Genomic DNA, 48,360 nt, shown 5'->3' with positions numbered 1-48,360 from the left:
GCCCCGTCAGAACCTCAACCTGCCGTAACTTCGTAACAATCTCCTCCGGCTTTGGTCGCTTGTTGGTCATGTGTTTCCTCCGTTTTCCTAAACATAGCGGAGGACCACTTCAAAGGGGGAGGATCATGAGGCTGCAAGCCAGTTTGAACAGGATCACCAGAACAACATTCAAAGCCCTCAAATGTCATGCGCGGGTGACATTGGTGACACCCGCTTATCTATTACAACCCATCCCGACTCCTCTAATCGTAATGAGGAATGGACTTGCTCTGACGAGCAAGACACTGAATTTCCCTCTGACACCGGCTACGCCGATGAAATGGCTCTTGAAAGGGAGCCTTGCGGCGGGCGCAGGCAATCACAACAGCCAAAACCGCAAGAGGCCAAGCCACAAGAAGCCAAATTGCACGAGGGCAGGGGAGGTCAGCCAAAACGGCTGGAAACCAAGCTCGATGGCGTCTCAATCGGGCTGATCCAGTCCGCCTGTTCGACACTCCAAGAGGAAACCGGGCTTGAGATCAGCACATGGCCAGCCTTGTGCGAAGCCGCTGATCAGTTGCGGGTGCTGATCGGCCTCAGCCAGCCAGCTTTCAACGAGGCAATCAAGCGACAGGGCAGATATCTGGCCGCCGCCTGCATTGCCGTCGTTACCGAAAAAGCCCTGCGAGATCCTGAACAAATCTCATCACCGGGCGGATACTTCCGCGCCATGATCGACAGGGCAGCAGACGGAAAACTCCACCTCAACAAATCTCTCCATGGCTTGGTCGCAGGATGATGAGTATCGGCAGGTAGATCAATGCTGAGGGGGCCATTTGGGAGACGTTCTTGAACTTGTGACACTTAAATTGACGCATTCGAGTCTGCTGAATGGAATGAATTTCTAAGTTAAAAAACTTTGCGACACGTCCGAACCGAATTCGGGCAAGTGGGACCAGAACCGCTCCATAACAGCCGACCCTGTAGCCGTCTTTCTAAATGCCAAAACATTGAGATCGACCGGCGCCTGGTCGATTTCCAGACAGGTCAGGAGCCCTTGTTGAAGTTCGAGTTGCGCAGCGCTTCTCGGCAACCACCCAATGCCCTTGCCGGAGAGAACCATCCGTTTTACGGCCTCTGACATTGAGTTTTCAAAGACGGTGTTGAAATCCATTCCGGCTGACCGCAATTGACGCAAAAGGTCAGATTGAACCTTGCCAAGAAAACAGCCCAGCGAATAGGCCACAAGCGGAAACGGCTCACTTTTTCCGCGTTCCGGAAGAGCAAACAGCGGTGAGCGATCGCTGTCGCAGGCACACACCAGAAGAAACGGATCGGTTGCGATTTTCTTGGAGATAAACTGGCCGGTCTGCAGCACGGGTGGCCCGTATTTGTGCGAATAACACAAGGCCACATCACAACGTCCAAGGGCCAGGGCTTCAACACAGTCATAATAGTCGGTGGCGTTCATTCTCGAGACAAATGAGCCTGCTTCCTGTTCAACGTCGCGCAGCAAATCGGGAAATATGCTCAATGCGATTGTATGTAGGGCACTGAAACTCAATACCTCAATTCCTGTGTCTGCCTGTTGTCGGCATTCATCGCGAAGGCGATAGATTTCTTTTATCAAGCCCCGGGACGCTTCAAGAAACACTTCGCCGGGTTTGGTCAATGAGACCGGGAAGCTACTGCGATCGACCAGTTCGGCGCCAACCCAGTTTTCCAGGGCCTGGATGCGGCGGCTGAAAGCTGGTTGCGTAATGCTCCTTGCGGCTGCAGCAGTCGAAAAATTCCTGACTGCTGCCAACTCCACAAAGTCCTCCAGCCAACCCAATTCCATCGAAAAACTCCAACTTTTTGCGACCTCAATAACCGTAAAGTAACCTTATGCAAATTTTGCATACCTTATCACGAAACAGCATTTCACTCAATTTTGCTTGTGTGCATCAATGCAGGTGAAAACAACAAAGATTGTTAAAAGTAACTAGCTTCCGATATCAGAGGGACACTGACATGAAACCGCTGTTAAAACTATTCACAACGACTGCCGTCGCGACTGCGACAACTCTATCTGCACTAGCTTCGTCCTATGCTGCATCTTGCACGAATGACAGCTGGAACAAAATTCAGGACCGCGGCAAATTGGTCGTGGGTATAAAGGAAGACACAAAGCCTTGGGGTTTCATTGACACCGATGGCAATCTTGTCGGTATGGAAGCCGACATGGCGCAGGAAGTCGCTGATATGCTCGGCGTTGAGCTACAATTGGTAGGTGTTCAATCCTCAAACCGAATGCAGCTTCTGGAACAGGGCTATATCGACCTCATGATAGCCACCATGTCGGATCGCGATGACCGGCGTAAGATTGTGGGTGCTGTTCTGCCCAATTACTACACATCCGGTACGAACATACTTGCGCCCAAAGCGCTCGGGTTTAAGGATTGGTCTGAACTTGAGGGCAAGGCGGTTTGCGGCAAGCAAGGCACTTTCTACAACAAAATTATTGAAGAAAAATACGGTGCGACTGTCGTTGCATTTACCGGAAATGCAGAAGCAAAACAGGCATTGAGGGACAAGCGCTGCGTCGCCTGGGTGTTTGACGATTCATCAATCGCGGCAGATCTTGCTTCGGGTGAATATGAAGATTTTGAAATGCCGCTGCAGACCGAGGATGACAATCCGTGGGCTCTCGCGGTTCCGATCGGCGAACGCGATTGTATCTTTGGCCGCTTTATGGCCGGCATGCAGTATGAATGGCTTCGGACTGGTCACCTTCTCGAGCTTGAGAAGAAGTGGGGCATTCAGGAGAGCGCTTTTCTCGTGAAACAAAAAGACCGGTTCAAAGACTGGTTGGAAGACTGATTTCGTACCATCTCGCGCTGATCTGCTCATCGGGTCGGGTCAGCGCGTGTTTTTCAACGTAGATGGAGACGAAAATGCTCGAGACGATTCCCGAGTTTTTCCGCCAACTGGCGGAGACCTATCCCAAGTGGAATTTCATCTTCTTTTATGACCCGGTTCAGTGGGAAAGGGTCCTGGGCGGTTTGCTGGTGACCGTACAGCTATCAATCGTTTGTGTGATATTCAGTGTGGTGATCGGCACTATAGGAGCTTTGGCACAGGGGTCGCCGTCTGCGGCAATACGCTGGCTTGTTGCAGGCTATATCCAGTTTTTCCGCAACACGCCGCCAATGATCCAGCTTTTGTTCTTTTACTTCGCACTTGGCCAGTTCACGCCAACTGTGACCGGTGCTGATGGCTGGACGGAACAGCCCATCATTTCGAATGTCGGATGGGCGATCGTGTCGCTCTCGTTCTTCGCCGGCGCCTTTAACGTCGAGATTTTCAGGGCCGGTATTGAAGCCGTTCCCGATACGACAAAAGAAGCGGCCGAATCCCTCGGCATGACCCGTCTGCAGACCTATAGAGAAGTCGTCTTTCCGCTTGCCCTGCGTATCAGTCTTCCGTCCTTGAACAACAACCTCGTCAACCTGGTGAAGACCACAACCCAGGCCATCGCAATTGCGGTTCCTGAACTTCTATATGAAATGGTTTCTATCTGGAACGACTACAATTCAGCCCAAAACGCCGCGATGACCGTGCTCTTCTTCACCTACATAGGTCTTGTTGGTGTCCTGATTTTTGGCATGCATCGCTGGGAACGGGCTCTTTCTATTCCCGGATTTGGAGGCACAAAATGAGCGTCCTTCAAAAACATGGATCCCTTATCCCGCAAAATACCGACCTTCCGGTCCTGAAGGCGGTCAAGACGCGACCGATGGATGACCTCAGTCTGTCCCGCTGGATTGCCCAAATGCCTTTATGGGTCATTTTTACCTTTTCGGCAGTCATCCTGCTCTGGCCAGGTTTGGCTTCAGCCCAAACGGCCTACTCGCTGGAAAAGGTCTGGGGCATTCTTTTGAAGTGGATGCCACTTCTGGTGTTCAAGGGGTTCGTTTTGAACATTGTCATCAGCTTCTTCACCATGCTGATAGGCACTGTAGCCGGCGTATTTCTGGGACTCGGCCAAGTATCGCAAATTTATCCTGTGCGGTTCATGTCCTGGATCATCGTGCAGGTGTTCCGCAACTCGCCGTGGCTCGTTCTGTTGTTCATTGTCATGTTGTCGTTTCCCTTCGAGATCTCGCTCGGGGACACGCACATCACCGTGCCCGGCTGGTTCAAGGCCGTGATCGGTCTGGCTTTGCCAGTGATGGCCAACATCGCGGAGATCGTGCGCGGAGCGATCCGCTCGGTCCCGACTGGACAGTGGGAAGCCGCAGAATCTCTGGCGTTCAGCCGCTCGCAAATGATGTGGCAAATCATTTTGCCCCAATGCATCAAGCGGATGATCCCGCCTTGGATGAACTGGTATGCGATCATGACGATGGCAACACCGCTTGTGTCCTTGCTGGGCGTTTCCGAACTCGTGACCCTGTCGCGCCAGGCCATGGAGGCAGAGGGCAACAACCCATCGCTCCTGGTTCCATTCTACGGCTTCGCCTTGGTGATTTTCTTTGCCTATTGCTATCCGATCGCACGCCTGACGCTGCTGCTTGAAAAGCGCTTCGCTGTAAAACTCTAATGGGGGACAGAAATGACCAATACACAATGGGATGAAGGTCAGCCGATTGTTTCCATAAAAAACGTTCGCAAGTCCTACGGTGACCTTGAGGTTCTCAAGGGTGTTTCATTCGATGTTCAAAAAGGTGAAGTGATCTGCATCATCGGACCGTCCGGCTCGGGAAAGTCGACATTGATCCGGTGCATCAACGCGCTTGCCGACATCCAGGGCGGTTCCATCCAGGTCGAGGGCCAGGAAGTTCATGATGACGCTCTCGACAAGCTCGAACTGCGCAAGAAAGTCGGGATGGTGTTCCAGCAGTACAATCTCTTCCCGCATAAGACCGCGCTACAAAACATCATGATGGCACCGGTCAAGGTGCTGAAACAACCAAAGGCCGAAGTCGAAAAACGGGCGCTTGCGTTGCTGAAGAAGGTTCGCATGCAAGGAAAGGAAAATTCCTATCCGGGCGAATTGTCAGGCGGTCAGCAGCAGCGTGTCGCCATCGCGCGCTCGCTCGCCATGCAGCCGGATGTGATGCTGTTCGATGAAGTCACTGCAGCACTGGATCCTGAAACCGTCAATGAGGTTCTTGTCACCATTAAGGACCTCGCAGCCGATGGCATGACTTGCATCCTAGTGACGCATGAGATGGGTTTTGCCCGCGAAGTCGCAGACCACATCTACTTCACCGACAACGGCGTGATTGTTGAGCACGGTCCACCGGCTACCTTCTTCGATAATGCACAGGACGACCGGACAAAAGCTTTCCTGGGCCAAATTCTTTAGCGAAATCCACGATGTTTCAAACACCTTATCTGCTCTTCCTTGGAGACGCGCCTGACCCACTTGCCGCAAAAGTTGCGCAAGGTATCAAGGATTGGCGTCCAGAGCATTGCGCTGGTCAACTGAGACTTGACGGCTGCAAGGCCAATCTTCATCTGCCTGATCAGAGCCTTGAGGAAGCTATTGCCAAGGGGGCCAAGACCCTGGTGATCGGTGTCGCCAATCGGGGTGGTTCCATCTCCCCGGACTGGATGCCGACCTTGATGTCTGCGCTCGAAGCGGGCCTGGATCTGGCCTCGGGCTTACACAACCTTTTGCGGGACAATACCGACCTTGTCAGGCAGGCAGAAAAATATGGCCGCCGGCTTCATGATGTCCGCGTTCCTTCGCAAACCTCAGGAATTGCAAACGGAAAAAAGAGGTCAGGGAAGCGGGTTCTGGCTCTTGGGACCGATTGCTCGGTCGGCAAGATGTATACCTCCCTTTGCCTTGAAAAGGCCATGCGCGTCAAAGGCATGAAGGCAACTTTCCGCGCCACGGGACAAACAGGTATTCTGATCACGGGAAACGGTGTACCGCTCGACGCGGTCGTGGCCGATTTCATGGCTGGCGCAATCGAAGACATCACACCGGATAATGCCGAAAATCATTGGGACATCATCGAAGGCCAGGGAAGCCTCTTCCACATTTCCTATTCCGGCGTCACCTTGGCGCTCATCCATGGTGGGCAACCCGACGCATTGATCTTGTGCGACGAACCGGGGCGTCCGCATATGCGCGGTCTGCCAGACTATAGTTTACCAAGTCTGGAAGCGGTGCGAGACAGCGCCCTGCAGCTTGCGCAAATCGCCAACCCTGCCTGCAAGGTCGTGGGCATCTCGTTGAACACATCTGCACTATCGCCCGATAGGGCGGCGGCCATCTGCCAGCAAACGGAAGACCGGCTTGGTCTGCCGACACTCGATCCGTTCAGACACGGTGCGGAACGACTTGTAGACGCGTTGGCGGACATATGACGATGTTTTCCCTGAAAGTCCGGGCAGAAGAATTTCCCGCAGCCGGTTTCGGGATCATGGTCGGCTGCATGCTGGGGACATCGCTCGCCATGGCTCCTGCGCTTCTAATGGCACAAGATTCCAAATTCGTCGATCTGGATGGACCGCTTCTGCTCGCAAGCGATCGACCGAACGCCCCAACATTCAATGGTTCTCTTATTGAACCGCCAACACAAAACCTCTGAGGTTAAACCATGCGCACAGTTTATGTGAACGGAGATTTTCGTCCGGAAAACGAAGCGACGATCTCGATTTTTGACCGCGGTTTTCTGTTCGCGGACGCGGTTTACGAAGTGACGACGGTTCTGGAAGGAAAGCTTGTCGATTTTTACGGCCATATGGCGCGCCTGCGCAAATCTCTGTCCGAACTGCAGATTTCGCTGTCTTTGTCAGAGGCTAACCTCCTCGATATACATCGGAAACTGGTGTCAAAAAACAACATCACGGAAGGCCTTGTTTACCTGCAGGTGTCTCGTGGTCCGGCCGATCGGGACTTCGTCATCTCAGAAGATGCCGAAACACCGGGCGTTGTCCTGTTCACCCAGGAAAAGAAACTGGTAGACAACGCACTGGCGCAGCGGGGTCAGAAAATCCTGACCGTTGAGGATCAAAGGTGGCGACGTTGCGACATCAAAACGGTCCAGCTTCTTTATTCCTCGCTTGTGAAAACCGAGGCCCATCGAAAAGGCGCTGATGACGTCTGGATGGTGCTTGATGGCGAGGTAACGGAAGGCTCATCCAACAATGCCTATATCTTAACGGAAGACAACACCATCGTAACCCGGGCGTTGTCCAACGACATCCTGCACGGCATTACCCGACAAGCGGTCTTGCAATGCGCTCGAGAACTGCAGTTGAAAGTGGAGGAGCGCAGTTTCACAGTGGACGAGGTCAAGGCGGCAAAAGAAGCATTTTCGACCTCCGCAACTGGTCTCGTTAATCCGGTTGTTGAAATCGACAGCGATGTCATCGGCAAGGGAACGCCTGGTGAGGTCGCCTTAAGACTGCGGGAAGTCTATCTAAAGGCTAGCCTTGCCGCGGCAGTATAGAGCTGCATATGCCTGGGAAACACCGCTGGCGCTGAACATGAATTTAATCGGCCCATCTGATTGGTCCATCGGAACGACGTTGATTGAGAGGCTATTACGGCAACGCCAACCGCGAGAATGCTCGAAAAGCCGAGGCTGTGCCGGTTATCCCTTATAAATCAAACCGGCGCGACATTCCCAGGCACTTCGCCAAAGCGCTCTACCGGGGTCGCGCACGCATCGAACAAATGATGGGGAAGCTCAAACGCTTCAAACGTGTCGCCCTGCCCTGCGAGAAGACCGCTAGAAACTTCCGGTCCATCGTCGCTATCGCCGCTGCATTCATCTTGATCAAATCCATCCACTCGGCCTAGCAAGAGATAAAGGCCATTAAGGACTAGGCAGTTCGATTGGGTTCAATCCTACCTTACCATAACATCCTTGCAGGTAATGCATAGTGGTCAAAGTGGGGACGGGACAGTGCTTACAAATCTTTGCGACAGGCCCCTTACGCCTCCGTGGGATTTCATAGGTGCCGAAATGGCTTGCGAAAAGCTCCATGCGGCCCCTCAGGATAAAACAGGCGTGCAAAAGCCCGCCTGTTAGTTGTTTCTGATATTTATAAACTGTTCGTGTGTATCACTGTGCGGGCGTCATGTCGAAGGCGCGCATCCAGTCATCGCCGCGTGGCGTGTAGTCAACCTTGGCGGATACACCGTACGTGGCGGGTTGCGCATAGAGGAAGAGCACGGGAGCCTCGTCACACATGATTTCGGTGGCTTTTTTGTATGCGGCTTCGCGAATTGCGATATCTGTCGTGGTCGCGCCAATCACCAATTGCTCATCAAAGCCGGTGTCGTTCCAGTAGGAATATTGGTTGCCCGGTTTGAACAGTGTGAGCAGTCCGTCCGCGTCGATCGTTGGCCATGCTTGGCCGAGCAGGGACAATTGGCCCAGATCGCCGGCCTTGCGGTACTTGTCGAGGTAAGCACCGAATTCCATCGTGATAATGTTGGTTTTCACGCCCACATCGCCAAGCATTTGCGCGACCGCCTGGACAACTTCTTCGCCTTGCAGGTAGCGATTGGAAGGCAGTTCGAATTCGAATGTCTGGCTCAGATCGACACCGGATTCCGCAAGCAGCTTTTTCGCCATCTCGGGGTCGTATGGGTATGCGGCGAGATCTTCGTTGTAACCAAAATAATTTGGCGACAGAACCTGACATTTCGAGGGGTTGGCCAGGCCACCAAACAGGGCGTCCGCAATCAGCTCCTTGTCCACGGCGTAGTTGAGCGCCTGGCGGAACTTCTTGTTGTCCAGGGGCGCTTTCTCGGTGTTGTACTTGATAAAGATCGACCTGGTGCTGTCCACGGCGCCGGCTTTCGCAGAGCCGCTTTCGTTGATTCTCGCGATTTCCGAGGCAGGCACGCTGCTGATCAGATCAACCTCGCCTGCCATGAGCGCCGCGATACGACTTGCGGTTTCGGGGATGACCCGGAAGGTGACGCTGTCAAACTGCGCGGTGGTCTCGCCCCAGTAGTCCTGGTTCGGCTCCAGGGTGATATGATCGCCGGGGACGTTTTCTGTCAGTCTGTATTTGAAACCAGACAGTGTAGATGTCACGGGATCGTTCTCTGAAGCCCATTTGGACGGCAGGAGCATGAACATGGATAGCTGCGCCGGCAAGGCCGGGAAGGGGGCCTTGGTCTTTATTTCGAATTCCGTGGGTGACAGGATGTTGACGCCCTCGATCTGAGCAAACCAGGAGGAGATGCGCATTTTCTGTTCGGGGTTTGTCACCCTGGCGATATTCCACGCAACGGTTTCCGCATCCAGTGGTTCGCCGTTGGTGAAAGCGGCGCCTTCGGTCAGTGTAAACTTCCATGTGAGGTCGTCGACGGCCTCCCAGGATGTCGCAAGCGACGGGGTGAGCTCCTGATTGGGCGCGCGCAGGATCAAGGTCGGGTAGATGTGGCTGAGCACGGACAGATCGAGGTTTACGGACGCCGATGCATGCGGATCCAGCGTGTTCACGGCGGACGTCTGGGCAATCGTGATGTCCATTGCCAAAGCAGAGCCTGCGAAAGAGGTTGCAAGGGCTGAAGACACGACAAGTCTAGTAAGATAATTCATTGTGTTCCCCGTTGGTGGATGGATTGGAAGTGAGCCATTCAGCTCTTTTTATTTTTATGCTCGAGCACGAAATGGCCAGGCGATACCTCGATCATTTCGGCTTCGCGTGACGGTATGTTTTCCGACACGTCGAAGAGGGGGCGATCCGGTCGTTTTCGATCTGGATCAGGCACTGGGATCGCGGCCAGAAGCGAACGCGTATAGGGATGCTGCGGGTCGGCAAAGATATTCTCCGTGGGTGCGATTTCGACAATGCGTCCCCGCAACATCACGGCAACCCGCTGGCACAGGTAGCGAACCATGCTGAGATCGTGCGCGATGAAGAGATAGGCCAGGCCCATCTGATCTTGCAGGTCCTGAAACAGGTTGATGATCTGCGCCTGGATCGAGACATCGAGCGCTGTAATCGGCTCGTCCGCGACGATGAAGGCAGGCTCCAGCGCGATGGCGCGCGCGATGTTGATCCGTTGCCGCTGTCCTCCAGAAAACTCATGCGGGTATCGGGACATGAACGAAGGATCGAGCCCCACAAGTTTGAACAGGTCCGCCACGCGATCCGTCAGGTCCGATCCGTGCGCCACCCCATGCACCACCATAGGCTCGGCCACGAACCGCCCAACCTTCATCCTCGGATTGAGCGCCGAATAGGGGTCCTGAAAAATCATTTGCATCTGGCGCCGATAAGGCTTCATCAGCTGCGGTCCCAGGATGGTCAGTTCTGTGCCGGCAAAGCGGACAGAGCCAGAATCCGCGGGGTCCAGTTGCAACACTGCCCGTCCGACGGTCGATTTGCCCGAGCCGCTTTCGCCGACAAGTCCAAGCGTCTCGCCGGCGGCGACCTGAAAGGACACATCGTTGATCGCGTTGATCACCGGCCTGGGACGTCCCAGAAGGCTTTTGCCGCCACCAAAGCTGCGCATCAGATTTTGAACGTCCAGAAGGGGGGCCGGGATCATGATCTTGCCTCCGCATCCGCGGCCTCTCGCGCCAGAAGCGCGGGCAGGTCGTACCAGGCGGCAAATTGGTGGTCTCGTGATCCATCGACATTGCGCAAGGGGGGCACCTCGGTGTGGCAGCGCTCCGTTGCAAAGTGATTGCGCGGTGCAAAGGGGTCGCCGGCGGGCATGTTGGCCATGTTGGGCGGGCTTCCTGGGATCTGGTAAAGCCGCTTCTGGGTGCGTGCGCCTTCGGTGGGAAGGGATTTAAGCAGACCCCAGGTGTAGGCCGAGCGCGGGGAGTGAAAGACCGAGCGCACTGGGCCACGTTCCATGATCCGTCCGCCGTACATCACCTGTACGGTGTCAGCCAGTTCGGCCACGACGCCCATGTCATGGGTGACCCAGATCACCGTGGTGCCGAAGTCCTCCTTGAGCTTTCGCACAAGGTCCAAAATCTGTGCCTGCACGGTCACATCCAGGGCAGTCGTGGCCTCGTCAGCGATAAGGAGGCGCGGATTGCAGGCCATGCCGATAGCGATCAGAACCCGTTGGCGCATGCCGCCGGAAAACTCGTGCGGGTATTGGGAAAGGCGCGCCTCCGGGTGCGGAATGCCGACGATATCAAGCAACTCCACAATGCGCGCCTTCAGTGCGGCACCCCTGAGGTCGGTGTGACGTTGCAGAACCTCGCGCAACTGGCGTCCCACGGTCAGAACCGGGTTTAGCGAGGACATCGGATCCTGAAACACCATCCCGATTTGCCCGCCGCGAATCTCCCTCAGGGCACGGTCGGATAGGGTCATCAGATTTTGCCCGTTGAACCAAGCTTCGCCCGAAACGATCCTTGCCGGCGGAGTGGGCAGAAGACCGAGCAGGGCCAGAATATGCACCGATTTGCCCGAGCCGGATTCCCCCACAATCCCGAGGGTTTCCCCTTCCTCAACGCAGTAACTCAATCCGTTGACAGCCTTGACGATGCCGCCCGGGGTGTCGAACTCGACTGTGAGATTGCGTATGTCCAACAGGGCCGTCATGTCACACCTCGATATAGCCGCCACGCGACCTGGTCAGGAATTCATGTCCGGTCTCGGTGATCAGGATCGTGTCGGAGATCTGCGTAGAGACGCCCTGGTCCGGAATGCGCAGGTTGGGTTCGAGCGTGAACATCATGCCTGGCTCCAGGATCACATCGGTTACGCCATCCAGCGAGAAATGCTCATGCGCGCCGATGCCGATCGTATGGCCGATCCGTCCCGGTATATTGCGCGCATAGCCCGCATCGGTGAGGCCGCGTTTGGTGATGCGATAGAGATCCGTAAGGGGGGTGCCCGGCTTCATCACCGGCGTGATCTCATCGCGGATGGCGAGGATCGATTCAAGCGCGCGCCGGTGGGGCTCCGGGGGCGTTCCGATCGCCACGGTGCGCTCGTTTTCGGCATGAATGCCATTGGCCACGGCCCAGATGAAAATTGCACAGAGTTCGCCCGGTTCGGGTTTGCGCGCAATGGAGTTGTCGCAGTTGCGGAACATGCGCGGCCCGGACAGGACCCAGGTGGCCAGACCATTGACGATGCCGCCCTCCAGACCACCGAAGTCCGCGACTTCGACACTGTCAGGAAGATGCTTGGCCCAGTGACCGTTCATCGCCATGAGCGAGGCATTGTGCGCGTCGCGCTCCGTGCCGCCGCCCGCCAGAGCAGCGATGGCCGCGTCCATGCCGCGATCCGCCAGATCTGCGGCGACGCGCGCATGGGCGATCTCGTCTGGATCCTTGATGATACGACAGCGATCGATCAATTTGGAACTGTCGACCAGCTCGGCCCTGGGCATCAGTTCGGCCACGGCCTGCCAACGCGCCATGGGAGTGGCATCCGCTTCCAGCCCGACCCGGCCCTGCTCCAGGCCTTTCTCTGACAGGATCTGGGCCAGGGCGTCTTGCCACCTGGGACCCATGGTCTTGGTGGTTGACCAGACACCATAAGCGCGAATGTCGCTGACAAAGCCTTCGTCCCGGCCGTGGGCATCGCGCAAGGCATGCACCAACAAGGTCGGCTCGCCCGACGCGGGCAAGATCATGACAACGGGGTGCGAATACAGGATCGGGTTGAAACCCGACATGTAGAACGTGTGTTCCGGCTTGAACGAGACCAACACGTCGATGCCTTGGTCAGCCATCGCGGATTTCAGGCGTGCGATGCGGGGGCGAGGGATGTGTGGATCTTGGCTCATTTGGCGCTCCGTGTTTTTGGGTCAAAGTAGTCGCGCAACCAGTCGCCAAAGAGGTTTACGGACAGTACTGTCAGAACAATCGCGAGGCCGGGGAAAGTCACGGCCCACCACGCTGAGGAAATGTAGACGCGGCCATCGGCCAACATCCGTCCCCAAGAGGGGGTGGGCGGCTGCACGCCGAGGCCCAGGAAGGACAGAGCGGAATCCATGATGATCACCCGTGCCAGCTCCAGCGTTCCCACCACCAGGGCGGGGGTCAGGACATTCGGCAGGATGTGCAGGAACATGATGCGCAGGGTTGAAGCCCCGATGGCATGCGCGGATTGTACGAATTCGCGCTCCCTCAGGCTCAGAACCTGCGCGCGGATGATCCGCGCGTAACGGATCCAGGAGGTCAGTGCCAGTACCAGCACCACGTTGCGCAACGAGGGGCCGAGGGCGGCGACCACCAGAAGCGCCAGCAACATCAGTGGAATTGCCAACTGGATGTCGACGAGCCGCATCAACACCCGATCAATCAGGCCGCCCTTGTAGCCCGCCCATATGCCAAGAACCGTTCCGACGATGCCGCCGAGCAGAACCGCCGTGGTGGCGACCAACAGTGTGATACGCGAACCATTGATCAATCGTGACAGGATGTCACGACCCACCTCATCGGTGCCAAGGGGATGCGCGCCGGGGGCAAAAAGGCTCGTCCAAGTCGGGCCCACCAACCGTGCGCGCAGATCGCCGCGGGTGGGGTCAGGTAGGTCCAGAACGGGCGCCAGCAGGGACACCAGAACGATGACCATGATCAGCACCGCCCCGACGAGGCCCGCCTTGGATTTATAAAGGTCTGTGATGAAGTGTTTCATTCGATCGTCCCTTCAGCGCGCCTTGCGGATACGGGGGTCGAGGACCCCGTATAGTAGATCGACGAGGAAATTGATGAGCACGAAAATCGCGGCGATCAGCGTGATACCCGCCTGGATGATCGGAAAATCCTTGGCCTCGATGGCCTGAATGATGAGACGTCCGATCCCCGGCCAGGCGAAGACCGTTTCCGTTACCACGGACCCGCCCAGGAGCTCGCCCGTGAGGATCGCGGTCATTGTGACCACCGGGATCAAGGCGTTGCGCGCCACATGCCAAAAGAAGACTGTCGAACGCAACAGGCCCTTGGCTTTGGCCGTCCGGATATAATCCTCTTGCAGGATATCGAGCATCGAAGAGCGCAAAAGGCGCGCTATTGAAGCCGATACGAAGACAGCCAGGGTCACGGCGGGCAAGATGAGCTGCCAGATCGTGCCGTAGCCGCCGGTGGGCAGCCAGCCCAGATTTACCGCGAAGAACAGGATCAGCATGATCCCGAGCCAGAACACCGGCGTCGCCTGACCCAGAAGCGCAACGGCCATGACCAATAGTTCGACGGCGCTGCCACGTTTGAGAGCGGCGACAGACCCTGCCACGGCGCCGATCACCAGGCCAATGGCTATGGCGGTCAAGGCCAATGTGGCTGTGGCGGGGAGACGTTCCAGCACCACGTCCATGGCATCACGGCCATGTTGGAAGGACGTGCCGAAATCTCCCTGCAAGGCGCTGGTCAGGAAGTGGAAGTATTGCACCATCAGCGGCTGGTTGAGGCCGAGTTGATCGCGCAGGGCCTCGATGTCGGCAGCACTTGCACCAATAGGCAGGAGCAGGGCTGCCGGATCACCCAGCACCCTTGTGACGAAGAACATGATGGTAACAACGCCCCAGATCGCAAGCATGGATTCGCCAAGACGGCGGAGGAAAAAGCCGATCATTGAGAGGACCGCTTCAGCGCCGCATGCGGCCTGTCCCAATGTGTCGCAAGAGGTCCGGCGGAGGCGTCAAGGAGAAGGAGGTTCATTTCGCTGTCTCCAGCAGGCTCGGCGTCGCATCGACCCATTCATCACCGCGCAGTTCGGGGACGTCGTAGGCTTGCAGCTCTGCGAAATGCGTTTCGACGTCCTCGGCGAACAGCTTTGCGACGATGCCACGCGTCAACCGATCCGCGCCCGCGGAAATTGCCGGAATATCACCGGACAGCTTGCCATGGCTGAGCATCGCGGCATCGTTTAAGCAGTGGATTTTCTCAAGCATGGGGCAACTGCCTTCTTCCTTTTCCAGGAACTGGAAAGCATCACCGAGATAAGGCGCATCGAGCATGAAGGGGCGCGGAGTGCCCATCGAGGGCTCGAATATGCCGTCTTTCCAGGTGCGGATGTGGTGAGCGAAATCGGAAAATTCGTTGCGGCCGACGAAGTCGTTGCGAAACCCGGTCGCAGCAATCACGAAATCAGCGTCGAATTTTGCCACGGGAGTTGTCAGCACCACACGATCACCCTGTTGCGTAACGCTCTCGACAGGGCAGCCCAAGAAGATGCGGGCATTCTTGTGTTGCGTGACACGCCGGGTGGAACTGCTGGGAGGAGGTACCTGTTGACTGTTGACGTAGTCGTTGAAACGATACTTCCAGCGGTCCGGCAAGTACCGCATGCCGTGCACTACGCCCTGGCTTCCTATGCCCGTCATCTTGTTGATCCGTGGCATGTCTTTGCGGCGGATCAACATGTCGAGCGTGTCTGCGCCGGCCTCAAGGGCCGTGGCGGCGTTGTCCATGGCAGAAGCGCCTGCGCCAATGACAACCACCCGTTTGCCCTTGAGGGCGGCGAAATCGATGTCGTCCGCGCTGTGCGCCCAGAACTTTCGGTCGATCTTCTCCAGAAATCCCGGCGTGGCACCGCCGCCCAGTCCGGAACGACCGGTCGCGAGAACCAGATGGCGGCAATATTCGACCCAGCTGCGGGACTGGTGCTGCAACGTGACCGCGATCAGGCCGTCCGGACCTTCGGCAACCTTTGTAACCCGGGTATCATTGGTGACCGGCAGAGCCAGTACCTTTCGGTACCAGCCCAGGTAGTCCATCCAGATCCCCTTCGGGATCTTGTCCATCTCTTCGAAGGCTGCTTCGCCAAATTTCGCCTCGTAATAGGCACGGAACGTCAGGGCTGGAATGCCAAGGCAAGGCCCAGCCAGGGTTTTCGGAGAGCGCAGCGTCTGCATCCGCGCAAAGGTTTCCCATGGTCCTTCCAAACCCGCGGGGGAAGCATCGAACAGAGCGATATTGTCGACGCCGGTGAGTTTGAGCTTGGCAGCCCCGGCAAGACCGCACATTCCCGCACCGACAAAGACAACGTCAAAGACCGCCTGCTTCTCCACCGTGCGTTTTGGCACCCAGGATTTTGCCGGCAGTTCCAGCAAAGACAGGTCTCTGGCAATACGGTTTTCAAGGGCCTTTAGCCCGTCGGTGAACTCAGTCATGGTCAGTCTTCGTCTTGGAGGAGAGGTTTACGTCAATGCGGCGGACCTGCGGGATCAGCGTGCCGAGGGTGGCTTCACAAAGGTCGAAAAAGACTTGTGTTTCACGGGATTCCGCAGCGCTGCCCGCCACGAAGAAACCGAAGGAGAACTCGATATTCTCTGCCAGCGGGCGCAGGATCACCCCGGGCGGCGTGGCGCCATAGGCCGTGACCGGCTCCACGATCGCGGTGGCGCCAAGCAGGCTGACGAATTGCAGGGCCGCGACGGAGGAGTTGGCCATCACGACGCGTTCCGGGTGTATGCCTGTCGTGTCCAGGGCTTGTTTGATACGCCCCTGAAGCCGCTTCTGATCGAGCATCGTGACGAGGGTTTCGCCGATGGCATCGGTCAGGGAAACCGGCAGGTCTTGGGGGAATTCGGCTGCGCGGCTTTCGGGCATGGCGACCACAAGGGGCGCGCTGAATATACGCTCGGCCGTGACCCCGGGTACATCGAGCGGCAGGGATGCGAAACCGATCCGAGCATTGCCACTGCGCAGATCCTGGGCGACGGCATTCGGTGCGGCTAGCATCAACTGTATGTCTTTCGGGCGCTCTGCCTCGGGCCATCGAGCAATCGCATGCGGCAGAAGACCGGTGCCAAGCGCCGAGGTGGCCGAGATGGACAGCGGGATCTCCATCTGGCCGGCACGAGCTCTGGTGCGGGCTGGCAGATCCTCGAACATGGCCAGCATGCGCCACGCTTCTTCTTCGAATGCAATCCCCTCAGTGGTCAGCGAAATACGCCGCCCGATCCGCTCGAATAGTGCAAAGCCAAGAGTTTTCTCCAGATCCTGAATGCAACGCGTCACGGACGGCTGCGATCGTCCAAGAATATCAGCGGCCAGCGTGACCGAGCTGGTTTCAGCCACTTTGAGGAAGGTGATGAAGTCTTTCTGATCCATGAATTATATCAAAAATGAATTAAAAGGATAAATCAATCCATTTTTCACATAATGAGAAAATTGAGGCAAATTCTGCTGCGTGTGCCGGGTTTTAAGGCATTGAAACAGAACGCCCTCGCTTCATACCGTCCGTGCAGGGCACGCAGGCATGAAACGAGGGCTTCCTGTTTTTGGTGTCCTGGTTTCAGCGGGCCTGTCGCAACTTTCTCTGACGGACATATTTCTCCCGTTTTGGGATCGATGTTCAGGCTTCGTTAACTTTTTCAATTCCGAAGAGCACCGCCAGCAGATCGTTTTGTTCGCGGACGCTCCATTGACCGGTAAAGTCGAAGCCCTTCTTGAGCCACAGCATGGCTTCGAAACCGGCGATGGATTTTCTGGCTGATTTGAACGAGCGGAACCCTCCGACCTTCGGCATGTTCTTCTTCACTCTGAAATGATCGCTCTCGATACCCTGTTGCAAATGTTTGGTCACATAGTGCACCGGGTCCGGAGCAAGAAGACCGCTACCAACCGCATCCCCGATAGCCGGAGGAAATGTGCCTGCACCATCTGTGCCGATTTTGTCCGGTGACAGCAGCGGGGCATCCTTCAACATTTTTCGAAAGAACCGCTTGGCCGCATTCAGATCGCGCTTCGCCGTGAGCAGGAAATCGACTGGATTTCCATGCTTGTCGATGGCCCGATACAGATAGCGCCATTGGCCCTTGATGCGTACATAGGTCTCATTGATGCGGACCGAGCCGCAATGCGGTTTGCGGAAACGCGGCAACCGTTTCTCCATCAGGGGAGCGTAGATCAGAACCCAACGGTTGATGGTACTGTGATCGACTTCAAAGCCGCGTTCCAGGAACATTTCTTTCAAGTCCCGATAGCTCAGCGGATAACGCAAGTACCAGGACACCGCCTGGATGATCAGCCAGGCCTCGAACTGTCTGCCTTTGAAGTCATCCTTCGATTGGCGTTTCAGCTTTTCAACGATGGCACTCAGAATCACGACGCGGAACTCCAATTTCTGGAGCGCCCTTTCAACAGCCAAACCTCAAGGCGTGGTTAACGCGAAAAACTTTGCGACAAGCCCCTCTTGCGCAATCGAGGCCAATCAAAAATGGTTTGCGCGGCAGCTTCTCCGCAAATGCGGTGACGACAGGTGCCAAACCGACATAGGCAACCATCTTCAGCGCCAAAGCAGTGGCCAAGACAGAACCGGCATTTTTACCGGCCAGATCGAAGGCAAGCAGGCCAAGCGCGATAGTCGCAAGCCCTGAGCCAAGAACAGAAAGAACCTGGGCTATCAGAAGCCGAACATATACCGGATTTAAGAGCGCCTCTTTCATGGTTGGTCTCGATCTGGGGCATTGTGCCAACCGGTAGAAATGCCCGCCGTTCGACAAATGCAATTACCTAAAAGGTCAGCGTGGTACAGGTTGCCCCCTGGCTGACCTATCGTTCAGTGCAACGACCAATGTCGCACATATGATGCATGCCGCTGCCAGGTAGAAAGCGGCTTCTGGGATAATATCAAAGAAAAGCCCATCTGCGATCACCGCGAACACCAGCGACAGGTATTCAAAAGTGGCCAGCTTTGATATCTCACTGTACTGATAACTTAGCGTCATCAGGATGTGCGCTATTCCGCCGGAAAAACCCGTGCAAATTAAAAGGCCAAGTAGCTCCCAGCTTGGTAGCACCCAGTCAAAGGGTAGCGTCGCCAGACCTGCGACCGTACAAGTGAGCGCGAAGTAAAAGGCAATCGCGCCGGCGTTTTCCGTTAAAGCCAGGCTCCGGATCTGGATTTTTGCGCCCGCGGTCAGGATTGCCATCGCCAGGGCAAGCCCAACTCCAGTCAAATATTCGGCGTCGAACTCAGCGCTTGCAGCCGTCGGCAGGATCAGCACCAACATGCCCAGAAAACCGAAAAGAACCCCAAACCAGCGTACGTTGCTGACAGCCTCTTTCAACAGAACTGCAGCAAGGACAACTGCCAGAACTGGCGCCATGTAACCGATGATCGAAGCATGCGACATCGGGAGATATTTCAGACTTGCAAAGCTTGCAAACATGGCAAGGCACCCCAGAAAACACCGCACGATATGCCTGCCCGGGCGTTTTGTCTTAAGGCCAGAGGGAAAGTCGCGTGTCCACATCAGGAACAAAACCAGAGGGATCAAGGCAAACGCACTTCGAAAGAAAACGACCTGACCAACCGGGATCTCGTCTGACAGGAGTTTGATGAAGAGCACCATCAGGGCAAAGAAGAAAGTCGCACCAACCCGCAAGCTGATGCCTTTGAAGTCAAAAGACATGTTCATTCCGAAATCGTGCCGCGACTGCCGACGAGATCTCGCAATTGATCCCCGGTAAGGTTGATGGTCAGAACTGTCACAAGAATTGCCAATCCGGGAAAGATCATGAGGTGCGGTGCTGTTTGCATGTAGGCTTTGCCGTTAAGCAACATGGCACCCCATTCAGCGTTCGGTGGTTGGACACCAAAGCCCAGGAAACTCAATCCGGAAATAGACAGGACGCTTCTAGACCAGGCATTGGTCCATAGCACAAGCAGGCTGGGACCGATGTTTGGCAAGATGTGGCGCCACAAGATGAGCCATGACGGCAAGTCGTTTAGTTTGGCCTGGGTGATGAAATCACGGTGTGCGAGATCAATACTGAGGCCTCGAACAAGACGGGCAAATTTCATCCAACCAACGAGAATGAGGGCAAGCACCATATTGTTCGTGCTTGGTCCCAGGACACCGGCGATCGTAACCGCGGCGACCAACTCGGGAAAAGCAAAGAAACTGTCCGTTACGCGCATCAAAGTGACGTCGGTAAACCGTCCGAAGTGACCGGCAGCAAGACCAACAACTGTTCCCAAAACTGCGCCGATGAACGTGATTAAAAATGCCAGGCCGACTGACCAGAAACCGCCAAAGAGCAGTCTTGTCGCAACATCCCGGCCAAGCTGATCTGTCCCGAACCAATGTTCCGAAGAGGGCGGAGAGAGCCGATTGAGAAAGTCCGGTGCGTTTGGAGCATAGGGCGTGAAGACAAATCCGGCCGCGACCAACGCGCCTAAAAAGAGGAGGCTCAAACCGATGTTCATGAGGAAACGATCAAGGTTTTGGCCGTGTTGTTTTTGCTGGAGGTTTGCTTCCTCTGCGAGGTTCAGATCGCTTGCTGCTGTCATGACCGGATCTCCTTCCGGCTTTCAGTGCTTCGGTGCGCCATGAGCGATTTCCGGGGATCCAGAACATCTTGAAAGAGCTCGATCAGCGAGTTGATCAGGACGTAAACAAGAGCAATGAACATCACCAGTAACAGGATCAAGGGGTAATCCCGAGACAGCACGGCCCCCGCCAACAGTGAGCCGATGCCACCCCGGGCGAAGGTCAGCTCGACAATAATTGTGCCTTCCAGAAGGCTGGCAACGTCCAGGCCAATCATTGTGAGGGCCGGAACTGCCGCATGTCGCTGGATGTGCCGCCAGAAGATCTCCCTTTCGCTGATACCACGCAGCCTCAACGTCTCGATATAGGGAGCTGATTTGGCTTCCAGAAAAAACGTTCGCAAAAGCCGTGTTTGCGAGGCCATGATCCATAAAACAAGCGTAAGAGCCGGCAGAACAATGTGAGCCGGCGTGCCTGTGCCGTAGGAGGGAAGCCAGTTGAGGTCGACGGCAAACAACAGGATCAAGAGGAGCCCGAGCCAGTAATTCGGCATGGCGCCACCGATTGACGCAATGGCGACTGCACATCGGTCGGCGAGGCTTCCTGGCTTCCAAACCGAAATTGCGCTCAGACAAAAGGCGCCGACCAAACCTATGGCGAGGGATGCCGCGGTGAGCTCGAGTGTCTCGGGGATGTTGGCAAGGAAAATTTCCCAAACAGGTACATTGGATGCAAAGGAATTGCCGAAGTCGCCCTGGATGAAGCGCCATAGCCACTGGAAAAACTGCACCAAAAAGGGTTCGCTCAAATAAAACTCCTCGCGAATGCCTTCCAGTATTTCCGGAGGGAAACCTTGGGTATCCGGGTAGCGTGCGTGCGCGATGGCCGCGGCTTTGTCTCCCGGTGCGAAATAAGTCATCGTGAATGTGATGAAGCTGATCCCGAGAAGAACACACAGCAAACCAGACAGTCGCTTGCTGGTCGTCAAAACAGCAGCGGCCAGTCGAGACGCGAAACCGTTCATGGGTGTCCCTCATTTGCTATGATAGGGGCTTGCGGCAAACTGCCCAGGTCCCGCGCAGCCTCAATAAGGTCCCGGCAGTAGTGGCTTGTCGGGCGTTCAAAAAACGACTTGGCAGACTGATAGGCTTCCATTCTGCCATTTCGAAGCACCAGTATTTGATCTGCAAAGGCCGCTGCAAAACCCAAGTCATGTGTCACGATGACAAAGGTGTTTCCGTGGCGTGCCTGAACCCGTTTCATGGTGGCTGCGACTTGTTTTTGAACGATTGCGTCAAGCGCACTGAGTGGCTCATCAAAAAAGATCAAATCCGGCTGCGCGATCAGGGCCCGGGCAAGACAAGCACGCTGCGCCTGACCCAAAGAGACTTCAGTCGGCCGGCGCGTTGCCAGTGCGGATGGCAAATCGACATCGACAAGCGCTTCTGTAATGGCCTTGTCCCGCTCTGATCTTGAGAGCCGTTTTGAATAGGCGCCTTCACCAATGGATGCCCCCAGCGAAAGCCTGGGGTTCAGGGCGGCGATTGGATCCTGCATCACCCAGCGGCTTTGCTGCAGGCCCGGGCGGCCTAGCCAGCGTCCTTGATGTGTAATTGCCGGGCCGGTTTTGGGATAGAACGACAGCTGTTCAAATCGTGCTTGCATCAGGCCGTTCAACGCCTTGAGCAAACTGCTTTTGCCTGAACCACTTTCACCGGCGATACAAAGCGTTGTTCCTTCGGGAATTGAAAAGGACACCTCCTCGAGGATAGTCTTGCCCGAAATGGAGATATTGAGGTGGTCAATGGAGAGCATAAAACGTCTATTCTGCCGCAATGGAACTGGACAGTTGTCCTAAATCCTTCGTGATCCAATCTCGATGGTTCACGAGAAGTTGGCCGTAATCGGATTGTGGCGCTGATAAAAGATGCGAAGTCTCGCCGAATTCAACTACGCGTCCGGTGTTCATGATCGTCGTCCGATCCGCATATCTTGCGGCGAGAGACAGATCATGGGTCACGATCAGAACTGCAACATTATGCATCTCGGCATATTTCTTCACCGCGCGAAGTACCTGAGCGGCAATCAACGGGTCCAGCGCCGAGGTCGGCTCGTCCAGGATGAGCAAACGCGGCTTCCCCATGAGTGCCATGGCCAGCAGCAGGCGCTGTTGCATTCCCCGGCTCCATTCATACGGAAAACATGCCCCAAACGGCTTCAGGCCAAGTTCTTCAAGCAATGGTTCTTGCACTTGGGAAATGTTCATTCGGCCTGTGATAACCCGAAAAGCTTGTTGCCATTGCCACCTAAGCCGCTTGAGCGGGTCAAATCCCTGGTCAGGGTTTTGCGGAACATAGGCGATGCGCTTTGGTTTCTGCTGTCTTTCCAAAGAAGAGAAGTCCATCTCCTGACCATCGAAAGCAAGCAGGCCCGAGAAAGGCACTGCCGGACGGGTCAGACCCATCAGGCAGCGCAGGAGCGTCGACTTTCCCGCACCTGACCCGCCGACGATAGCGACGCATTCGCCGCTTCGGATCTTCAGGCTGACATCGTTCAAAATAACCTGTCGGCCGATACGGACCGACAGGTTATTAAGATCCAGCAGTGTTTTTGTATCACTCGGCAAATGTCAGGTCCGGCGTTACAAGATAAGTTTCAGCCGGGTGGATTCCGTAGCCTTCCACCTTGCCATTTCCAACGGACACTTGCGTCTTGTGGAAGACCGGAATCAGCGGCAATTCAGTGTTGATGATTTCCTGAACGCGGTCGTAATACGACTTGCGCACCTCATCATCGAAAGTCTCACGGCCTTTTTTGAGGAGCTCATCCAGCTCCGCGTTGGAGTAACCAGAGAAGTTATAACCAACGCCGGTTTCAACCAAAGTGCTTGGGAAATAGTCCGGGTCGCCCTGCGGCGCCGTTCCCCAGGCCTGAAGATGCATGTCGATCTCACCCGCCTTCAAGGCTTCGTTGTTGGCATCATATTCTGCCATGGAAATTTCGGAGCTGATGCCTATTTGCTGAAGCAATGCCTGCGTGATTTCCAAAGTTGGACGCAGTGCAGCACGGCCTTCGTAGGAGCGGATTTTCAGGGATATTTCCTCGCCATCCAGCTCCCGTATGCCATCACCATTGGTGTCTTTGATGCCCGCCTCATCAAGCAGGGTCTTGGCCTTTTCAGGATCATAATCCAGCGTCATGTTTGTGTTGGCCCAGGAGTGCATGCTTGCCGAAAAGATGGCGTTCGCAACATCGCCGCCGACACCGTTCAAGGCCGCAGCTACTATCGTTTTGCGGTCGAGCCCAAGAGACACGGCACTTCGAAGCGTTTCATTGGCTAGCGGACCATCTGCTGTACGAACCTGGAAAAAAAACAGGCGGGTTGTCGGCATCGAGAACAGTTGGCCTGCGTTCTTTTCTTTCAGAGCAGCAAAGTCTGGCTCTGGATAATGGGTAACAAGATCGACATCCCCAGCTTGAAGCGCCAAAGCTGCAACGGAAGGATCGGACAAGGCGTCCATCACAATGCGGTCCAATTTGGGCTCGCCCCCCCAGTAGTCGGCAAATTTGCGTGTCAGGTAGGTCTTTTCCGGCTCCGCCAGATCAAAGACAAAAGGCCCTGTGCCAATCAGTGGCAATTCATCTGTGCCGTCCTTCAGCACGGCCGCAGACGGTTCGGTCAATGACCACAAGAAAGCAGAATTTGGTGACTTTGTCCTGAAGATGAGCGTGTCATCGCCCTCGACCGTGATGCTCTCGATGCCGAGCAGTCGGGACAGTCGCGGATTGTGACCTGGATGGCCCTCCTGATCGAGCTTTTCAAACGACGCTTTCACATCTTGCGCCGTCATCGTGGACCCGTCATGGAACTTTACGCCCTTGCGGAGTGTCAATTTCCACTCAAGCGGCGACAGGTTCTCAAACGTTTCGGCAAGACGCGGCTGCATGGTCATGTCGTGACCGAGCCCGATCAAGGTTTCGGATACGCCCGCACGGTTGCTAAGCCAGCCGTTTTGCCGCGCTCTTGGATCCGGCACGCTGCTTTTTGGTCCGAAGGGAACAGCAATACGCATGGTTTTTTCGGTGGCATTGGCAGCTTGAGGAGCGACCGAAAAAGCGACTAACGCAACAGCTCCTATGCCAAGAAGTGCGGCGAGGGCGGGTCTGATAATCTGGTTTGACAAGGGAGGCTCCGAAAACGGCATAGTTGATTACAAGAGTAGAAATCTATATATGTTATAGTATAACATATCAAGGGAAATTCTGATACAGAAATTCGCCGGGCTTGATTAGGTGGACGGTCTCCTACACCAGCACCTGAAATGCCATAGTGCGGTTGTTGGAAGCCGCGAAAGGAGAGCCGTCCATCTAATCAAGCCCATCCCGACTCCTCTAGTCGTAATGAGGAACGGACTTGCTCTGACGAGCAAGACACTGAATTTTCCTCTGACACCGGCTACGCCGATGAAGTGGCTCTTGAAAGGGAGCCTTGCGGCGGGCGGGTGCAATCACAACAGCCAAAACGGCTGGAAACCAACCTTGATGGTGTGTCCATTGGGCTGATCCAGTCTGCCTGTTCGAAACTCCAAGAGGAAACCGGGCTTCAGCTCAGCACATGGCCTGCCTTGTGCGAAGCCGCTGATCAATTGCGGGTGCTGATCGGTCTCAGCCAGCCAGCTTTCAACGAGGCAATCAAGCGACAGGGGAGATATCTGGCCGCCGCCTGCATTGCCGTCGTTGCTGAAAAAGCCCTGCGAGATCCTGAACAAATCTCATCACCCGGCGGATACTTCCGCGCCATGATCGACAGGGCAGCTGACGGAAAACTCCACCTCAACAAGTCACTTCATGGACTGGTGGCAGGATGATGAGCTACGGCAGGTAGATCAATGCTGAGGTGGCCATTTGGGAGATGTTCTTGAACTTGTGACTGCTTAGCGTGTTTGCTGATCGGTTCTATTGGAACATGGAGCTTAAATGAGCATTAGGGGCGGCACAAAAAAGGGACAGGCCCATCTGATTTTGACGGAGCGACGGGCAACTCAAGCCCAATTTGGCACCAGAAACCCTTTTGTTAAGCGGCAGTCTTCCATTTTAACGGGGTGACGTAAACGATGCTATCACCAACGCTTACCATCACATCGCCGTCCTGAATATTGATTTGAAGCTTCATCGCGCGGCTTGCCAGTTTTGCCAGTTCACCGGTGTCTTTCTCAGAAAAATTTATCACTTGAAGATTATCAAAACGAGAGGTGCTGTTTTTGATCTTGTCCCACCACATCTCGGCCGTCCTGCCGCCATAAGGATAGACGATCACCTTATCGGCTTTGCCACAAGATTGGCGCATCACTTTTTCGCTGGGAAGCCCAAGGGCTACCCACACATCAAGTTCGCCGCTCAGGCTTTTCTGCCAAATGTCTGGCTCGTCATCCGTTGAAAGGCCCTTTGTCATTTCCAGATGTTCATGGGCATTGAGCGCAAAAGCGACAATACGCACCATCAGCCGTTCATCCGTCTCTGAAGGGTGTTTGGCAACGGTCAATTTATGGGTGTCGTAATAGTGACGATCCATATCGGAGACTGAAAGTTCGACTTTATAAATTGTGGCATTTTTCGCCATGAGAGGTCCCAAAGATTCAAAGATCAGGATGCTTACTGCGTCTGATGACAATGTGAAAGCAGATAAAAAGGCCACGAATAAAGGGAAGCGAACAAGTCTCGTCAAATTGTGAGACATAACTCCCCATGATATGTCTTTAGCAGAGCAAAATGTCAGTCAGATGGGCCTGCAGTTTCAAAGTCACGCGGAGCGGGCGCGAAGATGGGTAAGCCGGATTTTGCAGACTGGTCCGGCCCATTCCTTTCACCATCAGCCAAAAAGTTGCCCGCACCTGTGCTGAATCGTGGGCTATTGCAGTTGTTTTGGGTCGCACCAAAAAACCGGCCAAGTAACTTCCGTACAGGATTGAAAATTGATCGCAGTGATTTCAGGATAAGCGGACTTAGCTTCGTCCAGCCGATTGGAGAGATGGATCATGAAACGCAACACAGCGCTATGGGTCTCTGGCTCAGTCGTCTTTGTCGTCCTCGGGCTCACCTATCTGGTCATGACCGGTGAGAATGGACTATCGAGATCCTCAGCGCCAGCGCGCGCACTCGACATAACACGCATGAATGATGAAACAGCCGAAAGTCTGGGCTGGCGATCAGATGGGCTCGATGCCGTCTTCAACCATGCCGCATGGCTGAGCACAGACAGCTTCACGATTGTGACCAAGGATGAGGTGGTCGGCGCATTCGGCGCTTTGGAAAAGCCATACGCCACACACTCAATGCGAAAATCATTCCTCAGCGCCCTCATAGGTCAGCACCTTGGCTCCGGCCCGGGACAGATCAACCCGGATGCCACACTGCAAGAGCTAGGTATCAGTGACACTCCCTCACCACTTGAGCCAAAGCAGAAACGAGCCACGGTTCTAAACCTCATCAAAAGCGTATCTGGCATCAATCATGCCGCTGCGGCCTCGGGCGGTTTGCAAGAAGATATCGACAAAAGGTTGGGCCACTTGGAGAATGAACCCGGCACGATATGGGCCTACAACAACTGGGACTACAACGCGTTGACGACGATTTTCGAACAACACGTTGGCATGGGAATCGCCGAGGCATTCGATGTCGGCATTGCCGAGCCGACAGGGATGGAGGACTTCGATATTTCTTTCGTGTCCTATATCGCTGACGAGTCCGTATCGATGCACAAGGCCGCAGCGTTTCGCATGTCAGCCCGGGATCTTGTCAGGTTTGGCCAGCTGTATCTTAACGAAGGCCTCGCCAATGATCGACAGGTCCTGCCTGCAAGCTGGGTCGAGCGCACGGCAAAAGATTTCACAGAGACAGGAGACAACGGCTTAAGATGGGCGCATGGGTATTTGTGGTGGGTTCCAGGCCCTGACACCGGCCTGCCGGAAGGCACATTCTGGGCTTGGGGTCTCGGAAATCAGGCTCTCTTCGTCGTGCCAGCATGGGATACGGTAATCGTTCACCAGTCCGACACGTCCGAGTTTTTAAAGCGATTTCTACCAATGATACAAAAGGACGGGATGACCGGAGAAGCAGCGCTTGAGCAGCTTATTCTTTCATGCCGCGAGCCAGACAACCGCAAAAGCGAGTATTGCATTGAGCATCGCTTTATCTCCCGGCGCGGGTTCAATCAGTTGATATCCCTTATTGGAAAAGCACGAATTTAGAGCGCCTATCTCTTGTGCGATGGCATTCACATACGCCCCTGCCCCGCGTAAGCCTCCAGCCGAATGACGGCTGGAGGATATACAATGCAGTTGCTTGACCGATGTTCGTTTTATCGGGCGAACCTCATGTGCTTTTAGTCATCGGTGTGAAGCAGCGCTCCTGCACCGGAATCGTCTTTCCCGTGAATTTGAGCAATACCCGGGTTCAGACCAATGGTGTGCTCGTTCAGCCAGGTGCCGACTTCGATTGTGACCTGAACCCACCGGTAGATCGTGGCACGATCTTCCGGCAGAGACGATACACCCTGTCGGCCGCCTCATTCCGGCATGCAAGGGCAGATGCATTCGGCCTATGGCAGCATTACACCGGTGAAATGAACGCCTGAAATCCGCCCAAAACGGGGACCCATGGTCGCCGACCATAATAAGTTGGCAATGCCACTCAAGGAAATGAGACGGCTGCAGAAAGAGAACGAGCGGCTTCGTCGTGCTGCAAAAGACTAACAAAGCATGAAAATGCATCCTGTTGCAGGATAATATCACCCGCCGAAAATCTTTGCGACAGCCCACTTAGGGCGTTTTCCACCCGATACACAGAGTTCCTGACTTTCTCTGAAATTACTCGATTAATTCGAAATCAGAGTCCCAAACCGCCAACGCCAGTCGTCTTTGAAGTAAGCAAGCCATCAGGTCTGCGCTGGATGTAATACAAAACGGCATCATGAATGCTGTAAAAGTTGGGGGCTGTAATGGCAAAATTGGGTCGGGTCGACACGCAGAAGATGCGAGCAAGAATGCGGCGATGCGCCTTGCTTGCGAGTACGATGCTCATCGTCAATTGCGCGATGCCGGCGGTTTATTCAAGCTCCGCATTCGCTCAATCTGCCGAGCACTCGATTTCGATCCCGGCCGGCCCGTTGACACCGGCCCTTAATGACCTTGCTGCCCAAACTGGCCTGCAGATCATATTTGATGCAAGCTTGGCAAACGGAAAAACAACTCAAGGTGTTCGCGGCACAGTTACGCCAGACGAAGCGTTAAATACGCTGCTCGCCAACACCGGCGTATCTGCAAGCTTTGCCGGCAACGATCAGGTCGCTCTGGAGAGTGAAGACGGCATTGCGTCAACGGGCAACGACACCGTGCTGGACACCATCTATGTCTATGGAGCACGCGACGCGAAAACTCTCGAAGACACTAGTGCAAGTGTAGGTGTCGTGACATCTGACGATATTGAATATGGTCAGATGCAATATCTGCCTCAGGCACTGCGGCGGCTGGCAAACGTTGAAAAGGGCGGCACGCAGAACACCGGCATTGTTATTCGTGGTATGAATTTCGAGGGCTTTTCGCCCGCAGGCGCGCCAATGGGTTCCATTTATGTCGATGGCATATTGCAGAGCCGCTACAATTCACGCTTTGGCGCACGAAGCCTTTGGGATGCGGAGCAGGTCGAGGTTTACCGTGGCCCGCAATCCACCCTCAGTGGCCGCGCGGCGACGGCAGGGGCAGTTTACGTCAAGACGAAAGATCCGACTTTTGAAAAGGAAATGATGGCCTCGGCCACCGTTGGCAACAAGAATCTTGCAGGAGGTGCGTTTGTCATAAATGCACCGCTCAGCGAAAGCGATGGTCTAGCCCTGCGGGTGGCCGGTTCTTATGAGCAGAAAACGGTAGAACTCGATTATCCATCCTACCAAGACTATGCAAATTATGATGATTTTCGCACGGAGTTGAGTGGGACATTTCGTGCCAAATTATTGTTTGCGCCGGACGAACTACCGGACACGAGTACCTTGTTCACCTACTCGTATTCAAAGGATCGGCCGAACGAACGTCTGGCAGACCCGGGACCTGGAACACCAGGCGACTTTTATCTGTTCCCGACTTTCGCAGAATATCGTGAAATTGAAGTTCACAATGTCGGGTTGGAAGTGACCCATGATATTTCGCCAGCACTGGTATTTACCTCTCAGACCAGCCTCAGTCACGGCATCACAGGGCGCCAGTCAGTCGATGATGGCACCGAAAATTATATCAATGCATTCCATGGCACCTACAAGGACACGCTTTTTTCTCAGGAGCTCCGGTTAAACTATGATTTGGGCCAATGGAGCGCGATTGCAGGTCTTTATGGCAGCTACGAATACCAGGATTCAGATTTCTTCGCGCGCCTGACCCAGTGGGGTATTGAACAAGAGCAGCTGTATTACAGAAGAACAACAAATCTTGCTGCGTTCGGCGAGGCTACTTACGAATTCGTTCCAAGCTGGAAAATCACACTCGGTGGCCGTGTCGATTATCTCAAGGAAAAAACCAATGAATCCGATGCCACGTATGGCATTGGCTCCACTCCACCAAGTCCAACGTTAAGCGGCGGAGATACAAACGAATTCAACATTGTACCCAAAATCGGCATCTCTAAACAGATTAACATAGACCATGTAGCCGGCTTCACTTTCTCTCAAGGCTTCCGGACAGGCGGTTATTACACAGATCCGTTCACGAGCGAGTCGAAGTCTTATGAAGCGGAATATGCCAACAATTATGAATTGTTCTACAAAGGCAAATTTCTGGACGAGCGGCTCAGGCTGAATGCCAACGTTTTCTTCACGCAATATGCCGACCAGCAAGTCGAAACGAGCGTTGTTCAAGGCACCACAAGAGGCACGATTGTCAATAACGCTGCGTCTTCTTACGCAATGGGTTTTGAAATCGAGCCCACCTTCGCCGTCAACAGGAACCTCTCGGTTTTCACATCCATTGGTTATCTCCATACCGAATTCGATAAATTCGATCATAATACCTACGGCGATCTGACGGGAGAAGCCTTCCCGGAAGCTCCAGAATGGACGGTTGCCTTTGGTGGACTCTACACATTCGACAATGGTGTCTACATCGGTGGTGATGCAAAGTTTATCTCCGACTATAACTCCAAGTTCAGCACGAATGCTCCACTTGATCGTATCGACTCTCGTTTCCTCGTAAATGCCCAGGCTGGCATCAAACGAGACAACTGGGAAATCAACGCCTTTGCCGAAAACCTGCTTGACGAGGAATATTTCACAATGACTGAACTGGACGGCAGCCCGGCCTTTGGACAAGTCGGCACCAGCCGGTTATTTGGATTGAACTTCAAGGCAAAATTCTAACGCGATATCCCTCATTGTTGGATCAACTATGCTCAACAATGATGACTAAAATTGCTCATGTCTTATGGAAGAATGAGCACTCCAACAAGTTTCGCTGGCGGTGTCGTGACGAGACCGCCAGCGAAACTATTTGTCATAGCCTACTCCCAATCTCGGAGAGATTTCTTGCGTCTGATCGGATTATTTCTGGTTTACAGTTTTTGCATGTCGTCTGCATTCGCGTCTTGCGATGGCCTGACCGTTTCAGAACATATTTATGGCGACCCGGTATGCGTTCCTGCATCGCCCCAGAGGGTCGTAACCCTCGACCCTTGGCTTTCATTTGGCATGCTGAAGGAGCTGGGTGCCCCGATTGTGGGGGTGCCGATGATTGGCATACAGGACGAGTCTCAGAGACAATCTGCCAAAGATGCAGCGATTGCCGATATCGGACATCCTATGCAGCCGAGCCTGGAGCGCATTATAGCGTTACAGCCAGATCTGATCATCGGCAGTACTTATTTGCATGAACAGATTTTCGATAAATTGTCTGCCATTGCCCCCACACTTCTTATTGATAACATGGGCTGGAAAGAGCATTACGCGCTGATGGCCAAAATCATCGGTCACGAGGACCTCCAAAGAGACGCGATGCTGGCCTACGAAAGGCGCGTTGGAGACATTCAAAGCAGGATGCCGAAAGACTTGACAGTTTCGGTGGTTCGCGTTGGTCCATTGGGTTTCCAAGTTTATCTCGATGGCCCGGCGGCATATGCTCCCTACGCAGTCTTGAGTGAAGTTGGCATCGTTCGGACAGATTTTGAAAAAACTGCTGACGATAGGATCTTAAAACGCCTTGACTGGGAAGAGATCTCTGCACTGACGGGAGATATTCTGCTCTATGTTGTCGTCAGCGGTTATGATCCTGAACCTGACGATGATCTGGCCGCTGTAGCGCTCGCTAATCCTCTCTGGCAAAGCCTGCCGGCCGTTCAGGCGGGCAGGGCATATCGGATAGATCGCGCCCCATGGATGGGTTTCGACGGCACGGCGTCTGCTTACCGCGTCCTTGACGACATCGAACGCTACATTCTGACCGATCCGTGAGCGACAAGCAGACTGCGAAAGCCGCATCGTACACAAAGTATGCACCAAGGGAGGACAGGGTCAGGCTGGCCGCTCTTTCAGCGTTGTTCTGCATGCTTCCAGCCGCTGCCATATGGTCGGTCGGATTGGGGGCAACTGCAATTTCTTTTAAAGAAATTCTGGACGCGATCTTCGCGTTTGATGGCTCGCGCGACCATCTCGTGATTACGACGATCCGTATACCCAGGGCGCTCGCCGGAATACTGGCAGGTGGTGGCTTGGCGATTTCCGGCGCGATCATGCAGGCGATAACGAACAATCCCCTGGCTTCGCCGAGCCTGCTTGGAGTCAATGCCGGAGCTGCCTTTGCCGTCGTTCTGACGCTGAGTTTTTTCGGCGCTGGAGCAAGTCATGTCTATATTTGGTCGGCTTTCGGGGGAGCGGCAATAGCTGCTGTTCTGGTTTACGTGTTTGGATCAATCGGACCCAGGCACGGCACACAGATCAAACTTGTCTTAACAGGAGCCGTTCTGACAGCGTTCCTGACATCTTTGACCACAGCTCTGCTCATCTTTGACCAAAGTGCTTTGGACAGTGTCCGGCTTTGGACTGCGGGTTCACTCTCAGGACGAACGATGACCGACGTACAATTGATCGCGCCTTACATGCTTGTGGGCATTGCCATGGCCCTTGCATTCCCACGCCACCTGGCAGCCATGAGCTTGGGCGCAGATGTCGCGAAAACACTGGGCCAAAACCCTGTTGTCTGGCGCGCTATCGCAATCACCGTCGTGATCCTTCTGGCGGGCGGAGCCGTCGCGCTGGCTGGGCCGGTTGGATTTGTCGGTTTGGTCGTTCCGCATATCATTCGCTTCACAGTAGGCCCAGACTTCCGCTGGACTATTCCGTTTAACGCTATCAGTGGTGCCTTGCTGGTGATTACGGCCGATTCCATCGGTCGTGTTCTGTTTGCAAGCCAGGACTTCCCGGTAGGTGTCACTATGGCGTTGATAGGCGCTCCGTTCTTTATCTGGCTGGCCCGCGCCTGTGCGGAGGGTTCCTCATGACGCGTATTGTGGGAACACTTTTCATGGTCCTTACAGGATTGATGATTGCCGGGCTGTCCTATGGTGACTACCCGATCCCCCTTGACCAGCTCATCAAGACGATCCTGCGCATGCCTGATGCGCCAGCTTACCTTGACATGATTGTGTTCGACCTGCGCATGCCGCGCTTGCTGCTCAGTATGCTTGTTGGCGCAGCCCTTGCTGTTGCCGGTGCGATCACCCAGGCGATCATGCGCAACCCGCTGGCTGAACCCGGACTTTTGGGCATTAATGCCGGTGCGGCTCTTGCCGTCATGCTGGTCATCGTGGCCTTTAAAAACGCCCCCGTGAGCCTGTTACCCTGGGCCGGGTTCTTGGGGGCTGGGGCTATGGCTATGATGATCTACCTGCTGTCCTGGCGAAACGGAACCGCGTCATTACGGATCATTCTGATCGGCATCGGCTTGAGTTCTCTGGCAGGAGCTGCCAGCACAGTGCTATCGACCTACGGAGCAATCACAGACGTTCAACGCGCGTTGATCTGGCTTTCGGGCAGTGTATACCACGCTGATTGGACTTATGTCAGAACGCTTGCGCTTTGGCTTGTCGGGCCTGTGACCCTCACTTTGTTCTCGTTGCGGCAATTGGACCTCATATGCTTTGGAGACGCCGTTGCCCATGGGCTTGGCCAGCGCGTGAATCTCGTGCGGGTTCTGATGATTTCACTGTGCACGCTAATTTCCGGTGCAGCTGTTGCCGCTGCGGGGTTGATTGGGTTTGTCGGGCTGATCGCACCGCATATAGCACGCCGTCTTGTCGGGCCGGGACACAGGCGTATTCTGCCGGTCTCAGCGTTGATCGGTGCCGTTCTGGTCATGGCTGCCGACTTGCTGGGGCGGACGGTTATTGCTCCGTCCCAACTGCCTGCAGGCCTCGTGACCGCGTTGATCGGAGCCCCGTTCTTTGGCTATTTATTATGGAAGCACCGCCATGTCCCTGCCTGAAGGAAGAGGTAGCGCTTGCTTTGAAACGTCCGAATTATGCATCGGTTATGGTCCTGCTCTGATCGTTCAAGAGCTTGATCTTTCGATACCAACGGGAATGTTCACAGCACTTATAGGGCCGAATGGTAGCGGTAAATCTACCATTCTACGAACGCTTTCTGGCCTGCATACGCCTAAACGAGGCACAATTTTGCTTGATGGCAAATCCATCGCCAGTTTGCCTCTGCGCGAGATGGCAAAGCGTGTCGGTGCTTTATCACAAGGTCCTGTCGCACCAGAAGGCCTGACGGTCCTTGATCTTGTCCGGCAAGGTCGCTACCCGCACCGCTCCTTGTTCAGCCAGTGGTCTGAGCAAGACACCGGCGCTTGCGAAAAGGCCCTGTCGCTTACGGGGATGATGAACTTGCGCGACCAACGAGTTGACCAATTGTCTGGCGGGCAAAGGCAACGGGCCTGGATTGCAATGACACTGGCCCAGGAAACGTCAATCATGCTTTTGGACGAGCCGACAACCTTTCTTGATCTTTCACATCAGATCGAAGTGATGGAGTTGGCTGCGAACCTTGTGCGCAATGGTGATAAAACTGTTGTTGCAGTCCTTCATGACCTCAACCAGGCGGCACGCTACGCCAATCACATGGTCATGCTGAAGGAGGGTAAGGTGATTGCCAGTGGACCGCCAAAGGAGGTCATGACTGCAAAAGTCATTCAGGACGTCTTTGATGTCAGTGCGAAAGTCCTGCCGGATCCGGTCACCGGGACCCCCATGTGCATCCCAATTCCCGGAACATGATACTGCGCATATAACGGTTAACAATGTTGCGTAATTGCAACATTGTTAGATTTTTCTTTTCCCGTTCTTGGATTTGGCCGCGCCCATACTTCCCCGTTAAATACGCTAAAACCGAGAATAAACATGAGTTTAATACTCAAATTTTTAATATGGACTGAAGTTTACTCTGGAATGCGTCTAAGCTACTGCTATTGCACCCGTTTTACATTTAGGACTAAGTAGCCTGTAGAGTTCTCGGTTAACTACCGGACAACAATGACCGCGGCTGCTGGCGCGTTGGAAGCATCAAGGACCATGTAAAAGCACCCCATAAGGGGGTAAAGGTCCCTAGCCACTGGACGTCTGCCGATCGCTGGAGTGATCCAGGAAACCTGAATAGCTATGACCAGCATATCCAATGCAATCTCAGACTATAGCGAACCAGATGGCAATGAGCTGCTGAATCGGGCTATCGAGGTCTATTATACTGATATCGCAAAGGCAGTCCGCTACCGCACGGCCTCTCAAGGCAATGCACTGGATGTTGTCCATGACCTTTACATCAAGCTTGCAGCGCAGCCAGAGGTCTTGCGAAACAAACGATCCATCAAGGCGTTTCTATGCCGTGCTGCCGTCAATCTTGGCATCGACAGATATCGAAGAGAGCAGTTTGAAGCACGGCTCTTCACGTCGATGGAGCTCGAAGAGCATCACCTCATTGCAGAGGCTGCATCTCCAGAGCGAGCGTTGGAAACTGCCGCACGTATTCGCATTCTGCAGGAGGCGATTGGCGAGTTGCCCGCCCGCCGCCGGGCCGTGTTTATCCTGCATCGACTTCATCAACTGACGCCTGACGAAATCTCCGTAAAACTGAAAATTTCCCGCAACATGGTGGATCGCCACTTAAGGCGCGCACTCACCCATTGCCTAGATCGGCTGTTGGAAATCGGGTAAAGGTCCCAATCTGCTCATCTCGTTCGTCTATTGTGTGAGACAGAAAACCTTGGGAGACATAATGCCGAAACGGCGTCTTACTGGAGTGCAGCGCAAGCGCCATCAGGAGGCTGCGGATTGGGTTCTCCGAAATAGGGAACCGGAACAGTCCTCAGGCGATACACAGGCGTTTTGCGAATGGCTGGAATGTGATGCAGAGAATCAGAGGGCCTATGACGTCGCCGAGCAATTGTTGGGGGATGTTCGCGCAGCTATAAAATCTGATCCTGTGCTCAATAGTTTTGAAGCTAGACCTGCCAACACAATTAAAGCGGCTACCGGAACTTTACTGAGCTTGGCGGCTGCAGGAACCTTGTTTTTCTATTTCGATGGTCCGATGCGCCTGCAGGCAGATGTTCTTTCTGGCGTCTTAGATTTGCCCGTCGTTGAGCTTGCAGATGGCTCGACCATTCACATGAACGCCTCCTCGGCCATTGCATACAGTTACACAGATCATAGTCGCACTGTGTCTCTGCTTCGGGGGGAGGCGTTTTTTGAAGTCGCAGCTGATCCAGCGCGCCCCTTCACAGTGGTCATTGGCGGTACGCGCGTCACTGCCCTTGGTACGGCGTTCGACATCCGTCGTGGAGATGTAGAAACAGAAGTTACGGTGACACACAATGCTGTCTTGGTTGAATTCGCCGACCCAGAGTTGACGCCTGTGCGCTTGGAGGAGGGGCACAGCATCGATCACGGTGCAGACGGCAGCCTTAGTGAGATAACGCCGGCGAACACGAATTCAGTTCTTGCCTGGCAGCGCGGAATGCTGGTTCTCGACAATGCGCCACTGTCTTATGTGGTTGAAGAACTTGAGCGTCGCTTTTCTGGGAAAATCGTGATTTCCAATGCGGGCTTGGCCGACAGAAGAGTGAGCGGCACGATCGCGATCGCAAACACCCAAGCCGCCATTGCTTTCCTCGAAAAAGCACTCAATCTGCAGTCGGTGCAAATAGGCCCATTGATCCTATTGCGAGACTGAGGGCGTGTTTCAGTTCAAAAAGCACCGCTGATCGCAGGAGTTCCTATGTTCAATTGCCCCCCGTCTAAATTTGATTTCTAGAGTTTGATTATTTCGCATAATTGACCTGAGCCCCGATTTTTTCTCCAGTTTTGGGTAGAGTTCGTCGCCTGATAGGTCCAAAGGCCCCGAGCTTGTACATTTGGGCGTTTTGAGGAGCAAAGGATGATCATTTTCGCTTTTGCGATTTGGGCGTCCGGGTGTTGTCACATTAACTGCGCCGGGTCGCATGAAGGCGATTGTGTTCGCCGTTTAAGCGATGCTCGCAGCGACCTTCCACGCGTCGAAAGCCTCCAGGCGGTGGTATCTGATCTGAACTGTGGAGCGGCGGCGGCGGGCGGGACCGGAGAAGCGGTTGAATACGGCTGAGTGGCAGGACACATATCGTTGCAAGCCTCCCGGAGATCGGAATCCCTGCATGCATCGCTCTCACTTTCTGAACGGCAAATGGCTGTTTTCGGAACGATTGTTCAGACCTTTGTGGGACCGGTGCTTGAGGCCGGGCGCCACCTCGCGTTTCGCCACGCCGTACGATCTCAATTAGTCCGTCACGATCCGCCGGGGAATTCCGTGGCGCTTGATCCGCGACTTCAGAAGCCGTTTCGCAGCCCGTTTGTCACGTCTGGATTGTAAGATTTCCTCCAGAACCATCCCATCCTGATCCACAGCTCGCCAGAGCCAGAACACACGACCCGAGATCTCCACCCGGACGTCGTCCAGATGCCAAATGTCGCCGGGGTGCGCCGGGCGGCGGCGTAGATTTCGGGCGATGCCGGGACCGAACTTCACCATCCAGCGTCGGACGGTCTCGTATGAGACGTCGATCCCGCGCTCGAGCATCATCTCCCCGACTTCGCGCAGGCTCAGATTGAAACGGACGTAGAGCCAGACCGCGTGGGCGATAATTTCGGGCGGAAAGCGGTGGCGTTTGTAGCTGATAGGAGATGTCGACAGCCGGGTCACTATGCCGATTTCGGCAAGTTTGCAAATCTGCAACTGTTAACGTGACAACACCTATTCAGCCATTAGAGTGGGAAATCAGATAGATTTGTCTGCATCCATCGTGGACAGAATCAAAGCTTATCTGCTCGTTGTCCGGGCTCCATCGTGGGTGGAGATCGCAACGGTTGTGTTTGCCTAGGTCGGGTGGAGTAAAGAAGGAGCCAAGATCGTGACGGCGGTTTGTCTGGGTGTCAAATAGGAACAAAATGCGTTCGTTCGTGGACGAATCGGGGTAGGTGTCGGACAAAATCCAGCGCCCGTCACGAGAGTAGCTCATATGACCATTCTCTGTGAGTATCCCGTGTCCAATCACCTGTACGTCACCGGTTTCATCATTATAAAGATGATAGTGAATTTGACCGGAATGAGGTCCCCAAACGATGATTTCGCTATCGGATTTCCACATTGGGTGAGAAATCTGATACTCGGATTTTTCGTAGTCGAAAGTGCCCACATCGTTGATGTCAAAATTGTCGTCAAGCTGTGGGAGCGGATGATCAGTGCATTCAAGCAATTTCAGATTTCGTCCATCTCCATCAACCGTAAATAGGCGATGTAAAAAGCACGTCTCGTCTTCAACACGTTCCGTCCAGCGGTGAATGAACAAGAAACGGCTACCAGACGGGTTCGCTTCAAGGTGAGTTACCCAGTGAATTGCCTTGTCCATTGAGGCGACTGGGTCAAAGTTCTTTAGCTGATCTAAACTGACAATCATGCTGTATTCACCAGAACCAATATCCATCCGGTAGATCCCATCATCCGATGGGGCGAGGGCCAGTGGCGGTTCTTTATGGCTTGCCGGGTAACCGATCGTTCGGTGCGTCACCATGAACCGCGCGTAGTTAACGCAAAGGGCATAGTCGCCATGGGGGGCCACTACATAGATCGGCAGGGGCAGCTCGCGCCGAGCGCCGCTGTCCAAATCGACCAGGGTTGACGAAAAATCCGGATAAGGTGTGTCCCGCTCAGCTTGCGCCGCGCGCGTGTTGTAGATCACCTGATTCTTGTGGCCAACCCATTGTAACTGACAACCCATCTGCCAGTTCCACGCCGTCGTTTCACCCAGACTATGGAACTTATCATTATTGGTCAGGTCAAAATATCCGACAATCGCTGTTTCGCTGCCATCAATATCTCCAGTGAACTGCTGCACCCGATTTGCTAGAAGTCGATTGCCTGCCCGATCGAAGTTGGTCTTGTTGTAGTAACCAAAAAAATGATGAGCCGAGTTATCGCCAACCATACGGGTTTTTGCGGACTGTGCCAGATGGCAATTGGTATTCAAAACAAAGCACCTCAGTTTAATTTGGTTGTTATTGTATGCAATGCTAACCAGTTGGTCAACTGGCCGTGCGCCGCCGCAAAAATTCAGCGGATGCATCGCTAATCTTAAGGTCAATCCGGTGCTGCCGCGACAATTTGGGAAACGTACCCGCCACCTCTGTAGCGGAAAAAGTTCTGCAATTCGCAAGATGACGGGCAACACCGACGCAAATTGGTCAAGCGACAAGACCCGGCACCAAAAAAATTCGATGACGACAAATAAATCAAGGGAATAGCAGGATAAGAGCTCGCTGATACTTTGCGCTATCGTGACATGGTGGACGACGTTAGCTCATTCAAAGTACTTAGATGCGTGAGATGAGAGCGCCGGATATGTGCCCTTGCTGCGGCTTCTGCCGCGTCCGGATCACGCGCGCGAATCGCATCAACGATCCGCTTGTGTTCGCCATACAGCTCACCTGGCCGACCTTCTGGAATGTGATGAGATCCACGAAGCAGAGCCATGGAATCAGCGATGGCCTCAACCATTTTGATCAGGAAACGGTTGTGAGCCCCGTGATAAATCGCAAAATGCAATTTCCAGTTCAACTGGTTAAGCTCTCTTTTTGACAATGAAGGTTCGGTTGTTTCCTCAAGGATTTTCTCCAGTACATCGACTTCCGCGTCACTTGCATGTTGCGCGGCCTGCCCGGAGGCGATCCCTTCAAGTCTTTCACGAACGGCAAACAGTTCCGCCATTTCTTGCCGATTTAGCTCAGCGACAACAGCTCCGCGCTGCGCCTCAAGGACAACGCGCCCTTCTGCCTGCAGCCGCCGAATCGCTTCGCGTACCGGCGTCCGGCTGACGCCCATCATCTTCGCAACGCTTGCCTCTTTTACCCTCTCGCCGGGGTGAATTTCACCGTCACGAATTAACTTAAGAACACCTTGATAGGCAACTTCGGTCAGTGACGGAGTACTGCGTTCAAGGGCATCCCGAGACTCGGGTAGCTGATCTTCACGGGCCATGCATTTCCTAAAATACTGCGAGTCGGTTGAAGGCTTATAGTACACGGTTGCCGAAAGGTTGTCATTCTATCCAAACGCTATCCATTTATTGATACTCTGGCGAAATTTTTCCTTTTGGTTGAAAATGTATGCATTATTGACCATTGCCGTTTTTTTAGGTATGAGTAAGCTGTAGGCATTTAATTCAGACTTTGGAAGGAATGAAATGAAACGAGCAATCCTGAATGTCGTGGCGGGTGCCACAATCGTAGCGGCGGGCGCAATGGGTGCTCTAGCTCAAGACAAGCCAAGCGGCCTGACGTTTATCACTGCGGGCCAGGGCGGCTCCTGGTATTCAATGGGCGGCGGTATGGCGCGAATGCTCTCAGAAGCAGGCATCGAAACCACAAGCGAGATTGGTGCAGGCGGCGTCGGAAACGTACCCTTGATTAGTCAGGGCCGCGGCGATCTGGGCTTCACCACCACGATTGTTCCGCCAATGGCGCGCGATGCAGTCGAACCATTTACCGCACCGATTACAAATGTTCAGGCTTTGATGCGGCTGTCACAAAACATACTTCATATATCGGTTCGCGATGACGCTGGCATTACTGACATTGCTGGTCTGGCAGGGCAAAGCTATGCCTCGCAGAAAGTCGGGAACGTTTCGACCGAAGCATTCAAAAGTGCGCTGGCCGCCGTCGGACTGACCGAGGACGATCTGGAGCTGACGCGTGGAAGTCAGGGGTTTGGGGCAACTGAAACCAAGGACAGGCGCGTTGTTGGATTTACAGCGACGACCAATCCCCCTTCACCCGCTATGTCTGAAGTGACCCAGACCATGGATGTGTCTTTCCTGTCCATCTCTGATGATGTGTTTTCACAAATGGCAGAAACCAACGCCGGGTATGTGCGCGCTGTTATTCCTGCGAACACTTATCGCAATCAGGATGAAGACATCCAAACAGTTGGCACTGATCTGATCATCATTGTGAACGAAGACATGTCTGAAAATGACGCATACTGGCTGACTAGAACATTCGTTGAAAACCTTGAAGCTCTCGGTTCTATTCATGGGTCGCTCAGCGAATTGACGGCTGAGCATATGGCAGGTGTTACCGGTGCAGATCTGCATCCTGGTGCCCGGCGCTACTTCGAAGAAATTGGCGTTCTTTAAGCGAAGATCGAGTGGGGCAGATTAGTTTCTGCCTCTTTTTGTGCTTGGTAACCATGCCATGCGCAAACAGAGGAAACCAACATGACTGTAGAAAAAATCATGACCTTGCTGGGTGCTGTCGTCGCCTTCACAATGTCAGCATATTATCTCTATGCGGGTTTTTTCGGGGCTGAAGTGCCAGAAATCAACTATCCGCTGTTCCTCCTCTTCACCTTTGCAATCATTTTCCTCGGCCAAACAAATTTCAAGAATGCAGGCTGGAGAGGTGTGCTGGAACGAGCATGGACAGTGCTACTTTTGCTGCTATCCGTCTCATCAGCCCTGTACTTGCTGGTCAACTACCAAGCCATCACGAACCGGATGGTCATGGTGGACCCCATGAGCTTCTCCGACACATTCTTCGGAATAGTGATGGTCTTGTGTATCCTTGATGCGTGCCGCCGAACAATCGGAATGTCCGTTGTCCTCATCTGTGCGGTCTTTCTCGGATACAGCCTGTTAGGGGGCTACCTTCCAGGTGGGTTTGGACATCGCGGCTTTTCCGTTGAGCGCCTTATTGAGTACATCTACTTCACAAACGAAGGTATCTTTGGCGCGCCAATCGCGGTTATGGCAAGCTATGTATTCCATTTCGTTTTGTTTGGCGGGTTTTTGGTGGCAACTGGGGCGGGCGAGTTCTTTACCGATCTGGCCACCGCCCTGACCGGGCGCATGCGCGGAGGCACCGCCAAAAGTGCAATTGTTGCCAGCGGATTGATGGGCATGTTGTCCGGGTCATCCGCTGGCAATGTCGTTACCACCGGATCATTCACTATCCCAGCGATGAAAAAGCATGGATTTTCCGCGAGGTTCGCAGCTGCAGTCGAAGCCGTTGCCTCTTCGGGTGGTCAGTTGACCCCACCGATTATGGGGGCCGCAGCCTTTATCATGGCAGAACTGACGGGCATCCCTTACGTTGAAATCATAACGGTCGCGATCATTCCGGCATTCCTGTATTTTCTTGGCGTGTTTTTTATGGTCGATCTGGAAGCGCGCCGCCTGAATATTCAGCCCGAAGCCAACACTGATCCAGATCTTTGGAAAAGCTTACTGAAACGTGGGTATTTGGTTCTGCCCGTCGTGGTCATGCTGTATCTGTTGATTGACGGATGGTCGCCCACCACCGCTGCCGTGTACTCCATTCTGACACTGATCATCCTGACCGTCTTGTTTGACGGCGAAAAACGATTTTCAATTCACAAAATCATCTGGCGTGCTGCAACCGAAGCACCACGTGTCGTCGCACCGGTATCATTGGCCTGTGCCGTGGGCGGCATTCTAGTCGGCATAATCGGACTGACGGGTCTGGGCCTTAGAATCAGTGGTTTGATCCTTGATATTACAGGTGGTTATCTGTTCCTGACCCTGTTGCTGACCATGATTGTGGGCATCGTTCTTGGGATTGGAATGCCGACCTCCGGGGCCTACATTATTCTGGCAACATTGCTGGCTCCGGGGCTTGTGGGGTCTGGTGTTGAGCTCGTCGCGGCGCATATGTTCGTATTGTTTTCAGCCGCGAAATCCTCAATCACTCCTCCTGTGGCGATCGCGTCCTATGCCGCCGCCGCCATATCAGGGTCCGATCCATGGAAGACTAGCCTGACCGCGTTCAAGCTGGGTCTGTCAGTCTTCCTAATTCCCTTCATATTCGCCTACAATCCGGCGCTGCTCGGAATTGGCAGCTACGCTCAAGTCGGCTGGACCACTATCACAGCCATGTGCGGGATATTCGCTCTGTCCATATTCTGTATCGGCTGGCTGATTGTCCCCTTGAAACCATGGCACCGTGCAATAGCGGCGTGCGCAACCTTGTGCTTCTTCCTCACGGATAAGATTACCGACTTTGTCGGCGTTGCAATTCTGGTCGCGCTTTTCGCCCTCGCCCTAAAAGAAAAAGCCTCTGAAAATCAGGAACCCCTTGCATGACATCTTACGCACTTGGAATCGACATTGGCGGGACGTTCACTGACCTTGTTGTTCTCAATCTTGATACGGGGACAATCAACACTGCGAAAGAACTAACAACGCATGATGATCCGACCCGTGGCGTGATTGAAGGCGTCAACAAAATTGTGGGTGATTTTTGTGCCGCCGATCAAGTCGAGCGAGTGGTTCACGCAACGACGCTGTTCACTAATGCGCTGATCGAAAGACGTGGTGTCAAAGCGGGCCTGCTGACTACGCACGGGTTTCGCGACACGCTGGAAATATCGCGCGAACGAAAATACGACATCTATGACATTCTGCTATCAGTGCCGGACCCCCTGGTCCCCGATGACCTGCGGCGGGAAGTCCCGGAACGAATTCTGAACGATGGACAAGTCTACTCCGAACTGGACGAAACCGAATTGCAGGCTCAGGTAGACGCGCTTGTCGCTTCAGGGACAGAAGCGTTGGCGATCTGTTTCCAAAATGCGTTTGCGCACCCGTCGCATGAAATCCGCGCCAGAGAGTTGATTGCCCAATGGTATCCCGATCTGCCGGTTTCGCTGTCACACGAAGTGTCGCCACAGCTTGGCGAATATGAACGGATGTCAACGGTTGCTGCGAACGCGTATGTGCAGCCGCTTGCCAAAAACTATATTAACGGGCTGGTTGTTGCATTGGAAGAATTGGGCATTATGGCACCGTTCTTCATGATGCTTTCAAACGGTGGTCTGACCGATGTTGAAGAGGCTCAGAAGTTCCCGGTGCGCCTGCTGGAATCTGGCCCTGCTGCGGGTGTGCTATCCGCCGCAAGCTTTGGTCGGATGATGGGCGAAGAGGCTCTGATTGCGTTTGATATGGGCGGAACAACCGCCAAGATTGCTTTGGTTCAGGACAATGAACCCGATATCGCATACTCATTTGAAGCAGCCCCGGAAAAACGCTTTGCGCCAGGCAGCGGCCTTCCCATCAACATTTCAACCATCGAACTGATTGAGATCGGCGCCGGGGGCGGTTCAATCGCTCATGTGAACGATTTGGGTCTGTTGAAGGTCGGTCCGCGCTCGGCTGGATCGAAGCCCGGGCCGGTCTGCTATGGCCGGGGCGGTCAGGATCTTACCGTGACAGACTGCGATATGATCATGGGATGCCTTAATCCTGAATACTTTGCTGGTGGCAGTATCGATATCAAAATCGGTGAAGCCAAATCCGTGGCTGTAGGTCTTGGGTCTTCGATCGGACTTGACGCTGATGGGGCAGCGTTTGGTGTGTATGATATCGTGTGTGAAAATATGGCCGCCGCCGCTCGGGTCCATGTGGCACGACACGGTCAGGATGTTCGAAACTTTTCCTTTTTTGCCACCGGTGGCGCGGGTCCGGTCCACGCGGTGAACGTGGCCCGTAAGCTTGGTGCAAAACGTGTGATTATCCCATTGGCTGCCGGTGTGGCATCGGCGTTGGGCCTGCTTCTGGCGCCTGCGCGGCTTGATCGCGTGGCCCCGGTCGGCCAATCCCTCAATCGGATTGATCCCGCCGAGCTAAACACAAAGTTCGATGCTATTATCAGCTCAGCAGCGTCAATTGTCGAACGAACCGTAGCTGGCAAAAAGCCTCGCATCGAACGTTTCGCCGACATGCGCTATGCTCGTCAGGGTTACGATATTACCGTTAGATTGCCGGACGGTCCGGTGACCGAAGACACTCTTGCCACTTGGCGCGACCGGTTTGAAAGCGAATACAGAAAACAGTTCAGCAGTGTGCTTGCCGGGCAAGCGATTGAAGTGACAAATATCCGGGCCTTTGCCATCTCCCCGACCTTCGACGGCACAGTCAAGTTGGAAGTATCTGATGACGAGCAATCAAGAGAAGTCAGAGATCGTCCGCTCCATACGGGGCTGAGCGGGACATCCGATGTCATAACAGTTTTGAATCGTTCAACGATGACTGACGGCCAAACCTGGGCTGGACCATTGGTGATCGAAGAGCAAGACAGCACAGTTGTTGTTGGACAGGCGGCGGAGGTTCGCGTCGATACGCTTGGAAATCTCATCGTTGACCTGACACATGAAGCGCCAGCGGCGCTGGAGGGATAGACCATGGATCCGATTACACTTGAAACGCTCTGGACACGCATGATTTCCATCGTTGACGAAGGTGCGGCGGCGATGCTGCGGTCTTCATTTTCAACGGTTGTCCGCGATTCATACGATTTCTCTGTCATTATTACAGACAGAACAGGCAATTCTCTTGTACAGGCCACTGACAGCCTGCCTTCATTTATTGGGACATTGCCCCGAACGGTCCGCGCATTCCTCAAAGAGTATCCTGCCAACACTCTTAAACCCGGCGATGTGCTCATAACCAATGACATGTATGATGGGACGGGCCACCTTCCCGATATCTCAGTTGCTCGCCCGATTTTCTACAAAGGCGAATTGATCGCATTCGCGGCATCCACAGCGCATGCGCCTGATATTGGGGGGAAAATTCGATCGCCAGAACCGCGTGAGATCTTTGAAGAAGGCCTTCAGATTCCTATGCTCAAGCTCTTCAGTGGCGGCCAGATGGATCAAACTTTGCGAGCATTCTTGCGGAAAAATGTGCGGGTGCCCGACTTGGTCGAAGGGGATCTAGCGGCGCAGACAAGCACTCTCGAACTGATCGAACGTGGCATTCACAGCCTCATGGCGCAATACCACCTCCAAGACCTTAAGGAGCTGTCGCACGAAATACGTACGCGTGCGGAAAACGCTCTGGCAACAGCAATCGCGGCTGTTCCCGATGGCAGCTATTCGGCTGAAATGGAAACAGATGGATTGACGGACTCACCGATCACATTGCGGGTAAAGGTGACCATTAAAGGCAACGAGGTTTCTCTGGATTTTGCCGGTAGCTCGCAGCAGGTACCCAAAGCTATCAACTGCGCCTACTGTTACACGCTTTCGATGTCAGCCTATGCGATCAAATGTGCGCTCGCGCCAGATATCCCAAACAATGAGGGGTTTGTGACTCCAATTTCGGTTGAGGCCCCCGAAAGATCCATCGTGAACCCGGTTTTCCCGGCTTCAGGCGGGTCACGGGTTCTGATTGGTCACTATATACCTTCGCTGATTTTCCAAGCACTTGCCGAAGTGATTCCAGAACGGGTTCTGGCGGCATCGGGATCGCCGATTTGGTGTTTAAATCTGGCCTCGCTTGATTCTCAGGGTCGCCCGCAAGCAAATCTTTTCTTCTTCAATGGGGGAATGGGGGCAGCATCTTCACGCGATGGTATCCATTGTATGAGTTGGCCCGGCAATATTTCCGCCACTCCCAGTGAAGCGATTGACCAAACCGCCCCTTTGCATGTGGTTCATAAAAAGATCATCCGTGGCTCTGGCGGTGCCGGTCGTTATCGCGGAGGCGATGGCCAGTCCATCATGTTTGAATATTCTGGCAACGACGGCGCGGCGATTAGCTTTTTGTCAGAGCGAACCACTCAGCCAGCACCGGGCATTCAGGGTGGTTTGCCCGGCAATGTCGGCTATTTGCGCATCAACGGAAAAGATGTCGATCCAAAATCCCAGCACATTCTGAAGCAAGGGGACAGAATTGAAATGGGGACCCCGGGAGGTGGTGGGTATGGCCACGCGAGCTAATCCATATGAGTGATGTTCAAACGGGGCTCCGTCGTCAAGGTGTCCTGATGGCGTTATGCGCCGCCTTCTGCACAAGCACGGCCGGGGTTGCGGTCAGATTGATGGAACAAGCCAACGCTCTGGATATCTTACTGTTGCGCAGTTTTTCATTTTTTGCATTTCTGGCGATATTTATCTCACTGACCCGGCGAACCGGTTTGGTGGGATCAGTGCGCAGTTTCAACATAAATTCATTCATTGCGGCAACTGCGCTCACTGTCTCCCAGTTCTGTTTTATCTATGCACTTCTGGAAACGACAATCTCAAACGTTGTGCTGACCATGGCCGGTGTACCGGCTATCACCGCTGTCTTGTCGATCATCATTCTGGGACGCCCCGTCGAGCCGCGAACTCTGGCAATGATTGGGTTATGTTTTCTGGGTATCGGCATAATGGTCAGCGGGGGGCTGCGTCAGGGCTCAACACTTGGGTTTGCTCTTTCACTCATAGCCAGTATTTCGTTTTCGTTCATGCTGACATTTGTGAAAAAGCAGGGTGATACAGATACGCTGGCAACATTCTTGCTCTCAGCGTTTATGACATTCATTGCTTGCCTAGTCATGCAATTTAGCTTTAACGGCACGTTCTTAGATATTGTACTTTGTATCTACCTCGGGATTGTTACGATGGGTATCCAGCATATACTTGTGAACGGCGCCATACAAAGAATTGAGACGACGCTCGTGGGTTTGCTCACCAGAAGTCAGGCTATCATGGCACCACTTTGGGCGGTGTTGTTGCTTGGCGAAAGCATCGCGACCATGACGCTGGTCGGGGGGGGGCTGATCGCCATCGCTCTAACAACCGAAGCTGTCGCAGCGACTAAAGCAAAGAGAGGTGGTCCTAGATTTTAGACCAGTTTGCAGCCTTGTTAAGATGGATCAGGGTTTAATTTCAGGCTGCTAATCTCATTGGTTCTGTTTTGCTTGCATAGGCCTCATCTGGGGTCAATATGCCGTGGGTCGAATGGGGGCGCTCAGAGAGGTGTAGTAGGCTAGCCATTTGCTGATCCTGTCTCAAAGGCGTTCAGGTACACACATTCATATTTCAGCGACCGCCACAGTCGCTCGATTATGCGGTTGTCGCGCCAAGCGCCTTTCCCATCCATGCTGATTTTGATTTTTGCGTCGATCAGCACGTCGATCTAAGCGCCGCTGGTGAACTGGCTGCCCTGATCGCTGTTGAAGATCTCAGGGTTGCCGTATTTTGATAAGGCCTCTCTCAGGGCCTCCACGCAGAAGTCCGCGTCCATGCTATTTGACAGCCGCCACGCAAGTACTTTGCGACTGTACCAGTCCATGATCGCCATGAGATATAAGAACCCACGGCGCATCGGGATGTAGGTAATATCTGTACACCGGACTTGGTTCGGGCAGTTAATCACCGCGTTGTGCAGCAGATATGGCCAAATCTTGTGCTGAGGATGTTTCTTACTGGTGTTGGGTTCCTGATAGATCGGGACCAAACGCATGAGGCGCATCAAACGACGGATCCGATGGCGGCCACATTGGTGGTTGTTGCGCTTCATGTAACGCGCCATCTGCCGCGATCCGTACCACGGCGTTTCCAGAAACTGCTTGTCGATGATTTCCATGAACCGCAAGTTCTCAGCACTTTCGCCCATCGGCTCATAGTACAAATTGGACTGCGACGACGTCAGTAAAGAGCTGGCTCGGGAAATCTGCACCGCCCTTCTGATCAGCCCCACTTGAGTGGTCCACTTTGAAAGTTAGTGCATGATTGGCCTTTGGTCCATCGGGATGATGGCCTCTGGCGCAGGTGGGCGGTAGCCCAATGCACTATGGGGTCGCTTGGTGTTGTA

General features: G+C 54.2%; 43 protein-coding genes and 3 pseudogenes. 24 read left to right on the top strand and 22 right to left on the bottom strand.

What is annotated here, in order from left to right; all coding sequences use genetic code 11:
* Positions 1–403 precede the first annotated feature (403 nt).
* Entirely contained in the window at positions 404–778 is a 375-nt protein-coding gene (gene repC / locus V6575_RS21050; protein WP_340277209.1) for a replication initiation protein RepC, read from the top strand.
* Positions 779–883: 105 nt separating this feature from the next.
* On the opposite strand, the gene V6575_RS21045 is transcribed toward repC (V6575_RS21050), so the two are convergent.
* Positions 884–1,819: a LysR substrate-binding domain-containing protein gene (locus V6575_RS21045; RefSeq protein ID WP_340277207.1), complete on the bottom strand. Its 936-nt coding sequence runs from the start codon at positions 1,817–1,819 to the stop codon at positions 884–886.
* A 173-nt stretch (positions 1,820–1,992) separates the two neighbouring features.
* On the opposite strand from V6575_RS21045, the gene V6575_RS21040 reads away from it, so the two are divergent.
* The 8 genes from V6575_RS21040 (at position 1,993) to V6575_RS21005 (ending at position 7,786) form a co-directional block, all read left to right on the top strand.
* On the top strand, positions 1,993–2,841 hold the full coding sequence (locus tag V6575_RS21040; protein WP_340277205.1) for a transporter substrate-binding domain-containing protein: 849 nt from the start codon (positions 1,993–1,995) through the stop codon (positions 2,839–2,841).
* 74 nt (positions 2,842–2,915) lie between these two features.
* The gene (locus V6575_RS21035; protein WP_340277204.1) at positions 2,916–3,680 is read left to right on the top strand and encodes an amino acid ABC transporter permease; all 765 of its coding nucleotides are present in this window, start codon (positions 2,916–2,918) and stop codon (positions 3,678–3,680) included.
* Positions 3,677–4,564, top strand: coding sequence for an amino acid ABC transporter permease (locus tag V6575_RS21030; protein WP_340277202.1), 888 nt, complete (start codon positions 3,677–3,679; stop codon positions 4,562–4,564). Before V6575_RS21035 ends, V6575_RS21030 begins: the two co-directional genes overlap by 4 nt.
* Before the next feature lie 12 nt (positions 4,565–4,576).
* Entirely contained in the window at positions 4,577–5,332 is a 756-nt protein-coding gene (locus tag V6575_RS21025) for an amino acid ABC transporter ATP-binding protein (protein WP_340277200.1), read from the top strand.
* Positions 5,333–5,343: 11 nt separating this feature from the next.
* The gene (gene dgcN, locus V6575_RS21020; RefSeq protein ID WP_340277198.1) at positions 5,344–6,345 is read left to right on the top strand and encodes an N-acetyltransferase DgcN; all 1,002 of its coding nucleotides are present in this window, start codon (positions 5,344–5,346) and stop codon (positions 6,343–6,345) included.
* A complete protein-coding gene (locus tag V6575_RS21015; RefSeq protein WP_422785615.1) occupies positions 6,342–6,569 on the top strand; it encodes a hypothetical protein in 228 nt (75 codons plus the stop codon). Before dgcN ends, V6575_RS21015 begins: the two co-directional genes overlap by 4 nt.
* 9 nt (positions 6,570–6,578) lie before the next feature.
* Complete coding sequence (locus V6575_RS21010) at positions 6,579–7,433, top strand: D-amino-acid transaminase (RefSeq protein ID WP_340277196.1); 855 nt, start codon at positions 6,579–6,581, stop codon at positions 7,431–7,433.
* An 83-nt stretch (positions 7,434–7,516) separates the two neighbouring features.
* Positions 7,517–7,786, top strand: a complete 270-nt coding sequence (locus V6575_RS21005; protein WP_340277193.1) for a transposase — start codon at positions 7,517–7,519, stop codon at positions 7,784–7,786.
* Between the two features lie 265 nt (positions 7,787–8,051).
* Here the strand turns inward: V6575_RS21005 and V6575_RS21000 are convergent, their stop codons facing one another.
* The 16 genes from V6575_RS21000 to V6575_RS20925 form a co-directional block, all read right to left on the bottom strand.
* On the bottom strand, positions 8,052–9,476 hold the full coding sequence (locus tag V6575_RS21000) for an ABC transporter substrate-binding protein (RefSeq protein ID WP_340277191.1): 1,425 nt from the start codon (positions 9,474–9,476) through the stop codon (positions 8,052–8,054).
* Between the two features lie 107 nt (positions 9,477–9,583).
* Positions 9,584–10,501: an ABC transporter ATP-binding protein gene (locus tag V6575_RS20995; RefSeq protein WP_340277189.1), complete on the bottom strand. Its 918-nt coding sequence runs from the start codon at positions 10,499–10,501 to the stop codon at positions 9,584–9,586.
* Positions 10,498–11,517, bottom strand: coding sequence for an ABC transporter ATP-binding protein (locus V6575_RS20990; protein WP_340277211.1), 1,020 nt, complete (start codon positions 11,515–11,517; stop codon positions 10,498–10,500). The genes V6575_RS20995 and V6575_RS20990 overlap by 4 nt, the downstream gene beginning before the upstream one ends.
* 1 nt (position 11,518) lies before the next feature.
* The gene (locus tag V6575_RS20985; RefSeq protein ID WP_340277188.1) at positions 11,519–12,712 is read right to left on the bottom strand and encodes a M24 family metallopeptidase; all 1,194 of its coding nucleotides are present in this window, start codon (positions 12,710–12,712) and stop codon (positions 11,519–11,521) included.
* On the bottom strand, positions 12,709–13,566 hold the full coding sequence (locus V6575_RS20980) for an ABC transporter permease (RefSeq protein WP_340277187.1): 858 nt from the start codon (positions 13,564–13,566) through the stop codon (positions 12,709–12,711). Before V6575_RS20980 ends, V6575_RS20985 begins: the two co-directional genes overlap by 4 nt.
* 12 nt (positions 13,567–13,578) lie before the next feature.
* Complete coding sequence (locus V6575_RS20975; RefSeq protein ID WP_340277185.1) at positions 13,579–14,499, bottom strand: ABC transporter permease; 921 nt, start codon at positions 14,497–14,499, stop codon at positions 13,579–13,581.
* A gap of 82 nt (positions 14,500–14,581) precedes the next feature.
* On the bottom strand, positions 14,582–16,039 hold the full coding sequence (locus tag V6575_RS20970; RefSeq protein ID WP_340277183.1) for an NAD(P)-binding domain-containing protein: 1,458 nt from the start codon (positions 16,037–16,039) through the stop codon (positions 14,582–14,584).
* Positions 16,032–16,982: a LysR family transcriptional regulator gene (locus tag V6575_RS20965; protein ID WP_340277181.1), complete on the bottom strand. Its 951-nt coding sequence runs from the start codon at positions 16,980–16,982 to the stop codon at positions 16,032–16,034. Before V6575_RS20965 ends, V6575_RS20970 begins: the two co-directional genes overlap by 8 nt.
* A 244-nt stretch (positions 16,983–17,226) precedes the next feature.
* A complete protein-coding gene (locus tag V6575_RS20960) occupies positions 17,227–17,979 on the bottom strand; it encodes an IS6 family transposase (protein WP_340277179.1) in 753 nt (250 codons plus the stop codon).
* 31 nt (positions 17,980–18,010) lie between these two features.
* Positions 18,011–18,319: an MFS transporter gene (locus V6575_RS20955; RefSeq protein ID WP_422785614.1), complete on the bottom strand. Its 309-nt coding sequence runs from the start codon at positions 18,317–18,319 to the stop codon at positions 18,011–18,013.
* Positions 18,320–18,394: 75 nt separating this feature from the next.
* Positions 18,395–19,288: a DMT family transporter gene (locus V6575_RS20950; RefSeq protein ID WP_340277178.1), complete on the bottom strand. Its 894-nt coding sequence runs from the start codon at positions 19,286–19,288 to the stop codon at positions 18,395–18,397.
* A 2-nt stretch (positions 19,289–19,290) separates the two neighbouring features.
* A complete protein-coding gene (locus tag V6575_RS20945) occupies positions 19,291–20,169 on the bottom strand; it encodes an ABC transporter permease (protein WP_340277177.1) in 879 nt (292 codons plus the stop codon).
* A complete protein-coding gene (locus tag V6575_RS20940) occupies positions 20,166–21,173 on the bottom strand; it encodes an ABC transporter permease (protein WP_340277176.1) in 1,008 nt (335 codons plus the stop codon). Before V6575_RS20940 ends, V6575_RS20945 begins: the two co-directional genes overlap by 4 nt.
* Positions 21,170–21,964 carry an ABC transporter ATP-binding protein gene (locus tag V6575_RS20935; protein WP_340277175.1) on the bottom strand — a complete coding sequence of 265 codons (795 nt, stop codon included), beginning with the start codon at positions 21,962–21,964 and terminating at the stop codon, positions 21,170–21,172. The genes V6575_RS20940 and V6575_RS20935 overlap by 4 nt, the downstream gene beginning before the upstream one ends.
* Before the next feature lie 7 nt (positions 21,965–21,971).
* Positions 21,972–22,775: an ATP-binding cassette domain-containing protein gene (locus V6575_RS20930; protein WP_340277174.1), complete on the bottom strand. Its 804-nt coding sequence runs from the start codon at positions 22,773–22,775 to the stop codon at positions 21,972–21,974.
* Entirely contained in the window at positions 22,765–24,333 is a 1,569-nt protein-coding gene (locus V6575_RS20925; RefSeq protein ID WP_340277173.1) for an ABC transporter substrate-binding protein, read from the bottom strand. The genes V6575_RS20930 and V6575_RS20925 overlap by 11 nt, the downstream gene beginning before the upstream one ends.
* 318 nt (positions 24,334–24,651) lie before the next feature.
* On the opposite strand from V6575_RS20925, the gene repC (V6575_RS20920) reads away from it, so the two are divergent.
* Positions 24,652–25,017: a replication initiation protein RepC gene (gene repC / locus V6575_RS20920; RefSeq protein WP_340277172.1), complete on the top strand. Its 366-nt coding sequence runs from the start codon at positions 24,652–24,654 to the stop codon at positions 25,015–25,017.
* A 206-nt stretch (positions 25,018–25,223) separates the two neighbouring features.
* Here the strand turns inward: repC (V6575_RS20920) and V6575_RS20915 are convergent, their stop codons facing one another.
* On the bottom strand, positions 25,224–25,886 hold the full coding sequence (locus V6575_RS20915; protein ID WP_340277170.1) for a YaeQ family protein: 663 nt from the start codon (positions 25,884–25,886) through the stop codon (positions 25,224–25,226).
* A gap of 298 nt (positions 25,887–26,184) precedes the next feature.
* Here V6575_RS20915 and V6575_RS20910 point away from each other — a divergent pair, with 298 nt between their 5' ends.
* From V6575_RS20910 to V6575_RS20870, 9 genes and pseudogenes are all read left to right on the top strand, one after another.
* Positions 26,185–27,396 (top strand): serine hydrolase domain-containing protein, encoded by a 1,212-nt coding sequence (locus tag V6575_RS20910; protein ID WP_340277168.1) that lies wholly within the window; start codon positions 26,185–26,187, stop codon positions 27,394–27,396.
* Positions 27,397–27,674: 278 nt separating this feature from the next.
* Positions 27,675–27,782, top strand: a pseudogene (locus tag V6575_RS20905) (IS6 family transposase); the annotation flags it as partial.
* Positions 27,783–28,145: 363 nt separating this feature from the next.
* Positions 28,146–30,548, top strand: coding sequence for a TonB-dependent receptor (locus V6575_RS20900; protein ID WP_340277167.1), 2,403 nt, complete (start codon positions 28,146–28,148; stop codon positions 30,546–30,548).
* 165 nt (positions 30,549–30,713) lie between these two features.
* Positions 30,714–31,634 carry an iron-siderophore ABC transporter substrate-binding protein gene (locus V6575_RS20895; protein ID WP_340277166.1) on the top strand — a complete coding sequence of 307 codons (921 nt, stop codon included), beginning with the start codon at positions 30,714–30,716 and terminating at the stop codon, positions 31,632–31,634.
* The gene (locus V6575_RS20890) at positions 31,631–32,680 is read left to right on the top strand and encodes a FecCD family ABC transporter permease (protein ID WP_340277165.1); all 1,050 of its coding nucleotides are present in this window, start codon (positions 31,631–31,633) and stop codon (positions 32,678–32,680) included. The genes V6575_RS20895 and V6575_RS20890 overlap by 4 nt, the downstream gene beginning before the upstream one ends.
* Positions 32,677–33,663 carry a FecCD family ABC transporter permease gene (locus V6575_RS20885; protein WP_340277164.1) on the top strand — a complete coding sequence of 329 codons (987 nt, stop codon included), beginning with the start codon at positions 32,677–32,679 and terminating at the stop codon, positions 33,661–33,663. Before V6575_RS20890 ends, V6575_RS20885 begins: the two co-directional genes overlap by 4 nt.
* Positions 33,650–34,456 (top strand): ABC transporter ATP-binding protein, encoded by an 807-nt coding sequence (locus V6575_RS20880; RefSeq protein WP_340277163.1) that lies wholly within the window; start codon positions 33,650–33,652, stop codon positions 34,454–34,456. The genes V6575_RS20885 and V6575_RS20880 overlap by 14 nt, the downstream gene beginning before the upstream one ends.
* A gap of 381 nt (positions 34,457–34,837) precedes the next feature.
* Positions 34,838–35,389: an RNA polymerase sigma factor gene (locus V6575_RS20875; RefSeq protein WP_340277160.1), complete on the top strand. Its 552-nt coding sequence runs from the start codon at positions 34,838–34,840 to the stop codon at positions 35,387–35,389.
* 61 nt (positions 35,390–35,450) lie between these two features.
* On the top strand, positions 35,451–36,407 hold the full coding sequence (locus V6575_RS20870) for a FecR family protein (protein ID WP_340277159.1): 957 nt from the start codon (positions 35,451–35,453) through the stop codon (positions 36,405–36,407).
* Positions 36,408–36,698: 291 nt separating this feature from the next.
* Here the strand turns inward: V6575_RS20870 and V6575_RS20865 are convergent.
* The 3 genes and pseudogenes from V6575_RS20865 to V6575_RS20855 form a co-directional block, all read right to left on the bottom strand.
* Positions 36,699–37,400, bottom strand: a pseudogene (locus V6575_RS20865) (IS6 family transposase).
* A gap of 64 nt (positions 37,401–37,464) precedes the next feature.
* Entirely contained in the window at positions 37,465–38,958 is a 1,494-nt protein-coding gene (locus V6575_RS20860; protein WP_340277157.1) for a hypothetical protein, read from the bottom strand.
* A gap of 77 nt (positions 38,959–39,035) precedes the next feature.
* Positions 39,036–39,740, bottom strand: a complete 705-nt coding sequence (locus tag V6575_RS20855) for a GntR family transcriptional regulator (protein WP_340277156.1) — start codon at positions 39,738–39,740, stop codon at positions 39,036–39,038.
* A 205-nt stretch (positions 39,741–39,945) separates the two neighbouring features.
* Between V6575_RS20855 and V6575_RS20850 the strand changes: the two genes are divergently transcribed.
* The 5 genes from V6575_RS20850 to V6575_RS20830 all read left to right on the top strand — a co-directional run bounded on the left by V6575_RS20850 (position 39,946) and on the right by V6575_RS20830 (position 47,392).
* Entirely contained in the window at positions 39,946–40,896 is a 951-nt protein-coding gene (locus V6575_RS20850; RefSeq protein ID WP_340277155.1) for a TAXI family TRAP transporter solute-binding subunit, read from the top strand.
* An 81-nt stretch (positions 40,897–40,977) separates the two neighbouring features.
* On the top strand, positions 40,978–42,861 hold the full coding sequence (locus tag V6575_RS20845) for a TRAP transporter permease (RefSeq protein ID WP_340277153.1): 1,884 nt from the start codon (positions 40,978–40,980) through the stop codon (positions 42,859–42,861).
* Positions 42,858–44,954 (top strand): hydantoinase/oxoprolinase family protein, encoded by a 2,097-nt coding sequence (locus tag V6575_RS20840; protein WP_340277152.1) that lies wholly within the window; start codon positions 42,858–42,860, stop codon positions 44,952–44,954. Before V6575_RS20845 ends, V6575_RS20840 begins: the two co-directional genes overlap by 4 nt.
* A gap of 3 nt (positions 44,955–44,957) precedes the next feature.
* On the top strand, positions 44,958–46,499 hold the full coding sequence (locus V6575_RS20835) for a hydantoinase B/oxoprolinase family protein (RefSeq protein WP_340277150.1): 1,542 nt from the start codon (positions 44,958–44,960) through the stop codon (positions 46,497–46,499).
* A 5-nt stretch (positions 46,500–46,504) separates the two neighbouring features.
* Positions 46,505–47,392 carry a DMT family transporter gene (locus V6575_RS20830; protein WP_340277149.1) on the top strand — a complete coding sequence of 296 codons (888 nt, stop codon included), beginning with the start codon at positions 46,505–46,507 and terminating at the stop codon, positions 47,390–47,392.
* Between the two features lie 40 nt (positions 47,393–47,432).
* Here V6575_RS20830 and V6575_RS20825 read toward each other — a convergent pair.
* Positions 47,433–48,228: pseudogene (locus tag V6575_RS20825) on the bottom strand (IS3 family transposase); the annotation flags it as partial.
* Positions 48,229–48,360 lie beyond the last annotated feature (132 nt).

Source organism: Roseibium algae (assembly GCF_037783265.1).
Lineage (GTDB): Bacteria > Pseudomonadota > Alphaproteobacteria > Rhizobiales > Stappiaceae > Roseibium > Roseibium algae.
The sequence above is the reverse complement of the archived record's forward strand: the minus strand, read 5'-3'. Positions and strand labels throughout refer to the sequence as shown.

Bases quoted from the DNA above. Each gene is read 5' to 3' on its own strand.
- V6575_RS20940 (WP_340277176.1), bottom strand. From the start codon at position 21,173: ATGAACGGTTTCGCGTCTCGACTGGCCGCTGCTGTTTTGACGACCAGC.
- V6575_RS20965 (WP_340277181.1), bottom strand. From the start codon at position 16,982: ATGGATCAGAAAGACTTCATCACCTTCCTCAAAGTGGCTGAAACCAGC.
- V6575_RS21015 (WP_422785615.1), top strand. From the start codon at position 6,342: ATGACGATGTTTTCCCTGAAAGTCCGGGCAGAAGAATTTCCCGCAGCC.
- dgcN (WP_340277198.1), top strand. From the start codon at position 5,344: ATGTTTCAAACACCTTATCTGCTCTTCCTTGGAGACGCGCCTGACCCA.
- V6575_RS20935 (WP_340277175.1), bottom strand. From the start codon at position 21,964: ATGCTCTCCATTGACCACCTCAATATCTCCATTTCGGGCAAGACTATC.
- V6575_RS21045 (WP_340277207.1), bottom strand. From the start codon at position 1,819: ATGGAATTGGGTTGGCTGGAGGACTTTGTGGAGTTGGCAGCAGTCAGG.
- V6575_RS20950 (WP_340277178.1), bottom strand. From the start codon at position 19,288: ATGTCTTTTGACTTCAAAGGCATCAGCTTGCGGGTTGGTGCGACTTTC.
- V6575_RS20915 (WP_340277170.1), bottom strand. From the start codon at position 25,886: ATGTCTCACAATTTGACGAGACTTGTTCGCTTCCCTTTATTCGTGGCC.
- V6575_RS21000 (WP_340277191.1), bottom strand. From the start codon at position 9,476: ATGGACATCACGATTGCCCAGACGTCCGCCGTGAACACGCTGGATCCG.
- V6575_RS20955 (WP_422785614.1), bottom strand. From the start codon at position 18,319: ATGAAAGAGGCGCTCTTAAATCCGGTATATGTTCGGCTTCTGATAGCC.
- V6575_RS20970 (WP_340277183.1), bottom strand. From the start codon at position 16,039: ATGACTGAGTTCACCGACGGGCTAAAGGCCCTTGAAAACCGTATTGCC.
- V6575_RS20870 (WP_340277159.1), top strand. From the start codon at position 35,451: ATGCCGAAACGGCGTCTTACTGGAGTGCAGCGCAAGCGCCATCAGGAG.
- V6575_RS20900 (WP_340277167.1), top strand. From the start codon at position 28,146: ATGGCAAAATTGGGTCGGGTCGACACGCAGAAGATGCGAGCAAGAATG.
- V6575_RS20850 (WP_340277155.1), top strand. From the start codon at position 39,946: ATGAAACGAGCAATCCTGAATGTCGTGGCGGGTGCCACAATCGTAGCG.
- V6575_RS20845 (WP_340277153.1), top strand. From the start codon at position 40,978: ATGACTGTAGAAAAAATCATGACCTTGCTGGGTGCTGTCGTCGCCTTC.
- V6575_RS20840 (WP_340277152.1), top strand. From the start codon at position 42,858: ATGACATCTTACGCACTTGGAATCGACATTGGCGGGACGTTCACTGAC.
- V6575_RS20830 (WP_340277149.1), top strand. From the start codon at position 46,505: ATGAGTGATGTTCAAACGGGGCTCCGTCGTCAAGGTGTCCTGATGGCG.
- V6575_RS21025 (WP_340277200.1), top strand. From the start codon at position 4,577: ATGACCAATACACAATGGGATGAAGGTCAGCCGATTGTTTCCATAAAA.
- V6575_RS21040 (WP_340277205.1), top strand. From the start codon at position 1,993: ATGAAACCGCTGTTAAAACTATTCACAACGACTGCCGTCGCGACTGCG.
- V6575_RS20910 (WP_340277168.1), top strand. From the start codon at position 26,185: ATGAAACGCAACACAGCGCTATGGGTCTCTGGCTCAGTCGTCTTTGTC.
- V6575_RS20835 (WP_340277150.1), top strand. From the start codon at position 44,958: ATGGATCCGATTACACTTGAAACGCTCTGGACACGCATGATTTCCATC.
- V6575_RS20985 (WP_340277188.1), bottom strand. From the start codon at position 12,712: ATGAGCCAAGATCCACACATCCCTCGCCCCCGCATCGCACGCCTGAAA.
- V6575_RS20990 (WP_340277211.1), bottom strand. From the start codon at position 11,517: ATGACGGCCCTGTTGGACATACGCAATCTCACAGTCGAGTTCGACACC.
- V6575_RS21010 (WP_340277196.1), top strand. From the start codon at position 6,579: ATGCGCACAGTTTATGTGAACGGAGATTTTCGTCCGGAAAACGAAGCG.
- V6575_RS20980 (WP_340277187.1), bottom strand. From the start codon at position 13,566: ATGAAACACTTCATCACAGACCTTTATAAATCCAAGGCGGGCCTCGTC.
- V6575_RS20975 (WP_340277185.1), bottom strand. From the start codon at position 14,499: ATGATCGGCTTTTTCCTCCGCCGTCTTGGCGAATCCATGCTTGCGATC.
- V6575_RS20885 (WP_340277164.1), top strand. From the start codon at position 32,677: ATGACGCGTATTGTGGGAACACTTTTCATGGTCCTTACAGGATTGATG.
- V6575_RS20945 (WP_340277177.1), bottom strand. From the start codon at position 20,169: ATGACAGCAGCAAGCGATCTGAACCTCGCAGAGGAAGCAAACCTCCAG.
- V6575_RS21030 (WP_340277202.1), top strand. From the start codon at position 3,677: ATGAGCGTCCTTCAAAAACATGGATCCCTTATCCCGCAAAATACCGAC.
- V6575_RS20880 (WP_340277163.1), top strand. From the start codon at position 33,650: ATGTCCCTGCCTGAAGGAAGAGGTAGCGCTTGCTTTGAAACGTCCGAA.
- V6575_RS21035 (WP_340277204.1), top strand. From the start codon at position 2,916: ATGCTCGAGACGATTCCCGAGTTTTTCCGCCAACTGGCGGAGACCTAT.
- V6575_RS20855 (WP_340277156.1), bottom strand. From the start codon at position 39,740: ATGGCCCGTGAAGATCAGCTACCCGAGTCTCGGGATGCCCTTGAACGC.
- V6575_RS20995 (WP_340277189.1), bottom strand. From the start codon at position 10,501: ATGATCCCGGCCCCCCTTCTGGACGTTCAAAATCTGATGCGCAGCTTT.
- V6575_RS20875 (WP_340277160.1), top strand. From the start codon at position 34,838: ATGACCAGCATATCCAATGCAATCTCAGACTATAGCGAACCAGATGGC.